At 68.2% G+C, this 57,069-nt stretch carries 48 protein-coding genes (1 of these 48 running past the window's edge); 25 read left to right on the top strand and 23 right to left on the bottom strand.

Annotation, left to right across the window (positions count from 1 at the left end; all coding sequences use genetic code 11):
* Positions 1-114 precede the first annotated feature (114 nt).
* The 3 genes from ACZK1G_RS22390 to ACZK1G_RS22380 all read left to right on the top strand — a co-directional run bounded on the left by ACZK1G_RS22390 (position 115) and on the right by ACZK1G_RS22380 (position 4,848).
* The gene (locus ACZK1G_RS22390; protein ID WP_049446820.1) at positions 115-2,787 is read left to right on the top strand and encodes a polysaccharide deacetylase family protein; all 2,673 of its coding nucleotides are present in this window, start codon (positions 115-117) and stop codon (positions 2,785-2,787) included.
* Positions 2,788-2,790: 3 nt separating this feature from the next.
* Positions 2,791-4,140: a tRNA uridine-5-carboxymethylaminomethyl(34) synthesis GTPase MnmE gene (gene mnmE, locus ACZK1G_RS22385; RefSeq protein WP_101766357.1), complete on the top strand. Its 1,350-nt coding sequence runs from the start codon at positions 2,791-2,793 to the stop codon at positions 4,138-4,140.
* 120 nt (positions 4,141-4,260) lie between these two features.
* Positions 4,261-4,848, top strand: a complete 588-nt coding sequence (locus ACZK1G_RS22380; RefSeq protein ID WP_101766356.1) for a sce7726 family protein — start codon at positions 4,261-4,263, stop codon at positions 4,846-4,848.
* Here ACZK1G_RS22380 and ACZK1G_RS22375 read toward each other — a convergent pair.
* Entirely contained in the window at positions 4,796-5,890 is a 1,095-nt protein-coding gene (locus ACZK1G_RS22375; protein ID WP_233490816.1) for a beta family protein, read from the bottom strand. The genes ACZK1G_RS22380 and ACZK1G_RS22375 overlap by 53 nt on opposite strands.
* A gap of 190 nt (positions 5,891-6,080) precedes the next feature.
* Here ACZK1G_RS22375 and ACZK1G_RS22370 point away from each other — a divergent pair, with 190 nt between their 5' ends.
* Positions 6,081-7,196, top strand: coding sequence for a glycerophosphodiester phosphodiesterase (locus ACZK1G_RS22370; RefSeq protein ID WP_101766354.1), 1,116 nt, complete (start codon positions 6,081-6,083; stop codon positions 7,194-7,196).
* A 108-nt stretch (positions 7,197-7,304) separates the two neighbouring features.
* On the opposite strand, the gene ACZK1G_RS22365 is transcribed toward ACZK1G_RS22370, so the two are convergent.
* Together ACZK1G_RS22365 and ACZK1G_RS22360 are read right to left on the bottom strand one after the other, a co-directional pair.
* Positions 7,305-8,075, bottom strand: a complete 771-nt coding sequence (locus ACZK1G_RS22365) for a rhomboid family intramembrane serine protease (RefSeq protein WP_101766353.1) — start codon at positions 8,073-8,075, stop codon at positions 7,305-7,307.
* A gap of 107 nt (positions 8,076-8,182) precedes the next feature.
* The gene (locus tag ACZK1G_RS22360; protein ID WP_010487446.1) at positions 8,183-9,145 is read right to left on the bottom strand and encodes a TerC family protein; all 963 of its coding nucleotides are present in this window, start codon (positions 9,143-9,145) and stop codon (positions 8,183-8,185) included.
* A 348-nt stretch (positions 9,146-9,493) separates the two neighbouring features.
* On the opposite strand from ACZK1G_RS22360, the gene ACZK1G_RS22355 reads away from it, so the two are divergent.
* Positions 9,494-10,663, top strand: a complete 1,170-nt coding sequence (locus ACZK1G_RS22355; RefSeq protein WP_049436108.1) for a class I SAM-dependent rRNA methyltransferase — start codon at positions 9,494-9,496, stop codon at positions 10,661-10,663.
* A gap of 177 nt (positions 10,664-10,840) precedes the next feature.
* The gene (locus ACZK1G_RS22350) at positions 10,841-12,082 is read left to right on the top strand and encodes a dipeptidase (RefSeq protein ID WP_049446826.1); all 1,242 of its coding nucleotides are present in this window, start codon (positions 10,841-10,843) and stop codon (positions 12,080-12,082) included.
* A 93-nt stretch (positions 12,083-12,175) separates the two neighbouring features.
* Here the strand turns inward: ACZK1G_RS22350 and ACZK1G_RS22345 are convergent, their stop codons facing one another.
* The 3 genes from ACZK1G_RS22345 to ACZK1G_RS22335 form a co-directional block, all read right to left on the bottom strand.
* A complete protein-coding gene (locus ACZK1G_RS22345; protein ID WP_049446828.1) occupies positions 12,176-13,603 on the bottom strand; it encodes an amino acid permease in 1,428 nt (475 codons plus the stop codon).
* Positions 13,604-13,769: 166 nt separating this feature from the next.
* Entirely contained in the window at positions 13,770-14,189 is a 420-nt protein-coding gene (locus ACZK1G_RS22340; RefSeq protein ID WP_101766352.1) for a hypothetical protein, read from the bottom strand.
* Between the two features lie 58 nt (positions 14,190-14,247).
* Positions 14,248-15,330 (bottom strand): aldo/keto reductase, encoded by a 1,083-nt coding sequence (locus ACZK1G_RS22335; protein WP_197621986.1) that lies wholly within the window; start codon positions 15,328-15,330, stop codon positions 14,248-14,250.
* A 100-nt stretch (positions 15,331-15,430) separates the two neighbouring features.
* Between ACZK1G_RS22335 and ACZK1G_RS22330 the strand changes: the two genes are divergently transcribed.
* Complete coding sequence (locus ACZK1G_RS22330; RefSeq protein ID WP_101766350.1) at positions 15,431-16,333, top strand: LysR family transcriptional regulator; 903 nt, start codon at positions 15,431-15,433, stop codon at positions 16,331-16,333.
* Between the two features lie 124 nt (positions 16,334-16,457).
* Here the strand turns inward: ACZK1G_RS22330 and leuE are convergent, their stop codons facing one another.
* Positions 16,458-17,087 (bottom strand): leucine efflux protein LeuE, encoded by a 630-nt coding sequence (leuE, locus tag ACZK1G_RS22325; protein ID WP_101766349.1) that lies wholly within the window; start codon positions 17,085-17,087, stop codon positions 16,458-16,460.
* Between the two features lie 15 nt (positions 17,088-17,102).
* Positions 17,103-18,074, bottom strand: coding sequence for a LysR family transcriptional regulator (locus ACZK1G_RS22320; RefSeq protein WP_101766348.1), 972 nt, complete (start codon positions 18,072-18,074; stop codon positions 17,103-17,105).
* A gap of 91 nt (positions 18,075-18,165) precedes the next feature.
* Between ACZK1G_RS22320 and ACZK1G_RS22315 the strand changes: the two genes are divergently transcribed.
* A complete protein-coding gene (locus ACZK1G_RS22315; protein ID WP_101766347.1) occupies positions 18,166-19,173 on the top strand; it encodes a zinc-binding alcohol dehydrogenase family protein in 1,008 nt (335 codons plus the stop codon).
* Between the two features lie 67 nt (positions 19,174-19,240).
* On the opposite strand, the gene ACZK1G_RS22310 is transcribed toward ACZK1G_RS22315, so the two are convergent.
* The gene (locus tag ACZK1G_RS22310) at positions 19,241-19,846 is read right to left on the bottom strand and encodes a glutathione S-transferase family protein (protein WP_049446838.1); all 606 of its coding nucleotides are present in this window, start codon (positions 19,844-19,846) and stop codon (positions 19,241-19,243) included.
* A 55-nt stretch (positions 19,847-19,901) separates the two neighbouring features.
* Between ACZK1G_RS22310 and ACZK1G_RS22305 the strand changes: the two genes are divergently transcribed.
* The 3 genes from ACZK1G_RS22305 to ACZK1G_RS22295 all read left to right on the top strand — a co-directional run bounded on the left by ACZK1G_RS22305 (position 19,902) and on the right by ACZK1G_RS22295 (position 22,604).
* Entirely contained in the window at positions 19,902-21,470 is a 1,569-nt protein-coding gene (locus ACZK1G_RS22305) for a DNA recombination protein RmuC (protein ID WP_101766346.1), read from the top strand.
* 61 nt (positions 21,471-21,531) lie between these two features.
* Positions 21,532-21,921, top strand: coding sequence for a hypothetical protein (locus ACZK1G_RS22300; protein WP_101766345.1), 390 nt, complete (start codon positions 21,532-21,534; stop codon positions 21,919-21,921).
* 137 nt (positions 21,922-22,058) lie between these two features.
* Positions 22,059-22,604 carry a glutathione peroxidase gene (locus tag ACZK1G_RS22295; RefSeq protein WP_014039024.1) on the top strand — a complete coding sequence of 182 codons (546 nt, stop codon included), beginning with the start codon at positions 22,059-22,061 and terminating at the stop codon, positions 22,602-22,604.
* 106 nt (positions 22,605-22,710) lie between these two features.
* Here ACZK1G_RS22295 and ACZK1G_RS22290 read toward each other — a convergent pair whose 3' ends face one another.
* From ACZK1G_RS22290 to ACZK1G_RS22265, 6 genes are read right to left on the bottom strand one after another with little or no spacing between them, the layout of a single operon-like run.
* The gene (locus ACZK1G_RS22290) at positions 22,711-23,727 is read right to left on the bottom strand and encodes an MlaA family lipoprotein (protein ID WP_101766344.1); all 1,017 of its coding nucleotides are present in this window, start codon (positions 23,725-23,727) and stop codon (positions 22,711-22,713) included.
* A 1-nt stretch (position 23,728) separates the two neighbouring features.
* The gene (locus ACZK1G_RS22285) at positions 23,729-24,040 is read right to left on the bottom strand and encodes an STAS domain-containing protein (protein ID WP_075675792.1); all 312 of its coding nucleotides are present in this window, start codon (positions 24,038-24,040) and stop codon (positions 23,729-23,731) included.
* Positions 24,030-24,692, bottom strand: a complete 663-nt coding sequence (locus ACZK1G_RS22280) for an MlaC/ttg2D family ABC transporter substrate-binding protein (RefSeq protein ID WP_014039021.1) — start codon at positions 24,690-24,692, stop codon at positions 24,030-24,032. The genes ACZK1G_RS22285 and ACZK1G_RS22280 overlap by 11 nt, the downstream gene beginning before the upstream one ends.
* A complete protein-coding gene (gene mlaD, locus ACZK1G_RS22275) occupies positions 24,689-25,213 on the bottom strand; it encodes an outer membrane lipid asymmetry maintenance protein MlaD (RefSeq protein ID WP_014039020.1) in 525 nt (174 codons plus the stop codon). Before mlaD ends, ACZK1G_RS22280 begins: the two co-directional genes overlap by 4 nt.
* A 59-nt stretch (positions 25,214-25,272) precedes the next feature.
* Positions 25,273-26,022: an MlaE family lipid ABC transporter permease subunit gene (locus ACZK1G_RS22270; protein ID WP_005414955.1), complete on the bottom strand. Its 750-nt coding sequence runs from the start codon at positions 26,020-26,022 to the stop codon at positions 25,273-25,275.
* Positions 26,022-26,810, bottom strand: a complete 789-nt coding sequence (locus ACZK1G_RS22265; protein ID WP_014039019.1) for an ABC transporter ATP-binding protein — start codon at positions 26,808-26,810, stop codon at positions 26,022-26,024. Before ACZK1G_RS22265 ends, ACZK1G_RS22270 begins: the two co-directional genes overlap by 1 nt.
* Positions 26,811-26,999: 189 nt before the next feature.
* Between ACZK1G_RS22265 and recC the strand changes: the two genes are divergently transcribed.
* Genes recC through recD form a run of 3 tightly spaced genes read left to right on the top strand, consistent with a single transcriptional unit; the run spans position 27,000 to position 35,901 of the window.
* Positions 27,000-30,347: an exodeoxyribonuclease V subunit gamma gene (gene recC, locus ACZK1G_RS22260; protein ID WP_049446848.1), complete on the top strand. Its 3,348-nt coding sequence runs from the start codon at positions 27,000-27,002 to the stop codon at positions 30,345-30,347.
* Positions 30,344-34,024 (top strand): exodeoxyribonuclease V subunit beta, encoded by a 3,681-nt coding sequence (gene recB, locus ACZK1G_RS22255; protein ID WP_049446850.1) that lies wholly within the window; start codon positions 30,344-30,346, stop codon positions 34,022-34,024. The genes recC and recB overlap by 4 nt, the downstream gene beginning before the upstream one ends.
* Positions 34,021-35,901, top strand: coding sequence for an exodeoxyribonuclease V subunit alpha (gene recD / locus ACZK1G_RS22250; protein WP_101766342.1), 1,881 nt, complete (start codon positions 34,021-34,023; stop codon positions 35,899-35,901). The genes recB and recD overlap by 4 nt, the downstream gene beginning before the upstream one ends.
* 109 nt (positions 35,902-36,010) lie before the next feature.
* Here recD and ACZK1G_RS22245 read toward each other — a convergent pair whose 3' ends face one another.
* The 6 genes from ACZK1G_RS22245 to ACZK1G_RS22220 form a co-directional block, all read right to left on the bottom strand.
* Positions 36,011-36,406, bottom strand: a complete 396-nt coding sequence (locus ACZK1G_RS22245; RefSeq protein WP_101766341.1) for a hypothetical protein — start codon at positions 36,404-36,406, stop codon at positions 36,011-36,013.
* A gap of 93 nt (positions 36,407-36,499) precedes the next feature.
* Complete coding sequence (locus tag ACZK1G_RS22240) at positions 36,500-38,539, bottom strand: FUSC family protein (RefSeq protein ID WP_101766340.1); 2,040 nt, start codon at positions 38,537-38,539, stop codon at positions 36,500-36,502.
* Positions 38,540-38,542: 3 nt separating this feature from the next.
* Complete coding sequence (locus ACZK1G_RS22235) at positions 38,543-40,003, bottom strand: efflux transporter outer membrane subunit (RefSeq protein ID WP_101766339.1); 1,461 nt, start codon at positions 40,001-40,003, stop codon at positions 38,543-38,545.
* Entirely contained in the window at positions 40,000-40,917 is a 918-nt protein-coding gene (locus ACZK1G_RS22230) for an efflux RND transporter periplasmic adaptor subunit (RefSeq protein ID WP_197621987.1), read from the bottom strand. Before ACZK1G_RS22230 ends, ACZK1G_RS22235 begins: the two co-directional genes overlap by 4 nt.
* Positions 40,914-41,123, bottom strand: coding sequence for a DUF1656 domain-containing protein (locus ACZK1G_RS22225; protein WP_010487502.1), 210 nt, complete (start codon positions 41,121-41,123; stop codon positions 40,914-40,916). The genes ACZK1G_RS22230 and ACZK1G_RS22225 overlap by 4 nt, the downstream gene beginning before the upstream one ends.
* A 115-nt stretch (positions 41,124-41,238) precedes the next feature.
* On the bottom strand, positions 41,239-41,694 hold the full coding sequence (locus tag ACZK1G_RS22220) for a MarR family winged helix-turn-helix transcriptional regulator (protein ID WP_012481667.1): 456 nt from the start codon (positions 41,692-41,694) through the stop codon (positions 41,239-41,241).
* Positions 41,695-42,306: 612 nt separating this feature from the next.
* On the opposite strand from ACZK1G_RS22220, the gene folE reads away from it, so the two are divergent.
* The 4 genes from folE to ACZK1G_RS22200 all read left to right on the top strand — a co-directional run bounded on the left by folE (position 42,307) and on the right by ACZK1G_RS22200 (position 48,585).
* A complete protein-coding gene (folE, locus tag ACZK1G_RS22215) occupies positions 42,307-42,918 on the top strand; it encodes a GTP cyclohydrolase I FolE (protein ID WP_004141296.1) in 612 nt (203 codons plus the stop codon).
* 112 nt (positions 42,919-43,030) lie between these two features.
* A complete protein-coding gene (locus tag ACZK1G_RS22210; protein ID WP_014039010.1) occupies positions 43,031-44,500 on the top strand; it encodes a DUF3375 domain-containing protein in 1,470 nt (489 codons plus the stop codon).
* Positions 44,487-45,188 carry a DUF4194 domain-containing protein gene (locus ACZK1G_RS22205; RefSeq protein WP_049446862.1) on the top strand — a complete coding sequence of 234 codons (702 nt, stop codon included), beginning with the start codon at positions 44,487-44,489 and terminating at the stop codon, positions 45,186-45,188. The genes ACZK1G_RS22210 and ACZK1G_RS22205 overlap by 14 nt, the downstream gene beginning before the upstream one ends.
* A 16-nt stretch (positions 45,189-45,204) precedes the next feature.
* Positions 45,205-48,585, top strand: a complete 3,381-nt coding sequence (locus tag ACZK1G_RS22200; RefSeq protein WP_049446864.1) for an ATP-binding protein — start codon at positions 45,205-45,207, stop codon at positions 48,583-48,585.
* Between the two features lie 96 nt (positions 48,586-48,681).
* Here ACZK1G_RS22200 and ACZK1G_RS22195 read toward each other — a convergent pair whose 3' ends face one another.
* A complete protein-coding gene (locus ACZK1G_RS22195) occupies positions 48,682-49,461 on the bottom strand; it encodes a sulfite exporter TauE/SafE family protein (protein WP_032960169.1) in 780 nt (259 codons plus the stop codon).
* 102 nt (positions 49,462-49,563) lie between these two features.
* Here ACZK1G_RS22195 and ACZK1G_RS22190 point away from each other — a divergent pair, with 102 nt between their 5' ends.
* Complete coding sequence (locus ACZK1G_RS22190; RefSeq protein ID WP_075675803.1) at positions 49,564-49,956, top strand: YchJ family protein; 393 nt, start codon at positions 49,564-49,566, stop codon at positions 49,954-49,956.
* 3 nt (positions 49,957-49,959) lie between these two features.
* On the opposite strand, the gene ACZK1G_RS22185 is transcribed toward ACZK1G_RS22190, so the two are convergent.
* Positions 49,960-51,240, bottom strand: a complete 1,281-nt coding sequence (locus tag ACZK1G_RS22185; RefSeq protein WP_101766337.1) for a GGDEF domain-containing protein — start codon at positions 51,238-51,240, stop codon at positions 49,960-49,962.
* A 151-nt stretch (positions 51,241-51,391) separates the two neighbouring features.
* Here ACZK1G_RS22185 and egtB point away from each other — a divergent pair, with 151 nt between their 5' ends.
* The 6 genes from egtB to ACZK1G_RS22155 all read left to right on the top strand — a co-directional run.
* On the top strand, positions 51,392-52,663 hold the full coding sequence (gene egtB, locus ACZK1G_RS22180) for an ergothioneine biosynthesis protein EgtB (RefSeq protein ID WP_101766336.1): 1,272 nt from the start codon (positions 51,392-51,394) through the stop codon (positions 52,661-52,663).
* Positions 52,660-53,634 (top strand): L-histidine N(alpha)-methyltransferase, encoded by a 975-nt coding sequence (gene egtD, locus ACZK1G_RS22175; protein WP_197621988.1) that lies wholly within the window; start codon positions 52,660-52,662, stop codon positions 53,632-53,634. The genes egtB and egtD overlap by 4 nt, the downstream gene beginning before the upstream one ends.
* A gap of 84 nt (positions 53,635-53,718) precedes the next feature.
* Complete coding sequence (locus ACZK1G_RS22170) at positions 53,719-54,966, top strand: lytic murein transglycosylase (protein ID WP_101766334.1); 1,248 nt, start codon at positions 53,719-53,721, stop codon at positions 54,964-54,966.
* Positions 54,967-55,027: 61 nt separating this feature from the next.
* Positions 55,028-55,918, top strand: a complete 891-nt coding sequence (locus ACZK1G_RS22165; RefSeq protein ID WP_049446877.1) for a D-hexose-6-phosphate mutarotase — start codon at positions 55,028-55,030, stop codon at positions 55,916-55,918.
* Positions 55,919-55,944: 26 nt separating this feature from the next.
* The gene (locus ACZK1G_RS22160) at positions 55,945-56,715 is read left to right on the top strand and encodes a GYF domain-containing protein (RefSeq protein WP_049447057.1); all 771 of its coding nucleotides are present in this window, start codon (positions 55,945-55,947) and stop codon (positions 56,713-56,715) included.
* Between the two features lie 71 nt (positions 56,716-56,786).
* A protein-coding gene (locus ACZK1G_RS22155; protein WP_049446880.1) for a DUF2628 domain-containing protein crosses the window boundary here: on the top strand, positions 56,787-57,069 show its 5' portion. 263 nt of this gene lie beyond the right edge of the window; 283 of the gene's 546 nt are visible here — the first part of the coding sequence; its start codon is at positions 56,787-56,789; its stop codon lies off the right edge, out of view.

Here is a 57,069-nt window from a genome sequence, read left to right as displayed (position 1 = left end):
CGGTAGAGCCGGCCGCTGGCCGGCTGGCCCCCGCAGAAGCCCGCCGCAAGGCGGGCTTTTCGCATGCGGCGTTAGAATCGCCGGCACACTGTTCCTGCATCCATCGAGTCCGCCATGCCGCGTGCGTCGTCGTTCCGCCTGTTCCTGCCCTCGTTGTTGTTGACCCTGGTCGTTGCCGGCTGTGGCGACAAGGACGCGAAGGCACCGACGACCACCGTCACCCAGCCGAGCGCGCAGGCCGCGGCGGCCGCCGATCCGGCCGCTGCACCGCTGCTGGCGGCGCTGCAGAAGCAGCTCGACGGCTACCGCCGGATCATCGTGCTGCTGGCCGACGAGGAACAGCAGTCGGCCGCCGACCGCGGCACCTCCACGCGCGTCGGCCAGCAGCTGTTCCACGATGGCCTGGAACAGCGCACGGCGATCGCCGCGCAGTTCGACACCCTGCTGCGCGGTTCCAGTCCGCAGCGCTTCGCCACCCTCGGCACCGTGCTGGACTACATCGAATCTGCGCCGGAACTGTTCGATGCCGATCGCCTGGCCTTCCGCGAAGTGCTGCGTGATCTGCATGAGCGGGTCGGCACTGATTCGTCGCTGCCGGCGGTGAAACTGCACCAGCGCATCGGTGAGGACCTGGAGGCGCTCGATGAGATCGAGCGCAACTACAACCAGGAACTGACCCGCATCTTCAGCCGCTTCGAGCGCACCCGCGCCATCGAACTGAAGCGCGAGAAGTGGGACGACTACATCGCCCACCTGCACAAGGACTACAGCCGCGAAGCGATCCTGCGCGACTATGGCGTGATCGAGCCGTACCCGATGTCGATGAAGGACAGCGACCGCGAGATCTTCGGCCGCGACCTGCCGGCCAAGACCGTGGTGCTGACCTTCGACGATGGCCCGCACAAGGCCTATACCGATGAAGTGGTGGCCATCCTCAAGCGCTACGACGTGCCGGGCGTGTTCTTCGAGGTGGGCCGCAACCTGGGCAAGGTCGAGGCCGACGGAAAGGTCAGCCTCGGCCCGATGGCGAAGATCAGCCGCAACCTGATGGAAGAGGGCTATGCGGTCGGCAACCACAGCCTGACCCACGCCCAGCTGTCGCGCACCACCGGTGACGCGCTGCGCCAGCAGGTGCTCGACACCGACACGCTGCTGAAGGATGTCGACAGCAAGCGCGCGCCCCTGTTCCGCTTCCCGTACGGCGCGCGCAATGCCGAGGGCCTGCAACTGCTCAACGAGGCCGGGCTGAAGTCGATCATGTGGAACATCGACTCGATGGACTGGGCCGACCCGGTGCCGGAGTCGATCGTGCAACGCGTACTCGACCAGGTGAACAAGGAACAGCGCGGCATCATCCTGTTCCACGACATCCACGATCGTGCGGTGAAGGCGCTGCCGCAGATCCTCGACCGGCTGATCGCCGATGGTTACCAGTTCGCCGGCTGGAACGGCCGCGACTTCACCGTTGCCCGTGCGCGCAAGGGTGATGCCGGTGCCGCCACGGTCACCACCGGCTACGAGAAGTCCTGGGCGATCGTGGTCGGCATCGACAACTATGCCAAGTGGCCGAAGCTGGAATACGCCAGCCATGACGCACAGGCGGTGGCCGATACCCTGACCGGGCAGTTCGGCTTCCCGTCCTCGCAGGTGATCGTGCTGAAGAACGAGCAGGCGACCCGCAACAACATCCTGGCCGCCTTCCACGACCGCCTGGCCGACGACCGCACCGGCAAGAACGACCGCGTGTTCGTGTTCTTCGCCGGCCATGGCGCGACCCGCCAGCTCGCCTCCGGGCGCGACCTCGGCTACATCATTCCGGTCGATTCGGACCCGAAGGAATTCGCTACCGACGCCATCGCGATGACCGACATCCAGAACATCGCCGAGAGCATGCAGGCCAAGCATGTGATGTTCGTGATGGATGCCTGCTACAGCGGCCTGGGCCTGACCCGTGGTGGCCCCTCGTCGTCGTCGTTCCTGCGCGAGAACGCGCGTCGCAGCGCGCGGCAGATGCTGACCGCCGGTGGTGCCGACCAGCAGGTGGCCGATGCCGGCCCCAACGGCCACTCGGTATTCACCTGGGTGCTGCTGCAGGCGCTGGCCGGCAAGGGCGACCTCAACGGCGACGGCCTGATCACCGGTACCGAGCTGGCCGCCTACGTGGCACCGGCAGTTTCGGCGGTCTCGCACCAGACCCCGGCCTTCGGCAGCCTGCCCGGCTCGCAGGGCGGTGAGTTCGTGTTCCAGGTGCCGGACAGCCAGGAATTCCTCAACGCCGATACGCGCCAGCTGACCGCCGATGCGATCGCGCTGAACAACAAGGTGGATGCGGCCAGCGAGGCCAAGGGCAGCCAGGCGCCGGTGACCGTGGCCGACCTGCAGGGTGGCAAGGCCAAGCTGGTGGTGCCCACCGCCGGCCCGGCGTCCGACCGCCAGCGCGCGCAGCAGGCCAACGACCGCGGCCTGCAGCTGTACCGCGAGAAGCAGTACGACGAAGCGGCCGCGCAGTTCACCGAAGCGCTGAAGCTGCGCCCCGATTTCGCCCAGGCGGCGAACAACCTCGGCTTCGTCTACTACCGTCAGCAGCGCTACGCCGAAGCGGCGCGCTGGCTGGAGAACACGCTGAAGATCGATCCGTCGCGCGCGGTCGCCCATCTGAACCTGGGCGATGCCTACTTCAACGCAGGCGACAAGGCCAAGGCCAAGCAGGCCTATACCACCTACCTGGCGCTGCAGCCGCAGGGCAGCGGTGCCGCACAGGCGCGCGCGCAGCTGGAGAAGCTTTGAGAGATGGACGATACCTTTCGCACTGACACCATCGTAGCCATCGCCAGCGCACCCGGTGCCGGCGGCGTCGGCCTGCTGCGCCTGTCCGGCCCGCGCGCTGCGGCCATCGCCAACGCGCTGGGTGCGCCCGCGCTGCGCCCGCGTCATGCGCACTACGCACGCCTGCGCGATGCCGACGATGAGGTGATCGACGATGGCATCGTGCTGTGGTTCCCGGCGCCGAACAGCTTCACCGGCGAAGAGGTGGTGGAACTGCAGGGTCACGGCAGCCCGGTGCTGCTGCAGCAGCTGGTCGCGCGCTGCATCGCGCTCGGTGCGCGCCAGGCGCGGCCTGGTGAGTTCAGCGAACGGGCGTTCCTCAACGGCAAGCTGGACCTGGCCCAGGCCGAGGCCATCGCCGACCTGATCGCCGCGGGCGACAACCGTGCCGCGCGCGCTGCACGCCGTTCGCTGGATGGTGTGTTCTCGCGCCGCATCGACGCCGTGGTCGAGCAGCTGGTGCTGCTGCGCATCCATGTGGAAGCGGCCATCGACTTTGCCGACGAACCACTGGATACGCTCGGGGGGGCACAGGTGCGGCGTGGGCTGGAGCAGGCACGCGGCGATCTTGTCCTGCTGCGGCGGGACGCCGAGCGCGGCCGCCGCCTGCGCGATGGCCTGCATGCGGTGCTGATCGGCCCGCCGAATGCCGGCAAGAGTTCATTGCTCAATGCGCTGGCCGGCAGCGAGCGCGCCATCGTCACCGACATCGCCGGCACCACCCGCGACACGCTGCGCGAGACCATCCGTCTGGATGGCCTGGAGCTGACCCTGGTCGACACCGCTGGCCTGCGCGATGGCGGAGACGCCATCGAACGCGAAGGCATGCGCCGCGCGCACGTGGAAATCGAGCGCACCGACCTGGCGCTGATCGTGCTGGATGCGCGCGATCCGGCGGCCGGTGAAGTGGCGCTGGGCGAAGCCGTGGCGGCGGTGCCGCACAAGGTCTACATCCACAACAAGTCGGACCTGCTGGATGTGCTGCCGGCGCTGGACGATCCGGACCGCGTGTTCGTCTCGGCCGCCACCGGCGCCGGGCTCGATGATCTGCATGCGCGCCTGCGCAGCATCGCTTCGGCCGGGGCGGGGGAGCAGGTGGATGGTGAGTTCTCTGCGCGCACGCGCCATGTGGATGCGATCGAACGCGCGCAGGAACACGCGCAACGCGCCGATGCCGAACTGGCCCACGAACACCTGGAGCTGGCCGCGGAGGAACTGCGGCTGGCGCATGACGCGCTGGGTGAGATCACCGGGCAGATGAGTGCCGATGACCTGCTGGGACGGATCTTTTCCAGCTTCTGCATCGGGAAGTAAGGCCGCGTTCCTGTAGCGCCGAGCCCGCGCTCGGCTGAGAGGCGCCGGGGTCAGATCCCCGAAGGGGCTCTGACCCCTGTTTCAACCCGGGCCGCGACGCCTCCTTGATATCATCCCGCCATGAACCCGATCACCGACAGTGACGTGCGATCAGCGCTGCTGAGCAAGGTCATCGCAGAGCATGTCGCCAATCCGAACACGCTTGTCGTGGAGGAAATGGGGCTTGCTCGCGGCGCCTGCCGGGTCGATGTCTGTGTCATCAATGGCCACCTGCACGGCTACGAGATCAAGAGTGATGTCGACACGTTGCGCAGACTGCCATTGCAGCAGCAGTTCTATTCCGACGTGCTCGACAAGGCGACGATCGTGGTGGGCCAGCGCCATCTGGATCATGCGCTGGAGACACTGCCTGCATGGTGGGGGGTCAGGCTGGCCTCACGTGGTGCGCGCAATGCCGTCAGGATGGAACTGCTGCGGCCTGCCAGGCTCAACCCCTCGGTAAGCGCCACCGCCGTGGCGGCACTGCTGTGGCGCGATGAGCTGAAAGCCTTGATCAGCAGTAGGACCGCTGAAAAATCAGCGCTGCGCGGAAACCGTGCAGCGCTGTGCGAGCGCCTGGGTGAGCTTTACAGTCTTGCGGAAATCCGTGCGCTGGTCAGGGAACAGATGAAGCGCCGGCCAGATTGGCGAGGTCGCGAACAACCTTAGTCAGGTGATGGTTGGTGGCCACGGTCGGCCAGGTGGAACTTCCGCCGGTACTGCTGACATTGTTGGCACAGTCCTCGATGTACTCATCCCCCCAGCTGTAGCCGCGTCCCATGAACACCACCGGTGGTTCAGAGACCAGGTGGTTGCACAGATCGCGGTACTGGTCGCGACCATTGCGCTTGATCTGGGTGCCGACCACGATCCGCCATTGGTCATCGGTCGTGTACTTGATCTTGGCATTGGGGTCGAACAGGCGTGGATCCATCAGCTCGGTCTGTGGGGAAGCGCAGCCGTAGTCGCCAAACCACGGCATCCGATCTGGACGACTACCGGCAAGTCGGGTGTACGCGCGCCATTCCCGGCGGTTCACATCGCCATGCGGGCGATAGTTTGACGAGGGGCTCAGGCTGGCAGGGAAACTGCCGCCCGCGATGGTGATTGATCGCCAGTCGACCAGATCCGGAACGGCTGCGATCCAGGCCTGCCACGTGGTTGACTGTAGCGTGGGCGAGTCGGCGACATCGGCCGAGCTGTCCAGGATCAGGTCCACCTGGCCTGGCGCAAGGCCCAGCAGTTTCAACAATGCCGGGATTCGGGTCAGACCCCTGCCTTCAAGATCATCCGGTACCAGCCGCAATCCGCAGCCGCGATCATCGCGGGCAATAATGCGGGCCACTGCCTGCTGGTAGTCGGCATGCCGGTCAATGCCGGTTACGGGAACAGCCTGGCAACCGGCTGTACGCGTGAGGTCGAAGACCCGCTCAAGATGGTGCTGCCCGTCCGCCATGGTGTCGTCGCCGGCAAGATAGGGCGAGTCGAACAGGCAGCGCCGTGCTTTCCAGTTCTTGGCCAGGCGATTGCCGACGTTCTTCAGATGCTCGTCGAGTGACTTCGCAGGCGCTTCGTTCTCGAAGTCCCACTGCTCGATGGGAATCTCGAACAGGGGATGGATCCAGTCCTTGACGCCTTCGCTGGCACGGCCCACTGCAAGATACTCGCCCTGTCGCCATTTCAGGATCGGCATGTACATCGGCTTTTCCATGATCTGCCTCCGACAACGTCACTGTTGGTCACCCGAGGCTAGTTGCGCACCACTTCGCGCATCAATCGGAATAGTTGAAGAATGACGGCGCCGGGGTCGGAGCCCCTGCGGGGATCCGACCCCAGGTCCCCCACCTGTCACATTGCCGCCTCATACTGACGCCCATCACATACCGCTTGGGGAAGTCGCAGTGAAGTCGTGGGGTTGTGCGTTGCTGTTGTCGCTGGCCGTGGCACCATCGGTGGCCATGAGTGCTGAATCCTCCACCCCGGCCGCACCCAAGGTGTCGGTCTACGGCCATCGCGGGGCAAGCGCACTGCTGCCCGAGCACACCCTGGCCTCGTATGCGCAGGCCATCGCCGATGGCGCCGACTACATCGAACCGGACCTGGTCATGACCAAGGACGGGGTGATGGTGGCCCGCCACGAGAACGAGATCGGTGGCACCACCGACGTCGCCTCGCATCCGGAGTTCGCCAGCCGCCGCACCAGCAAGGTGATCGACGGGCAGAAGGTCGACGGCTGGTTCACCGAAGACTTCACCCTGGCCGAGCTGAAGACCCTGTACGCACGTGAGCGCCTGCCGGAACTGCGCAGCACCGCCTACGACGGCCAGTTCCGCATCGCCAGCCTGGACGAGATCCTGGCCTTCCTGGTGCAGCAGGCCGGGCGCGCCAACCGCGGCATCGGCCTGGTGCCGGAGATCAAGCACCCGACCTACTTCCAGTCCATCGGCCTGCCGATGGAGGACAAGCTGCTGGCCGCGCTGCGTGGCAACGCGTATACGAACGTCGGTCCGGTCACCATCCAGTCGTTCGAGACCGCCAACCTGCGCTACCTGCACGGCAAGATCGGCCGGGGCAGCAACATCCGCCTGCTGCAGCTGCTGTGGAAGGGCGATACCCAGCCGGCCGACATCGCCAAGGCCGGCGGCACTCTGACCTACGCACAGATGATGACCCCGGCCGGCCTGAAGGACATCGCCGGCTACGCCGATGGCATCGGCCCCGAGCTGCGCTCGATCATTCCGCTGGATGCCAAGGGCGCGCTGGGCACGCCGACATCGCTGGTACGTGATGCACACGCGGCCGGACTGATGGTGATTCCGTACACCTTCCGCCCGGAGAACCACTTCCAGCCCAGCAACCTGCGCAAGGGTGCCGACACTGCGCGCAACGCGGAAGGCTCGATCGCCGAGATGCGCGCCTACCTTGCGACCGGCATCGATGCCTTCTTCACCGATGATCCTGCGCTCGGCCGGCAGGCGGTGGACGGGATGGGCACGGCGGCGAATGCGGCGAACTGACGGACTCTGGTAGATGCCAACCTTGGTTGGCACACGGCAGGAGTGCCGACCAAGGTCGGCCACTACCGGTTCATGAGGTTGCCGGCCAGCGGCCGGCACTACCATCGCTCAGCCGCGCGGCTCGTCCGGGCGGCGGAACGGGATCACCACGTAGTCCTGGCCCTCGCGCGGCTGCCACAGCACCGGCACGCGCTGCGGTGACGGCGGCTCCAGCTCGTCATCGGCCAGCGGCTCGGCCTCGTCTTCTTCGTCTTCCCAGCTGTAGCGCTGGCGCGGCGGCAGCGGATCGGCGTTGCGGAACAGCAGCGCGGCGATGATGCCGGCGAAGGCCCCGCCCATGTGCGACTGCCAGGACACGCCGTCGGCGTGCGGCAGGATGGTCATCAGCATGCCGCCGTAGAACAGCATGCCGATCAGGCCGGTGGCGATCGCCGCACGGTCGCGGCGCAGCAGGCCCAGGCTGGCCAGCAGGAACATCAGGCCATGGGTCACGCCACTGGCGCCCAGATGCACGCTGCCCGGATTGCCCAGCATCCACGCACCGAGGCCCGAACCCAGCCACAGCAGGGGCAGGGCGCGCACGGTGGCTTTCGGATACACGCTGCCGGCGAGGGTGCCAAGGATCAGGATGGCGATGCTGTTGGCGGCGATATGCTCGACCGAGGCATGCAGCATCGGGCCGCCGATCAGGCCGAGCAGGCCCTTGGCTTCCAGCGGTGCGACCGCCCACGGTCGCCAGTCGAACGTGCCCTGCAGGGCGAACACGGCCACCAGCACCAGCACGGCGGCCAGGCTGACATTGAACGCCCGCAGGATGCGCGAGCGGTCATTGCGGAGGGCCGGCACGTCGCCGGCGGGCAGGGGCGCGTTGTTGTCCATACCTCAGCAATGGCGGTGGCTGGCGCGAAACCAAGGCCACCGCGGCGGGAGAGTGGGGGGCGGCCGGCGGGACAATCCCACCGGCCGCGCCGTTCAGCCGGTCAGGTTCAGGCCTGGCCTTCGCCTTCCTTCGGCGGGTACTTCAGGCTCAGCACCACGGTGGCGGCGATGATCACGGCGACCACGCCCAGCGAGACCGGGGTCGGGATCTTGAACAGGTCGATGATCATCATCTTGATGCCGATGAAGCCCAGTACCAGCGCCAGGCCGTACGGCAGCAGGTGGAAGCGGTCGGCCATGCCGGCCAGCAGGAAGAACATCGCACGCAGGCCCAGCACCGCGAACACGTTGGAGGTGAGCACGATGAACGGGTCGGTGGTGATCGCGAAGATCGCCGGGATGCTGTCCACGGCAAAGATCACGTCGGTGACCGCGATCAGGATCAGCACCGCGAACAGCGGGGTGAACCAGCGCACGCCATCGCGTTTCACGCTCAGTGCGTTGCCGGCGTAGTCCGGCAGCAGGCGCAGGTGCTTGCGCATCCAGCGCAGGGCCGGGTTGGTCTCCAGGTCCGGCTCCTGGCCGGCGGCGAACCACATCTTCCAGCCGGTGAACAGCAGGAAGGCACCGAACACGTAGAGCAGCCAATGGAACTGGCTGATCAGCACGCTTCCGGCGAAGATCATGATCGTACGCAGCACGATCGCGCCCAGGATGCCGATGATCAGCACCTTCTGGCGTTGCTCCTCCGGCACCGCGAAGTAGCTCATGATCATCAGGAAGACAAAGATGTTGTCGACCGCCAGCGCCTTCTCGACCAGGTAGCCGGTCAGGAACTCGAGGCCGACCTTGTTGGCCACGACCTGGCCGGCGGTCTCATTCAGGTAGTACCAGAGGCCCGCATTGAACAGCAGGGCCAGCGCGACCCAGCCGATGGACCACCACAGGGCCTCCTTGAAGGTGACCTTGTGCGGTCCACCATGGCGCATCAACACGAGGTCGACCAGCAGGGCGATGACCACCACCGCTGCGAAGCCGCCCCACAACCACACGTTACCGATCGTCTGCATTGGGAATGTCCGTTGGAAAGATGAATGCCAGGCCGGACGGCGAGGATCTGCAACGGAGGATCGGGAGGGGATCCAGGGACAGAGCTTCGCCAGTACGGCGAAGGTCTCGCTCGCAGTTCCAGTCGGCTGGAACTGCCGTTGCACCGGAGCCTGCGGGCTCGAAATGACGGCGACAACGTCTGGGAGCTACTCCCCTTCTGGCGCCGATTCTGCGGCTTGGCCGGGCTGCCGTCAAATACCGGGTGACCGGGGTCCCCGCTCTGGTGGACGCCAACCTTGGTTGGCATGCCGGCCGGGGCCAGAGCCCCTGCGGGGATCTGACCCCGGCGCCCGGTTTACAATAGGTGGATGAATACCCCCCTTCCGATTGTCCGCCTCAAGAACGCGTGGCGCTCCAGCCACCCGTGGATCTTCCAGAAACTGGTCGAGAAGCCGACCGTCCGGCCCAAGCCCGGTTCCATCGTCGACGTGGTCGGCATTGATGGCGAGTTCATTGGCCGCGGGTTCTACAACGGGCATTCGCGCATTGCCGTGCGCATCCTCGAGACCGACCAGAACGTGCCGGTGGATGCCGGCTGGTTCTCGCGCAAGATCGCCCAGGCGGTGTCGCTGCGCCGTGAGGTGCTCAAGCTCGATGCGGTGTCCGACGCCTGGCGCGTGGTGCACAGCGAAGGCGATGGCCTGTCCGGCCTGGTGGTCGACCGCTACGGCGACCTGGTGGTGGTCGAGTTCTTCGCCGCCGGCATGTTCCGCCACCGTGAGTGGATCTACGACGCCCTGCGCGAGCAGTTCCCGGGCTGCCGCTTCCACAGTTTCGCCGACGAGCACGTGCAGAAGCAGGAAAGCTTCGATTTCCACGGCAACACCACCACCGAAGCGTCGGTGATCACCGAGTACGGCATCAAGTTCCGCGCCGACCCGGCCGGTGCGCACAAGACCGGCTTCTTCGCCGACCAGCGCGAGAACCGCGAATGGCTGAGCCAGCAGGTCGAAGGCAAGAGCGTGCTGGATCTGTGCTGCAACACCGGCGGTTTTGCGGTGTATGCGGCGGCGCGCGGCGCCTCGGACGTGGTCGGCATCGACATCGATGAAGACGTCATCCAGATCGCCAAGGGCAATTCGCGCCTGAACAACGTGCGCCCGAAGTTCGTCCAGTCCGATATCTTCCCGTGGCTGCGCGATGCGGCCAATCGTGGCGAGCAGTACGACGTGGTGATCCTGGACCCGGCGAAGATGACCCGTGACCGCGACCAGGTGATCACTGCGCTGAAGAAGTACCTGGACATGAACAAGCTGGCGCTGGGCGTGGTGAAGCCGGGCGGCCTGTTCGCCACGTTCTCCTGCACCGGCCTGGTGGCCGAGGACCAGTTCCTCGACATGCTGCGTCGTGCGGCGTACTTCTCCGGCCGCACGATCCAGATCCTGAAGGTAGCCGGCGCCGGCCCGGACCATCCGTTCATGGCCCACGTGCAGGAATCGCGTTACCTGAAGGCCGTGTTCTGCCGCGTGGTCGACTGACGGTCGGCTTCTGCGTTCGCCGGGCATGAATCATGTCCACTGCCCGGCGGTCAGCTTTCCGCGCATTGCGATGCGTTCGTGAAAGTGGCGCCCCATTGATGAGGGGCGCGGCTCGGCTCTACAAAAGCGCTGGCCGCAGCGCTATGGTCGGGCTCTTCCCATTCGCGGTGAGAGCCCATGCCTTCGTTGCGCCACCTGTCCGTTGTGCTTGCCCTGGCGCTGTGCGCGCCGCTGTCCGTCCACGCCGTTGAGTTCAGCGCGCAGGAGCTGGCCCGTGCCAAGGCGCTGCAACAGCGCCTGGTCACCCTCGACAGCCATCTGGATACGCCGGCTAACTTTGGTCGCAGCGGCTTCGACATCGAGCAGCGCCACGACCGCAACGCGCTTTCGCAGGTCGACTACCCGCGCATGGTCGAAGGCGCGCTGGACGGTGGCTTCTGGGCGATCTACACCGATCAGGGCGACCGTACCGCTGCCGCCCATCTGGCCGAGCGTGACCATGGCCTGCAGCGGCTGATGGAAATCCGCGAGATGCTGGCGGCCAATCCCGAGCGCTTCGCGCTGGCGCTGACCGCCGATGACGCGGCGCGGATCAAGGCCGCCGGCAAGCGCGTGGTCTACATCAGCATGGAAAACGCCAGCCCGCTGGTGGAAGACCCGAGCCTGCTTTCGTTCTACCACCGCGCCGGCCTGCGCCTGCTCAGCACCGTGCACTTCGCCAACAACGAGTTCGCCGATTCGGCCACCGACCCCAAGGGCGCGGAGTGGAAGGGCCTGAGCCCGGCGGGCAAGGACCTGGTGCGGCAAGCGGTGAAGCTGGGCATCGTGATCGACCAGTCGCATGCCTCGGACGCGGTGTTCGACGACCTGCTGGCGATGATGCCGGTGCCGTTCGTGCTGTCGCACAGCTCGGCCAAGGCCGTGTATGACCACCCGCGCAATCTGGATGACGCGCGCCTGCGCAAGCTGGCCAAGGCCGGTGGCGTGATCCAGGTGAACGCGTATGGCGGCTACCTGATCGACACCGCGAAGACGCCCGAGCGCAAGCAGGCCGAAGAAGCGCTGAGCAAGCAGTTGGGCGGCTGGGAAGGGATGGGCATCGAGCAGGGCGTGGCCCTGTTGAAAGCCGAACAGGCACTGGACCATGAGCACCCGGTGCGGCATGCCAGCCTGGACGACTTCTTCGCCCACTTCGAGCACATCCTCAAGGTGGTCGGCCCCGAGCACGTGGGGATCGGCCTGGACTGGGATGGTGGCGGCGGCCTGAGTGACCTGCCCGATGTCAGCCAGCTGCCGAAGATCACCGCCTGGCTGCTGCGCAAGGGCTATACCGAGAAGCAGATTGCCGGCATCTGGGGCGGCAACCTGCTGCGGGTGATGCGCCAGGCGCAGGATTACGCGGCAAAACAGGGCGGGTGAAACGCCCTGCGGTAGTGCCGGCCGCTGGCCGGCATTGCCCGTATCAACAGGATCCGAGTTGCCGGCCAGCGGCCGGCACTACCGGTGAACCGGTTATTTCGCGATCAGCGCGTGGCGGCGGCTGTACAGGAAGTACAGCACCAGGCCGACCACGTTCCACAGCAGGAAGTACAGCTGCGTGCTGTGCGGCAGGCTGAGGAACAGGTAGATGCAGCCCAGCGCGGCCAGCGGGCCAACCACGAAAGCAGCCGGTGTACGGAAGCTGCGCTCGCGGTTCGGTTCGCGCAGGCGCAGCACCACCAGGCAGACGCCCACTGCAGTGAACGCGGCCAGGGTACCGGCGTTGGCCAGTGCCGCGATCTCGTCCAGGCGTGCCACGCCGGCCAGCGCCGACACCACGACCGCAGTGAACAGCGTGGTCGCCACCGGCGTGCCGGTACGCGCGTTGACCTTGGACAGGCCACGCGGCAGCAGGCCATCGCGGCTCATCACGAAGAAGATGCGGCTCTGGCCGTACAGGAAGGCCAGCAGCACGGTCGGCAGCGCGATGATCGCGATCACGCCGATCACCATTGCCGCGGTCGGGTGACCCAGCTGGCGCATGATCAGCGCCAGCGGCTCGGCGCTGTGGCCGAACACTGCATAGCTCATCGCACCAACGGCCGCGAGCGCGACCAGCACGTAGACGATGGTGCAGCCGATCATCGAGCCGATGATGCCGATCGACAGGTCGCGGCCCGGGTTCTTGGTTTCTTCGGCGGCGGTGGAGATCGCATCGAAGCCGTAGAAGGCGAAGAAGATGATCGCTGCCGCCGCCATTACGCCGTGTTCGACGCCATCAGGGCCCATCGACTTGGCAAAGCCATAGGGCATGAACGGCTGCAGGTTGGCGCTGTCGAAGGCGGGCAGGGCCACGGCCACGAAGATGGCCAGCGCGATCAGCTTGAACACCACCAGGATGGCATTGAGGGTGGCGCTTTCCTTGGTGCCGGCCATCAGCATGCCGGCCACCAGCCAGGTGATGACGATCGCCGGCAGGTTGATCATGCCGCCTTCCACGTGCGGGCCGGCTGCGAGCCAGGCTGGCAGGTGCACGTTCCAGCCGAACTGGGTGTGGACCCATTCGAGGAAGCCGACGAAGTAGCCGGACCAGCCCACCGCCACCGTACTCACCACCAGTGAGTACTCCAGGATCAGGCTCCAGCCCACCACCCAGGCGAACACCTCGCCCAGCGCGCTGTAGCTGTAGGTGTAGGCACTGCCGGCGGCCGGCATCATCGTCGACAGCTCGGCGTAGGACAGCGCCGCACAGGCGCAGACCGCACCGGCGATGGCGAAGGAGATCAGCACCGCCGGGCCGGCCAGGTTGGCACCGACGCCGATCAGCGTGTAGATGCCGGTGCCGACGATGGCACCGATGCCCAGCGCGATCAGGTGCGGCCAGCTGAGCGTCGGGATCAGGCGCCTGCCGGCTTCGTGGACGGTGACGGAATCTAGGGACTTGCGCCGGAACAGGGACATGCAGGCCTCGGAAGGGGTGACTAAGAACGACAAGTTCCCGAGTGTGACCGAACGCAGCGCAGCATTACCACTGACGGGGGTCATACCCGACACGCCGCGCGCTGCACCGCGAGCAGGCTGCCGGAATCGGCATAAAAGGCGGCCGGGCTGCGGTACCGCGCCCGGGTCAGGGGGTGCCGGGCCAGTGGCAGCCGTCTTCCTGCCAGGCCTCGACGTCATCGTGGAAGGTGGTGCGACGCCCGTCGCGGGTACGCTCGTAGCTCAGGTCCAGCACCAGCGCGCCCTGCGTGCTCAGCAGGTAGCGGCCGTTGAGGCGCCCGTTGATGCGCTCTTCCCAGACGCTGTCGAACTGGTACGGGCGGTCTTCGGCCAGCACGGTGGTCTCCATCGAAACCCGGCGCAGCAGCAGGCGTTCGTGGTGCCCGGCGTAACGCACGTCGGCCTGGCCATCCTCCAGCCAGCGCCATTCCAGGTGGATGCTGTCGTTGCGACCGCCGCTCAGGCAACGATGGTCCTGCGCGGTGCCGGCAGACGCAGTGCCGGCCAGCAGCAGCAAGGGCAGGGTGCAGCGAGCCAACCGGACCATCCGCGCGCATCCATTCGAGAAGGGAGGGCCAGCATAGCCCGCCCTCCCTGCCACGGCCTCAGCCTCCGCGTGGCCGCAGGCGTGTACCGCCGCTCATCAGCATGCGCGGCAACGGCATCTGCAGGAAATCGTGCGGGAAGGCCGGCGCCACCATGCTGATCGCATCGAGGCGGGCCAGCGCCTCGGCGGGAAGCGCCAGCTCCAGTGCGGCCAGGTTGTGCTCGAACTGCGCCAGGGTGCGGGCGCCGATGATCGGCAGCGCGCCTGCGCCAGGTCGCTGCAGCAGCCAGGCCAGCGCGACCTGGGCCGCCGAACATGAGAGATCGGCCGCGATCTTTGCAACTTCCCCGGCGATCTGCAGCGAACGCGGTGTCAACGCGCCATTGATCAGGGCCACACTGCGGCGCGATCCGCCCGGCGTGGCCTGCAGCGACTCGGTGCTGGCCAGGTCAGCCGCGCTGTACTTGCCGGTCAGCACGCCGCTGCCCAGGGGGGACCACGCCACCACGCCCAGACCCAGGGCCTCGGCCATCGGCAGCAGTTCGTGTTCGACGCTGCGCTGGATCAGGCTGTACTCGATCTGCAGCGCTACCAATGGTGACCAGCCACGCAGATCGGCCAGGGTCTGCATGCGCGCGATCTGCCAGGCCGGCGTATCGGAGATGCCGGCGTAGAGCACCTTGCCGCTGCGGACCAGGTCGTCGAAGCCCCGCATCACCTCGTCCACGCCGGTCGTGTCGTCCCAGGCATGCAGGTACAGCAGATCCAGATAGTCGGTACCCAGCCGGCGCAGGCTGTCCTCCACCGAGCGCAGCATGCTCTTGCGATGGTTGCCGGCGTTATTGGGGTCACCGGGCACGGTAGCGAGGGTGTATTTGCTGGCGATCACCAGCCGGTCGCGCTGGCCCCGGGCAAACCGGCCGAGCAGGGTCTCGGCACTGCCATTGGTGTAGTTGTTCGCGGTATCGATGAAGTTGCCCCCGCGTTCGACGTAGCTGTCGAAGATGCGGCGGGCCTCGGCTTCGTCCGCACCCCAGCCCCAATCGGCGCCGAAGGTCATCGTGCCCAGCGCCATCGGGCTGATTCGCAGGCCGGAGCGGCCGAGCAGGCGGTAGTGGTCCAGCGACATGACAGGTTCCATCACAGGAAGGCGGGCATCCCGCCGGGAGGCACAGCATCTGCCGCCCGATCCTGTGGATAAACTGGATGGAACCGGACTCACCATGAAGGTTGGCTTCACAATGAATCCCTCCGCACCGTTGTCGGCGGTGGTCGCCTTCGTCCACGTCGCCGACAATGCCAGCTTCACCCGCGCCGCCGATGCGCTGGGCATCTCCACCTCGGCGCTGTCACAGAGCGTGCGCGCGCTGGAAGCGCGGATGGGGGTGCGCCTGCTGCAACGAACCACGCGCCGGGTTGGCCTGACAGAACACGGTGCGCGCTTCCTCGAGCGTGTACGCGGCGGGCTGGAGCAGATCGAGTCGGCGTTCGCAGATCTCGACAGCGCGCGCGCGGTTCCGGCCGGCAAGCTGCGCATCACCCTGCCGAGGATCGTCGCTGAGCGCCGGGTGCTGCCGGCACTGCCCTCGTTCCTGGCGCGCTACCCGCAGGTGGATGTGGAGCTGTGCGTGGAGCCGGCGTTGACCGATCTGGTGGCCGAAGGCTTCGATGCCGGCATCCGCCTCGGCGAATCACTGGCGCGCGGCATGATCGCGGTACCGATCGGGCCGCCGGAACGGCAGGTGGTGGTGGCCACGCCCAGCTACTTCGCGCAGCACGGCATTCCGGCCAGCCCGCACGATCTGCAGGGCCATGCATGCATCGTCCACCGTCGTGCCAACGGCCGCTTGATGCCCTGGGAGTTCAGTCGCGATGGCCACGACATGGAAGTGGAGGTTGATGGGCGGCTGGTGTTCAACGATGCCGAACTGGCCTATGCCGCCGTGCTGGGCGGGCTCGGCATGGCGCAGGGGTTCGCGTCACTGGTGGCCGATGATCTGGCGAGAGGGCGCCTGCAGGCGGTGCTGCAGGACTGGCAACCGCCGTTCCCAGGCTTCCACCTGTATTACCCCGCCCGCGAGCATATGGCGCCGAAGCTGCGGGTGTTCATTGATCACCTGCGCGCGGAACTGCACGGCGGGTAGAGACCCGCCTCATGAACGCCGACGGCGCCAGCGCCGACCAGGGTCGGCGACTACCGGATCCCGCGCTCTGGTAGATGCCAACCTTGGTTGGCAGATGTAGCGCCGAGCCTGCTCGTCTGCGGTATCAGCCGTTCAGCCCCAACCGGATGCCGAACCCCACCAGGAACAGGCCGGCCACCCGGCGCAGCGCATCGCTGACCCGCGGATGCTGGATCAACCGGCGGCGGGCCAGGTTGCCCACGCCGATCAGCATCGAGCAGTAGGCGATGCTGACCACCAGGATGATGCCGGCCAGCGCGGCGAATGTGGCGATGCCCTGGTGTGCCTTGGGATCGATGAACAATGGCAGGAAGGCCATGTAGAACAGGATCGCCTTCGGGTTGAGCAGGCTGACCAGGATCGCCTGCTGGAAGTAGCGGCCCGGCTGCATGCGGATCGGGCCAGCGTCACCGCCCTCGTGCTTGGGCGTTCGCAGCAGGCTGATGCCGACCCATACCAGGTAGGCCGCACCGAGGTACTGCACTGCGTGGAACACCAGCGGGTTGGCCTTGAGCAGCGCCGCCACGCCGGCCAACGCCAGCCACATCAGGATCTGGTCGCCGACCAGCAGGCCGGCCAGCGCGGTATAGCCGCCGCGCACGCCACCACGGCCGGTGGCGGTGAGCAGGGTGAAGGTGCCGGGGCCGGGCAGGGCGAGGAACACCAGCACGGCGACCAGAAACGTCCACAGGTCCTGGATGCCCATCCACGGCATGGCGGCGTTCTCTTGTTACGGGGGGCCGCCATTGTCGGCCAGTGCCGCCGTTGGCGACAGTGGGCGGGTCAGGCCATCGGGCATGCCAGACAGCAGCGGTTGCAGGTGCTGGCGCAGCTGCGCATGCAGTTGCCGTACCGCAGGCGAAAACTGCTTGCGGTGCGGGCATACCAGCTGCAGCGGGATGCTGCTGCCAACCCCGTCGAGCAGCAGCTGCAGGCGCCCGGCCCGCACGTCTTCGCGCAGGTCCAGCCAGGACTTGTAGGTGATGCCTTCGCCGGCCACCGCCCAGCGCCGCACCACGTCGGCGTCGTCGCAGACCAGCGGGCCGCGCACCGGAATCACCGTGCGGCGTGCGTCGACCTCGAAGGACCAGCGATCGTAGGCGCGGCCATTGAGTTGATAGACCAAGCAGTCGTGCTCGCGCAGATCCTCCAGGCGCGTGGGCGTGCCACGCCGCTGCAGATAGCCGGGCGAGGCGGCCAGCACGCGCCGGTTGCCTTCCAGCAGCGGAAGGGCGACGTAGTTGGCGTCGTCGAAGTGACCGATGCGGATGGCCACGTCGACCGGGTCGCGGAACACGTCGGCGACCTCGTCGGACAGGCGCAGGTGCAGGCGCAGCCGCGGGTGCGCGGAGCGGAACGCGCTCAACCACGGCAGCAGCAGGTTGCGGCCGAAGTCCGACGGCGCCGACAGCTGCAGGGTGCCGTGCAGTTCGGCGTCTTCGCCCTGCACGCGGGCCTGGCCCTCGCGCAGGGTCGCCAGTACCTCCTGTGCATAGGGCAGGTACAGCGCGCCTTCGCCGGTCAGGCGCAGGCTGCGGGTGGTGCGCACGAACAGGCGCAGGTCCAGCTCGCGCTCCAGCCGTGCCACCGCCGCGGCGACCTGGCCGGGCAGCAGATCGGCTTCGCGGGCCGCCTGGGAGAAGCTGCCCAGCGCGGCGGTGCGGACGAACAGCTGCAGGTCGTCGAAGCGGATCATCTTCATTGCCCGAGTGAAAGTGCTGCCCGATTCTGCGCCTTTCTGCGGGAGCGCGCGCGGCGCAACCTGTCGCCTCCTTCCCCACTGGACCGCTGCCATGCGCGCCATTGCCTATACCCAAGCCGGCCTGCCGATCGATGATGCCCAGGCCCTGATCGACATCGAACTGGAGCTGCCGCAGCCCGGCCCGCGCGACCTGCGCGTGGCGGTACGCGCGGTGGCGGTGAACCCGGTCGACACCAAGGTCCGCCGCGGCGTGGCAACTGATGGCCCGCGCGTGCTGGGCTGGGATGCGGTCGGCATCGTCGACGCGGTGGGCAGCGAGGTGACCCTGTTCCAGCCCGGCGACGCGGTCTACTACGCGGGCGTCATCGATCGCCCGGGCAGCAATGCCGAGTACCAGTTGGTGGACGAGCGCAGCGTCGGCCGCAAGCCGGCCAGCCTCGATGATGCGGCCGCCGCCGCACTGCCACTGACCGCGATCACGGCGTGGGAGCTGCTGTTCGACCGCCTGCGCATCCCGGAGGGCGGTGGCGAGGGCCAGACCCTGCTGGTAATCGGTGCTGCCGGTGGCGTTGGTTCGATCCTGGTGCAGCTGGCGCGGAAGCTGACGAAACTGACGGTGATCGGCACCGCCTCGCGTCCGGATACGCAGGACTGGGTCTATGCGATGGGCGCGCATCACGTGATCGACCACAGCCTGCCGCTGGCCGAGGGCCTGGCGCGGCTGGGCATCAGCGAGGTGCAGCACGTGGCCAGCCTGACCCACTCCGACCAGCACTACGCGCAGATCGTGGAACTGCTGGCGCCGCAGGGCCAGCTGGGGCTGATCGATGATCCCGGCCAGGTCGATGTGATGGCGCTCAAGCGCAAGGCGTTGTCCCTGCACTGGGAGTCGATGTTCACCCGGCCGCTGTACCGCACCGCCGACATGCAGCGCCAGCACGACCTGTTGAACCGGGTGGCCGAGCTGATCGATGCCGGTGTGCTGCAGACCACCCTGGGCGAGCACTTCGGCCGCATCGACGCGGCCAACCTGCGGCGCGCCCATGCGCTGCTTGAAAGCCACCGCGCCAAGGGCAAGATCGTGCTGGAAGGCTGGTAACACCGGTTGTTCCCGCGCCCTTGGGGTCAGATCCCTTTCCCCTTGGGACAGGGATCTGACCCCTGCCTCAGCCCACGCCGTTGTCGACGTGTTCGGTGAAACCCGGCTGCTGTCGCAGGCGTTCGAACCACGCCGCGACGTGTGGCAGCACGGGCTTGTTGCCGGGCGTGCTGCGCCAGCGTTGGGTCGATAGCCCGAGCACGATGTCGGCCAGAGTGAAGGTGTTGCCCGCCACGTGCGAATGGCCACCGGCCAACTGTGTGTCGAGCACGCCCATCAAGCGGTTCCACTGCGCCAGGCTGGCCTCGGCGCGGGCGTCATCCGGATAGTCCGGATGCTGGCGCACGCGCGCCATGAATACATGGCGCCAGGCGCTGTTGAGGTCGCTGGCCTGCCAGTCCATCCACTGCTCGACCCGGGCGCGGTCCTGCGCCGTACCGGGCAGCAGGTCGTCACGGCCAGCGCGTACGGCCAGGTAGCGGCAGATGCTGTTGGATTCCCACAGCACGAAGTCGCCATCGCGCAGTACCGGCACCTGCCGGTTCGGGTTCAACGTGGCCAGCAGGTCCGCCGGCGGTTCTGGCTCGTGGTGAAGTGGCAGGTCGAGGTCGGCGCACAGCCACAACACCTTGCGCACGTTGATGGAGGTGGGCTTTCCGTACAGAGCGAGCATGGGGGCTTCCGGGGCGGACCGACCCAGCCTAGCGCAGCGGGGCTAAACTGATCGCATGAATATCGAAGTCCTCTTGATCCTGGCAGTGGTCCTGCTGCTGGCGACCCTGGTCACGCTGTTGCTGCTGTGGCGTCGCAGTGCCGGCGGTGCACCGTCCGGCGAACTGCAGCGGCAACTGGACAGCGAGCGCGAACAGCATCGCCTCGCCCTGGTCGATGCCGGCCAGCTGCGCGGCCGCCTCGATGCGCTGGGCGCTGAACTGGAAAACGAACGGAGCCGCAGCCAGCAGCACGCACAGGCCGTCACTACGCTGACCGCCCGGGTGGAGCGCGAAGCGGCGCTGTCGGCCAGCCGCGAAGCACAGCTGGCCGAACGTGAAGCGGCCCTGGCGCAGGCGCGCGCTGCCGTTGCGGACACCAGCAGCGAACTGCAGCAGGCGCAGCAGCGCTACCAGCAGCTGCACGGTGAACATGCCCGCGCGGTGGCCAATCTGCAGCACTCCGAACGCGCCAGTGCCGAACTGCGCAGCTATCTCGATACGGCCAAGGAAAAGCTGTCCGGCGCCTTCGCCGAACTGGCCGGCAAGGTGTTCGACGAACGTGGGCAGCAGTTCGAGAAGAACGTGCGGCAGGCGACGGTGCAGTCGCGCGCGGATATCGAGGGACTGCTCAAGCCGTTCGCCGACAAGCTGGGCGACTTCCGCACCCGCGTCGATACCCTGTATGGCGAGGAAGCGCGGCAGCGCGCCAGCCTGCTGGGTGCGGTGGGCGAACTGAAGACGCTCAACCAGGACATGGCCGCGCAGGCTTCGGCGCTGACCAACGCGCTGAAGGGCAATGCCAAGGTCCGCGGCGACTGGGGCGAGCTGATGCTCGACAACGTACTGCGCGGATCGGGCCTGGAAGAGGGCGTGCACTACCAGCGGCAGAAGCATGCCGTGGATGACGAAGGTGCGCGCCTGCGACCGGACGTGGTGGTGCAGTTCCCCGACGAGCGCAGCGTGGTGATCGACAGCAAGGTGAACCTGATCGCCTGGCAGGAAGCCATGAATGCCACCACCCCGGAGCAGTCCGAAGACGCCTTGCGCCGGCACGCGGTTGCGCTGCGCCAGCACGTGAAGGACCTGGGCGAGAAGAACTATCCGAAGGCGTTGGGCAGCGAGACGCTGGACATCACCATCGCCTTCGTTCCCATCGAAGGTGCCTTGTCGGCCGCACTGGGCGCCGATGGCAGCCTGCAGGCGTTCGCCTTCGACAACCGCGTGGTGTTCGCCTCGCCCAACACCCTGATGGCGCTGCTGCGCGTGGCCGAGCGCCTGTGGACGCGCGACAAGGTGCAGAAGCAGGCGCTGAAGATCAGCGAAGCCGGTGGCCTGGTGCTGGACGCGCTGACCGGGTTCCTGCAGGACTTCACGGCCATGGGCAAGAAGCTGGATGATGCCGGCAAGGCCTACGCCGATGCGCGCAATCGCCTGATCGATTCGCCGCAGTCGGCCATCAGCCGCGCCCGTCGGCTTGCCGAACTGGGCAGCAAGGCCAAGCGCGCGCTGCCACCGGAGCTGACCCCGGACCCGATGCAGCAGCTGGGCGCGCCAGAGGACGAGGAGGACGGCAATGCGGGCTGACACGTCCCGTGCACCTGCGCCTGGCTATGCTGGGCGCTCTGGGTCCGTGGCGGGTATCGACATGCGCTTCCGCTCCTGTGCCGTTCTTGTCCTCGCTGCGTTGCTGGCTGCGTGCAGCAGCACGCCCCCGGTTGCCGACACCACCACGGCCGCTCCCACGCCCGAAGCCAGCGAGGCCTACCGCGAAGCACGTGACGTCGACTGCCAGGCCGCCGGCGGCACCCTGCAGCGGCTCGGCCGCCTGCAGCGCGAGCAGTGCGTGATTCCCTATGCCGACGCCGGCAAGGCCTGCAGCCGCAAGAGCGACTGCACGGGCCAGTGCCTGGCCGGTCCCGAGGTGGCCGCCGGCAGTGTCGCCACCGGTAGCTGCCAGCGCGATGTGCGCCAGAACTTCGGGTGCCGCCAGCGCATCGATGACGGCAAGGCGCAGGGTACGATCTGCGTGGACTGATCGTTGTGCCGGCCGCTGGCCGGCAACCGCATGAACCCCCGGGAACGATCGCAGCATTGCCGGCCAGCGGCCGGCACTACCGGCATCGCGCGGCGCTATGCTGGTGGGCCATTCCCCGCTGTTGCCGGAGCCCCCGCGTGAGCACCCCGATCCAGGACATTTCCCTCACCACCATCGACGGCCAGCCGTCCTCGCTTGCCGACTACCAGGGCAAGGTGCTGCTGCTGGTCAACGTTGCCTCCAAGTGTGGCCTGACCCCGCAGTACGAAGGCCTGCAGGCGCTGTATGCGGAAAAGCACGCGCAGGGCCTGGAAGTGCTGGGCTTCCCCGCCAACAACTTCCTTGGCCAGGAGCCGGGCAGCGAGGCCGAGATCCAGCAGTTCTGCCAGCTCACCTACGATGTCAGTTTCCCGATGTTCTCCAAGATCAGCGTGGCTGGCGAGGACACCCACCCGCTATACCAGCAGCTGACCGCTGCGCAGCCGCAGTCGATCGGTGAAGGCCCGCTGCGCGAGCGCCTGGCCAGCAAGGAGATCCCGATCCATCCGGCACCGGCGGTGCTGTGGAACTTCGAGAAGTTCCTGGTCGGCCGCGATGGCAAGGTCGTCGCCCGCTTTGCGCCGGACGTGGCCGCCGATGATGCGCGCCTGCGCGAGGCCATCGAGGCGGCACTGGCGGCCTGATCGGCCGGGGTCGGATCCCTTTCCACGGGAAAGGGCTCCGACCCCACCCGCAGCGCCAAAGAAAAACCCCGCCGAGGCGGGGTTTTTCATGCGCTGCAGACCGGACTCAGTGCGTCCACTGCGGCATCGGCATCGCATCGACCGGGATCGGCGAATTGGCATCGTCGTGGCCGCGGTCGCGCTTGCTGCGCAGATCGTTCTCGATCTGGTAGTTGCGGCGCTGCATCCAGGCATCGCGGACCAGGGCGTATTCGTCCACTGCGGTGTCGCGCAGATCGTCGATCGCCAGCAGCTGCGCGCGGGTGTCGACCAGCTGCAGGCCCTGCAGGCCGATGCGGATCTTGTCTTCCTCGATGCGGCGCATCGGCGACAACGGGATGTCACCAGCCAGGCCGAACACATCGCGCACGGTACGCGGGCCGAAGAACGGCAGTTCCACGTAGCGCGAACGACGCCAGCCCCAGGCACCCAGGGTCTGTCCGAAGTCTTCATTGCGACGCGGCACCATCGCCTTGCTGGCCGGATCGAACAGGCCACCGATGCCCAGCGTGCTGTTCATCAGGAAGCGGCCGAGGCTGTCCCACGCGTCGGCACCACGGCCCTGCAGCAGCTGGTTGGTGATGGTCACCGGCGCACGCAGGTTGCTGAAGAAGTTGCTGACGCCGGTACGCGCGAAGCGCGGCACCACATGCGTATAGGCGGTGGCCAGGGGACGGGCCACGCCGCGGTCGACCGCGTTGTTGAACTTGTGGACCTTGCGGTTGAACGGTTCCCACGGATCGTAGGCCGCCGCACTGCCGGTGTTGCCGGTGCCGCCATACAGGGCATCGAAATCATCGTCGCCAGCGGCGGCGGTGGACGCTGCGGTCTTCGGTGCGCCGGCCTCCGCGCCCTGCGGCGCAGCCATCGGCGACGACGTGGCGGGCGCCGCAGGATTGGCCACGGGGGCGACCGGAGCAGCGTCGACCACGCCGGTATCGGCCGTTGCGGCAGGCGCTTCGGCAGCAGGGCTGGGCGCAACCACGGTGCTGGCGACCGGCGCATCGCTGCGCGCGGGCTTGCCGGCACAGGCGGTGAGGGCGGTGGCCAGGACGATCAGGGGGAAAGTGCGTACGACGTTCATGTCAGCTCGCAGCAGAAGTAGCGTTGAAATCCAGGTCGGGCGACAGCCGGTAGGCTGCGCTCAGCTCGTTGTAGCCGGCCGGCGCGCCGGAAATGGCCAGCGCATGGCCGGCCTTGCGCGCACGGGCCGCCAGTTCGGCCAGCAGGGCCAGGCCGGCGCTGTCCACGCGCTCGACCTCGCTCAGCTCCAGCCGCGCCAGCTTGGCCGGCAGGGCCTGCAGCTGCGGCCACAGCGCGATCACCGCGGCACGGTCGAGCACCCCGCGCAGGCGCAGGGTGTCGCCTTCCAGCAGCGCCAGCGCGTTACTTGCCATTGCCCGCGGGCCCGGCCTGCATGCTGCCGCTGTGCAGTTCGCTGGCCACCTGCTTGATGCCCTTCTGGCGCAGCGGGGTGTCGAACTGGTTGCGGAAGGTCTGCACGTAGGAGATGCCTTCGATGTTGACGTCGAAGATCTTCCACTGGCCGTTCACGTTGCGCATCCAGTACTCGACCGGGGTCGGTTCGCTGCCGGCGCGCACCAGTTCGGTGCTCACGCGCACGCCGCGGTTGCCCGGCAGCGGGCTCTCACCCTTCAGGCGGAAGCTCGGCTTGCCCTGGATGTTGAGCAGGGTCGAACCGTAGCGCTGCATCAGGCTGTCGGCCATGGCATCGGCGAACAGCTTGATGTCGGCATCCGAGGCGCCGCGGGCGTGCGGGCCCAGCACCAGGCGCGCGGCGTAGTCGCGATCGAAGGTGCGGTTCAATTCGCTGTCGATGTAGCTGCGCAGGCTGGCCGGGTTGCTGCTGAACTCGCTCCGGCGCTGCTGCAGGGTGGTGAGGATGCGCGTGCTGGCATCGATCACCACCTTGCCGGCCTGGCCCTGCGTCGCGGCAGCGGCGGGGGCGGCGGCCTGGGCCTGGGCGAGGAACGGCGTGGCCAGCAGCAGCGTCGAGGCGAGCAGGGCCGGGATCAGTTTCATCTTCATGGTTGCGGTTCCGTTGCAGGCGCCTGCGCGCCATCGTTGGGCTTCTGGCCTGCGCCACCACCGGCGCCGCCACTGAACATGTACTTGCCGACCAGCTGGATCAGGTCAACCGCCGGCTGGGTGAAGACGATCTCGTCACCGGCCTTGAGCACGTCCGGGTCACCGCCCGGCTGCAGACCGATATAGCTCTCGCCCAGCAAACCACTGGTGAAGATGCCGGCCGAGGTGTCCGCCGGCAGGTCCTTGACCTTGCTGTCCATGCGCAGGGTCACGATGGACTCGAACTTCACCGGATCCAGGTCGATCGAGGCGACCTGGCCGACGGTGACGCCGCCGATCTTCACCGGCGCCTGCTTGCGCAGCTGGCCGACCTGGGAGAAGCGCGCCTTCAGCTCGTAGCCCTGGCTGCCCCAGCTCCAGCGCTGGTTGGTCGAGGCCACGGCCAGCACCATCAGCGAGGCCAGGGCCAGCAGCAGGAAGGCGCCGACGGAGAATTCGAGTCTGGGACCGCGGATGGCCATGTGGATTACCTGATCGAGTCGTGGTGGCCGCGCGCGCCTGCGCACCGCCGGTGGAGGGGTTAGGTGAACAACATTGCCGACAGCACGAAGTTGAACATCAGCACCAGCAGCGAGGCGTTGACCACCGCACGGGTGGTCGCCACCGAGGTGCCCTCGATGGTCGGCTCGGCGTGGAAACCAACGTAGGCGGCGACCAGCGCGGCGGTGCCGCCGAAGATCGCCGACTTCAGCATCGCCACGCCGAAGTCATCCCAGAAATCGACGCTGTTGCGCAGCGCCGACCAGAACACGCCATTGTCCAGGCCCAGCACGTGCACCGCTTCGAAGTAGCTGGCACTGATCGCCAGCGAACAGAAGATGCCGGTCAGCAGCGGCACGGTCAGCACCGCCGCCCAGAAGCGCGGCGCCACGGCCTTGGCCACCGGGTCGATCGCCATCAGCTCCAGTGCCTTGATCTGGTCGGTGGCGCGCATCAGGCCCAGTTCGGCGGCGATCGAACTGCCGGCGCGGCCGATGAACAGCAGCGCGGTCAGCACCGGCGCCAGTTCGCGGTACAGCGACAGGCCGAGCAGGGTCGACAGCGCGTCGGCCGCACCGAAGGTGGTCAGCGTGCGGTAGCCCTGCAGGGTCAGTACCAGGCCGACGAAGGCACCACCGACGGCGATGATCGGCAGCGAGCGTGCGCCGATCTTGTAGATCTCGCGGGTCAGCTCGGCCAGGAAATCACGGGTTGGCAGCGAACCACGCAGCACGGTCAGCGAGAACAGGCCGGCGCGGCCCAGCGAGCGGGTGGCTTGGACGAACGGCATCAGGCGACCCTCGCGCGCGGCGCGGCATCGAACGGAATGGGGCCATCGGGCTGGCCATGCAGGAACTGCCGCAGCAGCGGGTCCTGGCTGGACTGCAGCGCCTCGGGCGTGCCCTGGAACACGATGCCGCCATTGGCAATGGCGATGACCTGGTCGCAGATCGGCAGGGTCTCGTGCACGTGGTGGCTGACGATGATGCTGGTCAGGCCCAGGCTGTGGTTGAGGCGCTGGATCAGGCTCATGATCACCCCCGAGGCGATCGGGTCCAGCCCGGTCAGCGGCTCGTCGTAGATCATCAGCGGCGGGTCCAGCGCCAGCGCGCGGGCCAGCGCCACGCGGCGCGCCATGCCGCCGGACAGTTCGCGCGGCCAGGCATCGGCCGCGGCCAGCAGGCCCACCGCATGCAGCTTCATTTCCACCAGCCGACGCAGCACGGCGGTCGGCAGGCGGGTATGCGTACGCAGCGGCAGCGCGACGTTTTCGGCCACAGTGAGGTCGGTCAGCAGGCCATTGCCCTGCAGCAGCACACCCACGCTCTTGCGCATCTCCAGCAGCGCGCCGCTGTCATGCGGAATCGGCTTGCCGAACAGGGTGACCTCGCCGGCGACCGGACGCAGTTCGCCGGTCAGTGCCGCCAGCAGGGTCGACTTGCCACTGCCGGACGGACCCAGTACCGCGGTGATGCTGCCCTTGGGCACCTGCAGCGACACGTCGCGCAGGATCGTGCGCCCGCTCCGGTCGATGCGGACGTTGGATAACTGCACCAGACTGGAGGTGGAAGCCGACATGGGCACCATTAACGTTTTTTAGACATCGAAGGATCGGGCCCGTCGGCTGAACATAAGCAGACTGGACGGTCCAGTATTGTGGCACGGCAAGACCCTTGCCAGGCCGGGACAATCGGCTGGCAGCCCGGAACAATCCGTACCGGCGATGGGCCGGCCATTGAATACTGCCTGCCGTGCTGCACACTGTGCATGATGAGTGACCCGGGCAGCGATTTCCGCCTCTACCATTCCAACTCCCTGGACGTGCTGGCCGCGCTGCTGGCGCGCAACATGCGTGCGCCGGTTCCGGGCCAGCCGTTGCTGGCGCCGGAGGTGGTGCTGATCCCGCAGGTGGCGATGCGGCGTTGGCTGCAAGCGACACTCGCTGCCGAGTATGGCGTGGCTGCCAATCTCGAGTTCCTGACCCCGGGCGAGTTCGTTGCCCGTGCACTCAACGCCAATGTGCCGGGCGAACGCGACGACCTGGACGCGGCCGGCCTGCACTGGAAGCTGTACCAGGCACTGCGCGACCCGGCGCTGCTGGCGCAGCCACCGATGCGCGCGCTGCAGTCCTATCTTGCCGGTGGCGACGCATTGAAGCCGTGGGCGCTGGCCGGTGAACTGGCGTCGGTGTTCGAGAAGTACCAGGCCTGGCGCCGCGACTGGCTGCTGCGCTGGGAGGCCGGCGCCGACCCGGCCGACCCGCAGGCGATCCTCTGGCGCACCATCGCCGGTGGTCACGACTACCGCGCGCGCCGCATCCAGGCCTACCTGGACCGCTTCGAGGGCGCCGGCCAGCCATTGCCACAGGGCTTGCCGCCGCGCATGTCCGCGTTCGCGACGCTCAACATCTCGCCCGACGTGCTGCGCGTGATGGCCACCCAGGCGCGGGTGGGCGAGCTGCACTTCTATATGCCTACCCCCGTGCAGTCGTACTGGGGTGACCTGCAGACGCTGGCCGAGCGCCTGCGCAGTGGCGCGCCCGATCCCTTCGGTGAAGCGGCCGGTGAGAACCGCCTGCTGGAAGCCTGGGGCGCGGCCGGCCGCGACTTCATGGCGGTGCTGGGCAGCTACGAGGTGGTGCACCCGGCCGGCGAGATTGCGGCCTATTCCGATCCGGAGGAGGACACCCGGCCGACCCTGGACGAAGGTGGCCTGTCCGACAGCCTGCTGCATCGCCTGCAGCGCGACCTGTTCCATCGCCGTGCACTGCCTTCGGGGCAGCTGCGCGACGGGCTGCGTCGCGACGACCCCAGCCTGCAGGTGCATGCCTGCCATACCCGCCTGCGCGAGTTGCAGGTGCTGCACGACCAGCTGCGCAGCCTGCTGCAGGACCCGCGCTTCGATCCGCCGCTGCAGGCGCGCGAGATCGCGGTGCTGGCGCCGGACATCGATCCCTATGTGCCGTACCTGGAAGCGGTGTTCGGTGGCCGTGGCGGCGAGGAAGAGCACATTCCCTATGCGCTGGCCGACAGCAGTCCACTGGCGGGCGAGCCGTTGGCCGATGTGTTCGTACACCTGCTGGGCCTGCCGGTCTCGCGTTTCGGCCTGAATGAAGTGCTGGACCTGCTGGCCAGCGCGCCACTGGCCGAAGCGGCCGGTCTGGAAGCGGTGGACTTCGACCGCCTGCATGGCTGGCTGCAGCAGGCCGGCGCACGCTGGGGCCTGGATGCGAAGCACCGCAACCAGCACCAGGCACCGGCCGACGACGCCTACACCTGGCAGTTCGCGCTGGACCGCCTGGTGCTCGGTCACGCGACCGGCAGCGAGGCCGACCTGGCCGGTGTTGCACCGTGGATCGAGCTGGAGGGCGGCGCATTGGAAGCGCTCGACCGCCTGCTGCGCCTGCTGCGCGTGTTGGCGATCTACCAGCGCCGCCTCGGCGAGCTGCTGACGCCGGCGCAGTGGCGACAGCGCCTGCTGTCGCTGCTGGACGCGCTGCTGCCGACCGCGCCCAGCTCGCCCAACAGCCAGCGTGCGCTGGAGCGCCTGCGCAAGCTGCTCAACCAGTTCGCCGACGATGCCGCCAAGGCCGGTTTCGAAGACGGTGTGCCACCGGAGGTGGTGCGTTCGCACTTCGCCGGCGCGCTGGGCGAGGCCGATACGCGCGCGCCGCTGCTGACCGGTGGCATCAGCTTCGGCCGCATGGTGCCGATGCGCCTGCTGCCGTTCCGGGTGATCTGCGTGCTCGGTCTCAATGATGGCGATTTCCCGCGCCGCGACCCGGCGGCCGGTCTCAACCAGCTCACTGCCGAGCTGGACACGCCGCGCCGCCGTCCGGGCGACCGCTCCACCCGCGAGGATGACCGTTTCCTGTTCCTGCAGCTGTTCGCTGCCGCGCAGGAGGTGTTCTACCTGAGTTACCTCGGTGCCGATCCGCGCGATGGCAGCGTGCGCGAGCCGTCGGTGCTGGTCAGTGAACTGATCGATGCCGCGGCCGCGTATCACCTCGATCCGCCTGCGGCGGTCCGCGACTTCACCGTGCGCCACGCACTGCAGCCGTTCTCGCCGGCGGCGTTCGGTGATGGCGATCCACGCCGCTTCAGCTATCGCCGCCAGTGGCATCCGGCCGCTGGTCGCCTCACCGGCGAGCGTGGGGGCCTGCAGCCGTGGTTCGATGCACCGTTGCCGCCGCCGCTTGACGATGCGGTGGAAGACGACGTTGCACTCGATACCCTGCGCCGCTTCCTGTGCGACCCGGCCGGGCAGTTCCTGGCGCAGTCGCTGGGCCTGCGCCTGGCCGACGACGTCGAGGAGGTCGATGACCTGGAGCCGCTGGTGCTGTCATCGCGCGGCCCGGAAAAGCGCAGCGTGCAGGCGGCGGTGGTGCGCGCCACGCTCAGTGGCGATACCGAGCCGTTGTACCCGCGCCTGCGCGCACGCGGCCTGCTGCCCTCCGGCCCCTTGGGCGAGCGCCAGTTCGAGGTGGAGCAGTTGAAGACCCGCCCGTATGCCAGCGCACTGCTGGGCTGGATGCAGGGCGAACCGCTGGAAAGCCGCCGCTACGAGGTGGAGATCGATGGCGTGCGCCTGCATGGCCGGGTGGCCGATCGGCATCCCGAAGGGCTGGTGCGCCTGCGCGCCGGTACCCTCAATGGCAATGCGGTGATCCGCCAGGGCCTGGACTGGCTGCTGGCCAACGCAGCTGGCGATGCGCTGCCGCTGGTGCAGTTCCACGACGGCGGCGATGCCGGTCCTGGCCCGCACGTATTGCCTGCGTTGAGCGTTCCTGCTGCACGCGCCGCGCTGCGCGCACTGCTGCAGCTGCGCCAACGTGGCCTGCGTGAACCGCTGCGCTTTGCCCCGTACACCGGCTGGGTGCTGTACAACGCGCCAGCCGAAAAACAGCGCAGCGAAGGCTGGAAGCAGTGGCACGGCAGCGACCGCAGCTGGGGTGAATCCAGCAGCGATGCCTGGCAGCTGCTGCTGCGTGGCGCCGACCCGTTCGCCACCGACGCCAGCTATGCCGACCTGTTGCGCAACAGCCAGGTGGTCTTTAGCGCGGTACGCGAAGGCCGAACCCTTGGCGCTGATACACGCCAGGAGGGCAGCGCATGAGCACCGCCATCGCCGGAGACGGCATCGAATCTCTCAGCCGCGATCCCTATCTGGCCCTGCCGCTGGACGGCATCCGCCTTATCGAAGCCAGCGCCGGCACCGGCAAGACCTTCACCCTGGCCACGTTGTTCACCCGCCTGGTGGTGGAGCAGGGCCTGCGCATCGGCCAGATCCTGGCGGTGACCTTCACCGATGCCGCCACCCAGGAACTGCGCAAGCGCATCCGCGAGCGCCTGGCGCTGGCCGCGCGCCTGGTCGATCTGGAACCGGCCGAGGGCGAAGCACCGGACGCGAGATTGACCCGCGACGTGCTGCAGCGCCATCTGCAGGGGGGCACCGAGAGCGCTGCCGCACTGAAGCGCCGCCTGCAGGTGGCCGCCGACGAAATCGACTTGGCGTCCATCTTCACCATCCATGGCTTCTGCACCCGGGTGCTGCGCGAGCACGCGCTGGAAAGCGGCCACACCTTCGATCCGCCGGAACTGCTGGCCAGCGACCGTGAGCTGCTGGAGGAGCTGGCCGCCGATCTGTGGCGGGTGCACGCCAACGACCCGGCCACGCTGGAACCGCTGACCTGGCTGTGGTCCAACCCGGACGCGCTGGCCGCCGATCTGCGCGCGCTGCTGGCTGCGCCGCCTCTGCACCCGTTGCCACGGCCGGTGGCGCTGGCCGATCCACACCCGGCATTGCAGGCCACCGCCGCCGAACTGCAGCTGGCGCTGCGCGAGCATGGCGAGCAGTTCTTCATCGACCTCTGCGATGCCGTCGACAACAAGTGGATCAACGGGGTGTCCTACAAGCTGGGCTGGCTGCACACGCTGGGGCGGCAGCTGCTGGCCTGGGCCGGGCGCGCCGACCCGCGCGAGCTGCTGGCCAGCGAACGCCTGCCGGCACTGCTGCCGGACGTGTTGGCCGACAAGACCAACAAGAAATTCCCCGACCGCACGCCGTCGTCGCCAGTGCAGGCGCCGTTGGCGCGCTATGTCGCGCTGCTGGCCGAACGCGATGCCTGGTTGCGTGCCACCGCGCTGAATTTCCTGCACGCGCTTCGCGCCGAAGCCACGCAGCGCCTGCAGGCGCTGAAGCGCACCCGCCGGGTACAGACCTACGACGATCTGATTGATGGCGTAGCGCTGGCCCTGGAAGGCCCGCAGCGGCAGGCGCTGGTCAGGCAGCTGCGCGCGCAGTATCGCATCGCACTGGTCGATGAGTTCCAGGACACCGATGATCGCCAGTGGGGCATCTTCCACACCGTGTTCGGCGATTCGCCGGAGGTGCGCGAACTCGGCCTGGCACCGGCGCTGTTCCTGATCGGCGACCCCAAGCAGGCGATCTACGGTTTCCGCGGTGGCGACATCCACACCTACCTGAAGGCCAAGCAGGTGGCGCGGCAGGCGCCGGTGCTGGACCAGAACTTCCGCTCGCGGCCGGCTGTGCTGCGTGCGCTGCAGGCGCTGTACGACAACGGTGGTGAAGACGCCTTCCTCGAACGCGACATCCAGTTCGAGCCGGTGCGTCCCGGTGGCGTGCGCAGCGATGAGGACTACCTGCGCGACGGCCACGCCGCCACGGCACTTACCCTGCGCGTGCTGCGTAGTGGCGGTGACAAGGCGATGAGTGCGGACGCCTCGCGTGAGGCAGCGACCCAGGCCTGCGTGGCGGCGATCCACCGGATCCTGGTCGAGGCGCGTGCGGGCAGTGCCGTGCTGCGTGGTCATCCGGTGCGGCCGGGTGACATCGCGGTGCTGGTGCGCTCGCATCGCGAAGCGACGCTGGTGCAACGGGCGCTGGCCGCGGTCGGTATTCCTGCGGTGGCGGCCGGCAAGCAGAGCCTGTTTTCCACCCTTGAAGCGCGCGATCTTCGTGCGCTGCTGCTAGCACTGCTGCAACCGGCCGACGAAGGCCGCCTGCGTGCAGCGCTGGCCACGGTACTGCTGGGCCAGCGGGCCAGCGCGATCGCGGCGATGGAACGCGAGGGCGACCTGCAACGCGATTTCCAGGCACAGCTGCTGCACTGGCGCGAGCGCTGGCAGCGCGGCGGACCGTTCGCGGTGATCGCCGATGTCTGTGCCGCGCAGGGCGAACGCCTGCTGGCGCTGATCGATGGCGAGCGCCGCCTGACCAACTACCTGCAGCTGGGCGAACTGCTGCAGGAAGCCTCGGCGCAGGCGCTCGGCATGCATGGCCTGCTGGACTGGCTGCAGGGGCAGATGGCCAGCGCCGACCAGGATGACGAGCAGCAGCTGCTGCGCCTGGAATCGGATGCGCGCCGCGTGCAGATCATCACCCTGCACAAGAGCAAGGGCCTGGAGTATCCGCTGGTGTTCCTGCCCTTCGTCGGCATCGACGGCGGCGCGCCGAACACCGCTTCGCACTGCACCGTGCACGTCGATGGCCAGCGCCAGCTGCACTGGAAGCTGGACAAGGACGAAGCCTGGGAAGCGGCCAGTGCCCAGCGCGAGCGCGAGCAGCGCGCCGAGGATGCACGCCTGCTGTATGTTGGCCTGACCCGCGCCGAACACGCGCTGTGGATCGCGGTGGGTGATCTGGCCGGGCTGGGCAGGACACGGCTGGCACCGCTGCTGGGTGACCTGCAGGCGTTGCGCGCCCAGGCCGACGTGCACATCGATGACAGCGAGACACCGGCTGCGCTGCCGCAGCTGGCAGCCGAAGTGGAAGGTGACCTTCCGGCGGTGCGTGCCCTGACCCGGCGCGTACCCCACGACTGGTGGGTGTACAGCTTTACCCAGCTGGCACATGCCGACGCGGGTGCTGGCAGTGATATCGAAGCCGCCGCCACCGAGCTGCCGGCGCCCGCCGCCGACGAACCCGCAGGTCCGGAACTGCCGCTGGAACCGGCGCTGCCGGAACCCGCTGCGGCGGCCGAGGACAGCGCAGCGGTCGACCCGCGCTTCATGGGCAGTCGCTTCGGCAACGTGCTGCACGAAGCGATGGAGAACGTCGACTTCGCTGCCTGGGCTGACTGGCAGCCGGGTCTGGAAGCTCCAGAGGGCCAGGCCGAGGTGCTGCGCAAGGCGCTGCACGACGAAGGTTATGCCGACGTCGACCTGGACGATGGCGTGGCGGTGCTGGTGCCGCTGGTGGGCCACACGCTCACCGTGCCGCTGCCCGAGGGCGGTGCGCTGCACAGCCTGGGCGAAGGCGAGCGCCGCGCGGAAATCGACTTCCATTTCGCCATCGAACCGACCACGGTACCGGCGCTGTTGCAGGTGCTGCATGCACATGGGGTTTCCAGTACGCGTCGCGGCTTCGGCCAGCGCCGCCGCCTGGAAGGGCTGATGACCGGCATGATCGACCTGACCTACGTGCGCGACGGGCGCTGGTACGTGCTCGACTACAAATCCAACCGCCTGCCGGGCTACAGCCCGGACCTGCTGGCCATTGCCATGCGCCACAGCGAGTACGACCTGCAGGCGCTGATCTATACGGTGGCTCTGCATCGCTGGTTGCGTTTCCGCCTGGGCGCGGCCTATGACTACGAGCGCGACATGGGCGGCATCCGCTACCTGTTCTGTCGCGGCCTGGATGCCGCCGGCAACGGTGTGCATGTGGACCGCTTCCCGTTGGCGCTGGTGGATGCGCTGGATGCATTGTTCGCCGGTGGCGAGCAGGCCCAGGCCGAACTGGCCGCACGTGCCCGTGGAGCCAGCGCATGAGCCTGCTGAAGGAACTGCACCAGAAGGGACAGCTGCGCACCCTCGACCATGCACTGGCGACCAGCCTGCAGCGGCTGCGTGACGACACCCCGGAAAGCGTGGCGCTGGCGGCCGCGTTGGCCTCGCTGGCGGTGTCGCAGGGCCACGCTGCGTTCGATCCGGCACAACCGCAGCGGTTGCTGGAAGGCGTGCCCGAGTGGCCTGCCGCGCAGGACTGGCTGGCGCAGCTGCGCGCATCGCCGTGGGTGGCGACGCCGGAGCAGGCCGATGCCATCGCCGAGGATGCACCGCTGGTGCTGGAAAACGGGCTGCTCTACCTGCGCCGCTATCGCGAGTACGAGCGCCAGCTGGCGGCCGGCCTGCAGCGCATTGGTCGGCATCCGCTGCCGGCACCGGACATGGCCGCGCTGGCACCGCTGTTCGCGCAGCTGTTCCCGCAGGCATCGGGCAGCGAGGATCATCAGGCACGCGCCGCCGGCGTGACCCTGCGCCATCCGTTGGCACTGGTCACCGGCGGCCCCGGCACCGGCAAGACCACCACCATCGCGCGCCTGTTGCTGCTGCTGGCTGCACAGGCCCGGCATGCCGGCCAGGCGCTGCCCGAGGTGGCGTTGGCCGCGCCCACCGGGCGCGCCGCCGAGCGCATGGCCGAGAGCCTGCGCGTCGCCGTGCAACGCCTGCAGGAACAAGGACTGGACCCGGCGCTATGCGCGACTTTGCCCAGTACCGGCACCACCCTGCATCGCCTGCTCGGGGTGATTCCCGATTCACCGCGCTTCCGTCACCTCGCCGACAATCCGCTGCCGGTGGACGTGGTGGTGGTCGACGAAGCCTCGATGATCGATCTGCCGATGATGGCCAAGCTGGTCGACGCGATTGCCAGCGGTACCCGGCTGATCCTGCTCGGCGATCCTGACCAGCTGCCCTCGGTCGAGGCCGGCGACGTGCTCAGTGCGATCCTGCGCGCCAGCGGTGATGGCATCGGCACCCGCGCCGATGACGCGCAGGCACTGCATGGCCTGCTGGCACCGGCTACCTTGCAGCCGCAGGCCACGCCACGCGCCTTCGCCGGGCGCCGCGTGCAGCTGCAGCGCGGCTACCGGCAGAGCAATGCGCTGGACCTGGCACCACTGGCCCATGCCGTGCGCGAGGGCGACAGCAGCACCGCGCTGCAGCTGCTGCGCAGTGGTGAACTGGCCGGCGTGCATTTCCACGAAGGCGAAGCCGATCCGCTGCGTGGCCAGCGCGAGCACCTGCTGGGCCACTGGCGTGCACTGGCCGACGCGGCCGATCCAGTGCTTGCCCTGCAGCAGGCCGGGCGCTTGCGCGTGCTGACCGCGTTGCGCGAAGGCCCGCAGGGTGCGCGCGGGCTCAACAGCCGCATCGAACAGTTGCTGGCAGGCAACACCCCGGGCTACTTCCAGGGCCGCCTGCTGCTGGTCACCGAGAACAGCTACCGGCATCGCCTGTTCAACGGCGATATCGGCATCTGCCTGCGCGATGGCAGCGGTGCGATGGTGGCCTGGTTCCCGGGCGACAGCGTCGATCAGCCGCGCGCCTTCCACCCGGCGGCACTGCCCGCGCACGAAAGCGCCTTCGCGATGACCGTGCACAAGGCACAGGGCTCGGAGTTCGACGAAGTGTGGTTGCAGCTGCCGCGCCAGGACAGCCGCGTGCTGTCGCGCGAACTGGTCTACACCGGCCTGACCCGCGCCCGCCAGGTGCTGCACGTGGCGGGCAGCGCGGACGTGCTGCAGGCCGCGCTGAAGCGCCACGCCAGCCGATTGGGTGGCCTGGCCTGGCGGCTGGGTGCGGAAGCGGTGGCCGAAGCACCGGCGCGCATTGAACAGCCCACGGTGCAGGGCACGCTGTTCTGAATCGGGGTCGGATCCCATTCCCAATGGGAACGGGATCCGACCCCCGTCGCCGAGGCACGCATGCTCCGGGTCAGAGCCCTCCCTCCGGGAGGGATCCGACCCTGCGTCATTACGCGATCAGTACCAGCCCATCGGGGAACACGATCGCTGCTTCATCGGCACTCACATCGAAGAAGCCCACGCCGTGCTTATCGGCCAGGTCCTGCACCCGCCCGTGCGCGCGCTCGGCCACCGAATAGGCGAACGCACCGTAGATCACCTGACTACCGATGCTGTACTCGGTCACCTCGGCACGGTCGTCCTCGTCATTGCTCAGCGGCCCGTTCATTGGCGGGAATTCCTGTGCCATCTCGGCGAACCACGCTTGCAGCGCCGGGCTGCTGACCGCCGGGTCGTCGTACTCGTGGCGCTCGTTCCACTGCGTCTGCTTCTCGAACCAGGCGATGAAGGCCGCCGCTTCGCGCGGGGCCACGCTCGCCTCGAACACCATCATGTCGTAACTCATTGGAGCTTCCTGTGCTGAGCGGGGGTCAGAGCCTTCGCCGGGGGCAAAGGATCCGACCCCGGCGCGGAGTCTGTGGACGCACAGGGTAGCGCGCTACGGCTGCGTCGCCGCACTCATCGCCAACCCCGGCGCCAATGCCTTGGCCTCCGGGAACAGCGCGAAGCGCAGGCCGATCAGGCCCATCAGCGCTTCGTCGCGCGCCTTGCACGCGGCCACGCTGCCGACCCGGCCCAGCGAGGTATCCAGCCGCTCGCGCAGCGCTTCGGCGGCCACAATCGGTTTGCGCGCGGCAATCTGCCGCCGGTAGTGCGCGGCGATCTCTTCCAGGATGTGCTCGACCGCTTCGCGGCTGCGCTCGGGCAGTTCCAATCGTGCGCGGCGCAGCTGCAGGATGTTCAGGCCGATGCGCGCTTCATTGAGCATGTCCACCGAGGCGATGTCGCTGCCCTCCGGCGTTGCCGCCAGGCGCGGGGCGAGCAGGCCCAGCAGGTCGAGCATGCGTGCGGCGAAGCGCTGGCGGTCCTGCTGGCCACGTCCTTCGGCGGCTTCGGCCAGCGTGGTCCAGCCCTGCCGCACCAGCCGGCGCGCGGTCCACTCGGCACCCACCGAACGGAACAGGCGGGTCATCACCACCGCAAAGCCAATGCCGATGAACATCGCGATCGACGAGTTGAGGAAGGTCTGGATGTTGGCGCTATAGGTGTTCTGCAGACTCAGCAGCGCGGCCAGATTCACCGTCAGCGGCAGCGCGAACAGCGCGCTCTTGGGGTGGTGCAGCATCAGCCCCAGTGGCAGGAACACCACTGCCAGCACCAGTGCCAGCAGGCCGAAGTCGTGCACCGCGGGGAACACACCGAACAGGTACACACCGGCCACCACCGAGGCGACCATCGCCCACACCAGGAACGACACCATGCTCGGTGCCGGGTCGTCCTGCGCGGCGAAGAACGCGGCGGTTACCGCGGCCATCATCGCGCCGTTGCCACCACCTTCCCAACCCAGCGCGATCCACAGCACGCAATAGCTCATCAGCGCCACGCCGGCACTGAGCGCGGAAAACAGCGCCATGCCGTAGTCGACGTGCTTGTCAGCGGCCACGCGCTCGGTGCGGATGCGGTAGTGCGCGCGGTCCAGCGGCGCGGTGCCGTGGTCGATCGCGTGCTGCAGCGTGCGGCAGTCCTGCCACAGGTCCACCAGCTCTTCCAGGCGCAGCAGCAGGCTGGCCAGTTGCAGGTGCTGCAGGTCGCGGTCCACCTGCGGCTTCAGTGCGCTGATGCGCGCGCGCAGGCGGGCGTATTCGCTGGCGTTGGTCGGGCCATCCAGCCAGTCGTGGATGTCATCGACCAGTGCCGGCAGCCCTTCCGGCAGGGCCTGGCCGTCGCTGCGCAGCGCACTCAGGCGGTCGGCAATCGACGACAGCACCGGCAACAGCAGCAGCATGCGCTCGCGCAGGCGCTCCATCGACACCGCCGAACCGGCATGGCGCGGATCATCGCGGCGCAGGAACTCGATCAGCGCCTCGAACTGCACCAGGTCGGCGGCCAGCCGGTTGCGCGGCGCATGCGCGCGGCCACGTTCAAGGATCTGCCGGCACCACTGCGCGGCGTCCTCCATCCAGTTGCCGATGCGCGCGCGCAGCATCGGGCGCACCGAGGCCGGGAACAGCAGCGAGGCGAACATCACCGCCACCACCGTGCCGAGGATGATCTCCTCGCTGCGTGCCACCACCGTGTCGAAGATGGTTTCCGGCGAGGTCACCGCCGGGAAGCCGATGAAGGCGGTGGTGTAGCCGGCCAGCAGGAACGCGTAGCCGCGCGGTCCGCGGTTGAGCAGGGCCATGAACAGGCAGCCGGCCAGCCAGATCGACATCGCCGCGCTCAGCACCAGCGGCGTTTCCACCAGCGCCGGCAGCACCAGCAGGGTGGCCAGGCCGGCCACCAGGGTGCCGACGATGCGGTACACGCCCTTGGCCCGGGTTGGGCCCAGCAGCGGCTGGCTGACGATGTACACCGTGCCCATCGCCCAGTACGGGCGCGACAGGTTGCCGGCCATGGCGATGTACAGCGCGGCCACCGCGGCCAGGTAGGTCTTGATCGAGAACAGCCAGGCCTGGCGGTCGGTCAGCGCGTTCATGGCTTACTTCGCTGCGGTCGAGGCGTTGGGCGCGGCGGCGCTGGCCTGCCAGCCACCACCCAGCACCAGGAACAGGTGGATCTGGTCGCGCGAGACCTGCGCTTCGGCGGCGGCCAGGGTGGCGTCGCTGGTGGCCAGGCTGCGGTCGGCATCCAGGCTGGACAGGTACGGCGTGCGGCCGCCCTGGTACAGCCGGCGGTTCTGCTCGGCGGCCAATGCGGCCTGTTCCTGCGCAGTGCGCAGCGACTGCAGCCGGCGCAGGTCCTGCGCGTAGCGGTCCAGCGCGGTCTGGGTCTCGCGCAGCGCCTGCAGCACGGTATGGTCGAACTCGGCCAGCGCTGCATCGGCACCCGCCTCGGCGGCGTGGATGCGTGCGTGGGTGCCGGACGACGGCAACGTCCACGAGATCAATGGGCCGATCGACCACTGCTGGGTCATCGGCGTGCCGAAGTCTTCCAGCAGGCCGGCGGCACCGAGCGAGGCCCCCAGGCGGATGTCCGGGTACAGCTCGGCGGTGGCCACGCCAATCCGTGCCGTGGCGGAGGCCAGCTTGCGCTCGGCCTGGCGCACGTCCGGGCGGCGCTGCAGCAGTGCGCGGCCATCACCGACCGGCAGCGGCTGCGCCAGGCTGGGCGCGTGTGCACAGTCGATCACGCCGGCCGGCAGCTGGCCCGGGGTCTGCCCGAGCAGCGCGGCCAGCGAATAGGCGGCCGCCGAACGCTGCGCGCGCAGCGGCGGCAATGCAGCTTCCAGCAGCGCCACCTGGGCATTGGCGCGGGCCAGCTCCGGCGGCGTGCCGCGACCGGCATCGATCAGGCGCTGGGTGACCGAACGGCTGCGCTGCTGCAGCTGCAGCGAATGCTCGGCCACGTGCAGCTCGTGGTTGGCGTGGCAGATCTCCAGGTAGCTGTCGGCCACCTGCGCGACCACGCTGACCTGGGCCAGGTCACGTGCTGCGGCAACCGACTGTTCGTCGGCTCGCGCCGCTTCGGCGCCGCGCTTGAGCTTGCCGAACAGGTCGAACTGGTAGCTGACCGCGAACTTGCCATCGGCCAGGTTGATCACCGGCAGCTCGTGTTCCTGCAGGAACGATTCGGCCGACAGCTGCGCGCGGCTGACCCCGGCCTCGGCCTCGTACTCGAAGCCACCGGCGTCCAGCGCCTGCTCGTACACCGCCGCCGCACGACGCAGGTGCGCATCGGCGGCCTTCAGTTCCACATTGTCACGCAGCGCCTGGGTGATCAGGCCATCCAGCACCGGGTCGTTGTACAGCGACCACCAGCGGTCGGGCAGCGCCTGGTTGGCGGCCACCTGTGGGTTCTGGGTATCGATGAAGGTCGCATTGGCCTGCGGGCGCTTGAACGCCGAGCCTTCCGGCAGCGCGTAATCCGGGCCAACGGTCCTGCATGCGGTCAGGCTGGCCAGCGCGACGATCAGGCCGAAACGGGGCAGGGCGGCGTTCACAGGCCCGCCTGTGTCGGCGCGGTGCCGGCCTTGTCGCTGTGCGGGTGGCGGCCGGTGTCCACGGTCACCGTGGCGGTGCGGCCGGCGATCAGTTCCACGCCCTTGGGTACTTCGTCGATGGCGATGCGCACCGGGATGCGCTGCGCCAGCCGCACCCAGTCGAAGGCCGGGGTCACGTTCGGCAGCAGGGTGCTGCCATTGCTGCGGTAGCGGTCCTCGATGCCGGCGGCGATGCTCTCGACATGGCCGCGCAGCGGCGCCGATTCACCCATCAGGCGGATGTCCACGCGCTGCCCCGGCGCCACGCCGCGCAGGCGGGTTTCCTCGAAGTAGCCATCGATGCGGAACGAGCCGGTATCCAGCAGCGCCAGCACCGGCTTGCCGGCCACCACGTAGTCGCCCACGCGCATGGTGCGGTCGTTGACCCGGCCATCGGCCGGTGCGCGCACCTCGGTGCGGCCCAGGTTGAGCTCGGCCAGGTCGACCGCGGCCTGCGCGGTGGCCAGCGCGGCCTGTGCGGCCTGCAGCTTGGCGCGGCGCACCTCGGCGTCCTCGGCGGCGACCAGGTCCTGCAGGCTGTGGTCACGGCCGATCTCGCGGCGCAGCTGTGCCACCGAGGCCTGGCGCTCTGCCAGGCTGGCACGGGCCTGCTCCAGCGCGATGCGGTAACGGGCGCGGTCGACCACGAACAGCAGATCGCCCTTCTTCACCGCCTGGTTGTCGGCCACCTGCACCGTTTCCACCAGCCCGGACACGTCCGGCGCCACCTGCACCACGTCGGCGCCGACATGGGCATCGCGGGTCCACGGCTCGTCCATGTAATAGACCCACAGCTGGCGCAGCACCAGCAGGGCGACGATCACGGCTGCGCTGGTGAGCAGCACCGGCAGGGTCTTCTTCACGATCTTGTTCACGATTGCATCCAACGCAGGAGGTGGAACAGCAGGCCAAGCACGATCCCGTACAGGGCCAGGTTGAACAGCGCCGGGTGCCATACATGGCGATAGGCGCCGGCACGCTGCAGCAGCGCGTGCAGGCCGCTGTTGACCAGATAGGCCAACAACATCAGCCCGAGCAGGGTCGGGACGAACACTCCGTGGAGACTGAATTCACCGGGCATCGGTAGGGGCGGGGGCGAGGTGGGGGAGGGGGAGGGGGAGGAACAACGAAACAACAGCAACGGGCAAAAGCCGCTGGCGTGTGCACGGCAGCGGCGGTATTCGGGGGCAGCGCTCTTACGTGATGCGGTCGGCGGCCTCGGCCAGCAGGCGCCATGCCTTCAGCACGGCGTGCAGTTCATCCATGGAAAGCTCGCCGAACACGTCCTGGCGCAGGCCGATCAACTGGTCTTCCAGCTCGCTGACCAGCGCGTGTCCCGCATCGGTCAGCCACAGCAGGTTGGCGCGGCGGTCGCTGGCGTCGCTCTCGCGGCGGACCAGGTCGCTGGCGCACAGCTTGTCCAGCAGGCGCACGAGGGAAGGACCCTCCATGCCCAGCTGCTGGGCCAGCGCCACCTGGCGGATGCCACCGCCGGAGCGGCCGATCATCAGCAGGGGCATGGTGCAGGCGGTGGAGATGCCGTAGCTGCCGAGCCGGCTGTCGGCCAGGCGCTGCCACTGCCGCCCTGCGTACAGCAGGCCGGAGCTGAGCTGCATCTGCAGCACGGTGCGCTCGTCGAGGGGTCGGTCCATAAGAGATAGATAGGATACTACTAATTTCATTCCTATCAATGAGTTTTTATGAATGGGCGGGATGTAGTGAGGAAAGCGTTGCGCCTGCTGGCTATCGGCTGGGGTGGCGGAGGGCCGGACGGGCCAGGGCACGCTGCAAGTACGTCCATGTAAGCTCGATCGGCGCATCCATGCGCCTCACGGCCCTGCCCCGTCCGGCCCTCCGCCACCCCGCCACATCCCGCGAGCGCGGTGGGTTGGCTCTTTAAAGGCAGAAGCAGATGCAGTGCGGACCAAGGTCCGCACCCACCAAAGCAGAAAAAACCACAGCAGCGGCGCGCTGCTTCCGAAGCCATGAACCCCAGCTTCTGACCCCGCTTTCAGGCGGTCCGGCCGCACCCGCAGGAAACCGTCAGGGAGTGGGAAGGGCGGCAGGGCAGGACCGTGAGGCGCATGGATGCGCCGACCGAGCCCCCACGGATGGGTTTACGGCGTGTCCTGCCCTGCCGCCCTTCCCGCTCCAAATCGATAGGAGTTCGGCGCCGCGCGTCACCCCCGATGAACCGTCCCAACAGGACGACCCACCCCCCGGTCGGGTACGATGCTCGCCCCCCGTTCGGGACGCTGTACGCAATGAGCAAGAACAACGAAAAGGCCGCCCCGCAGGGCGACGTGACCCAGGACCAGGCCGAGGATGCCGTGCGCACCCTGCTGCGCTGGGCCGGTGAGGACCCGTCCCGTGAAGGCCTGCTGGATACCCCCCGCCGCGTCGCCGAAGCCTATGGCGACTGGTTCAGCGGTTACCGCGACGACCCCCGCGCCTACATGGAGCGGACCTTCGAGGAAGTGGCCGGCTACGACGAACTGATCGTCCTGCGCGACATCGAGTACGAAAGCCACTGCGAACACCACATGGCGCCGATCATCGGCCGCGTGCACGTCGGCTACCTGCCGGCCGGCAAGGTGGTGGGCATCAGCAAGCTGGCCCGCGTCGTCGAAGCCTACGCCCGCCGTTTCCAGGTGCAGGAGAAGATGACCGCGCAGATCGCCCAGTGCATCCAGGATGTGCTGCAGCCGATCGGCGTCGGCGTGGTCGTCGAAGGCGCCCACGAATGCATGACCACCCGCGGCATCCACAAGCGCGGCGTCAGCATGGTCACCTCCAAGATGCTGGGCAGCTTCCGCGACGACGCGCGTACCCGCGCCGAGTTCCTGCGCTTCATCGAAGTGGGCGGCAAGCGCTGAGCCGCTTGCCCGCACCCCGCCGGCCGCTGCGGGCCGGCATGCCCACGGCTGCCCGCGCGGCCGCCGTGCGTGGCGGCTCGTCCCTGTCAGCCCAACAGACCTCTTTCGCTGCATGAAGCATCGCGAACGCATCTCCCGTTACCGCCATCTGCGCGAACAGCCCCAGTGGAAGCTGCTCGCCGCCGACCACGCTCCGGAAATCATCGGCCTGCTGCAGGGGCTGCTGATGGACGGCGAGCGCACGCTGTCCTCGTCGGTGCTCAACGAGCGCCTGCAACGCGCGCTGGACCAGCTCAACGGCGATGAACTGTCGCGCGACCTGCCGCGTACCGCGCAGGCCTACATCGCGCACTGGCTGGCCCAGGGCTGGCTGGAACGCCGCCTGCCCGAGGGCGCCGACCAGGAGCAGTACGAACTGTCGACCGCGGCGCTGCAGGCGATCCGCTTCGCAGATGGCCTCGAGCAGGCCCGCGTGGCCGCCACCGAAAGCCGCCTGGCGCTGGTCATCGAACAGCTCTCGCAGCTGGCAGCGCAGACCGAGTCGGACCCGGATGCACGCCTGTCGGCGCTGCGCGACGAGCGCGACCGCATCGACGCCGAGATCGCCCGCGTTGGTGCCGGCCGTGTGATCGCGCTGGATGGCAAGCGCGCGCTGGAACGTGCGCGCCAGATCATCGGCCTGGCCGACGAGCTGACCGAGGACTTCCGCCGCGTGCGCGACGACTTCGAGCAGCTCAACCGCGATTTCCGCGAACGCATCATCGACGATGAGGGCGAGCGCGGCGACGTGCTGTCGCAGCTGTTCGAAGGCGTGGACGTGATCGGCGAGAGCGATGCCGGCCGCAGCTTCCAGGCGTTCTGGCGACTGCTCAACGACGCCGAACAGAGCGCCCAGCTCGATGCTGCGCTGGAAGCGGTGCTGGCGCGTGGCTTCGCCCGCCGCCTGGACCGCAACGAACGCAACTTCCTGCGCGGCTTCACCAGCACCATGCTCGAGCGCGGTGGCCAGGTGCACGACGTGCTGCAGAACTTCGCGCGCAGCCTGCGCGGCTTCGTGCAGAGCCGTGGCTACCTGGAACAGCGCCGCCTCAACCAGCTGCTGAAGCAGGCGCAGTCCGAAGCGCTGGCGCTGCGCGACGAGTTCCCCGCACAGCGCGGCATCGGCCGTGACCTGCAGCTGACCACCAGCCGCCTGCGTTCGTGGTCGCAGTGGAAGCTGCACGATCCACGCAGTGCCCAGGTCGATGGCAACGTCGAGTACAACGACGCGGCCGCGATCAGCCTGGAGAGCGTCGGCGACCTGGTCGCTTCGTCCGAAATCGACTTCCGCACCCTGCGCCGCGACCTGCACGACCTGCTCGATGCACAGCCGCGGCTCAGCATCGCCCAGGCCCTGTCGCAGCGCGAGGCGCCGCAGGGTCTTGGCAGCGTCATCGGCTACCTGTCGCTGGGCACGCGCTTCGGCAACGTGGTCGCCGGCGAGCAGGAGCTTGCGCAATGGCGTGGTGGCGACGGCCAGGTCCGTCGCGCCCGCATCCCGCTGGTTTGGTTCACCCAGGAGAGACGCCATGAGCTGGCATGAAGATCCCATCGACGCACCGCTGGCCGACGTGGCGGAAGACGCCTACGAGGCCGAGCCGGTGGCGACCGTGGCGCAGCCCCGCCGTGGCAACGACGTGTATTACCTGGGCGATACCGGGCGCCTGCCGCTGGATGCGCGCCGCGCGCTGTGCCAGCTGCTGATCGGCCCCAGCATCGACCAGCTGCGCCACGCCAAGCTGTGGCCGGCGCTGATCCGCAGCGAGGCGGCCATCCGTTCGTCACTGGCGGACCTGTTCCTGGAACTGGTGCTCGACCGCGACAGCGGCGTGGCCTTCACCCGCCAGGCCGACACGGAAGACGTTGATGCGCCGGTGCTGCTGCGTACCTCGCCGCTGACCTTCATCGATTCGGTGCTGCTGCTGTACCTGCGCCAGCAGCTGGCCGAGGCCGATGCGCGCGGCAACCGTGCGGTGGTTGCCGACGCCGAGATGGCCGAAGCGCTGGCCATCTACGAGAAGAACCTGTCCACCGACCGCGCCGGCTTCAACCGCCGCGTCGCTTCGGCGGTGCAGAAGATGAAGGACAACCACATCCTGACCCGCCTCAGCGGCCAGGAAGACCGCCACGAAGTCTCGCCGGCGCTGAAGCTGCTGTTCTCCGCCGAAGACGTGTCCCAGCTTTCGGCGGTCTACCGCCAGCTGCGCGAAACCCCGGCCGCCGAGGCCTGAGAGACCCGACCATCGCATGGCTATCTCCAAGCACACTCCCGCCCTGTTCAACGAAGGCCTGCCGGACCCGCGCCTGCAGCAGTTCCGCATGCGCCGCCTGCAGGTGCACAACTGGGGCACCTTCAACGGACTGACCGAAGTACCGATCGCCGAGCGCGGCTTCCTGTTCGTCGGCCGTTCCGGCTCGGGCAAGTCGACCCTGCTCGATGCCATGTCCGCGCTGCTGACGCCGCCGGCCATCGTCGACTTCAATGCCGCCGCGCGTGAAGCCGAGCGCAGTGGCCGCGACCGCAACCTGGTGTCCTATGTGCGTGGCGCATGGGCCGACCAGCAGGACAGCGGCACCGGCGAAATCGCCACCCAGTACCTGCGCAAGGGCGCGACCTGGACCGCACTGGTGCTGGAGTACCGCGCCGGCGATGGCCGCGTGGTCAGCCTGGTGCGCCTGTTGTGGATCTCCGGCAACGGCACCTCGGCCGGCGACGTGCGCAAGCACTACATGATCGCCGAGCGCCCGTTCGACATCGCCAAGGACCTCGGCGGCTTCGATCTGGACCTGCGCAAGCTCAAGCAGAAGCTGTCCGACCTGCACCACTTCGACACCTTCTCCGGCTACGCCGAGCGCTTCCGCGACCTGCTCGGCATCGACAACGAAATGGCACTGCGCCTGCTGCACAAGACGCAGTCGGCGAAAAACCTGGGCGACCTCAACGTCTTCCTGCGCGACTTCATGCTCGACACGCCGAAGACCTTCGACGCCGCCGAGCGCCTGGTCAGCGACTTCGCCGAGCTCGATGGCGCACACCAGGCCGTGGTCACCGCCCGTCGCCAGGTGGAAACCCTGCTGCCGGCACGCGCCTACTACAACGACCTGAAGGAAATGCACCGCCAGCGCGGCGACGACGAAGCGCTGAAGCTCGGCGTCGACAGCTTCCGCGAAAGCCGCCGCCAGGCGCTGATCGAAGCGCGCCTGCGCGAGATGGACGTGCGTGACCGTGGCCTGCTCGGCGAAGAGGCCCAGCGCCGCGCCGCGCTCGACAACCACACCGAGCGCCTGGCCGAACTGGAACTGCAGCGCCGCCAGCAGGGCGGTGAACGCATCGAGGAACTGGAACGCGAGCAGGGCCGCGCCGAAGCCGAGCGCGACCGCCGCAAGGCCAAGCGTGACCAGGCCCAGGAAGCGGCACAGCAGCTGCAGGCCGAACTGCCCGACGATGCCCATGGTTTCGCCGAGCTGGTCGAGCGTGCGCAGAACGAACTGCAGGACCGCCAGCGTGCCTCGGCGGCACTGGACGACGCGATCAGCGATCGCCTCGGCGGCAAGCGCGATGACGAGCGCCGCTTCGGTGAAGTGCGCAGCGAACTTGAAGCGATGCAGCGTACGCCGTCCAACATCCCGGCGCCGATGCAGAAGCTGCGCGCGCGCCTGGCTGAAGAAACCGGCATCGCCGAAGCGGCACTGCCGTTCGTTGGCGAGCTGATCCAGGTCCGCTCGGAAGAGCAGGGCTGGCAGGGCGCCATCGAACGCGTGCTGGGTGGATTCGCGCTGTCGCTGCTGGTCGATGACAAGCACTACAACGACGTCGCCGAGTGGGTGAACCGTACCCATCTGGGCATGCGCTTCACCTACTACCGCGTGCGCCGCAACGATGATGCGTTCGCGCGTGAACCGTCGGCCAAGTCGCTGCTGCACAAGCTGGAGCTGCGCGAGCACGTGTTCGAAAGCTGGCTGCGCCGCGAGCTCGGCAAGCGCTTCGACTACGAGTGCGTGGATGCCAAGCAGCTGCGCAACGTCGACCGCGGCATCACCCGCGAAGGCCAGGTCAAGCATCCGGGCGACCGTTTCGAGAAGGACGACCGCAGTGCGGTGGGCGACCGTCGTCGCTGGATCCTCGGCTTCAACAACCACGACAAGGTGGGCGCCTTCGAGCGCGAAGCACAGGAACTGGCCAAGCGCATCGCCAGCTGCGAGACCGACATCGCACGCCTGCGCGGCCAGCGCGACCGCGACAATGAGCGCCGCCTGGCCTGCCACGAGCTGGTCAGCATCAGCTGGAACGAGATCGACATCGCTGCCCCGCAGCAGCGCCTGAGCGATATCGAAGCGACTCTGCGCGACCTGCGTGAAGGCAACGCCGACCTCGCCAAGCTGGCCAAGCAGATCGACGCCGTGCGCGCCGACATCGAACAATCCCGCCGCACCTATGAAGACGTCCGTGTCGAGCGTGGCCAGCTGGTCAAGGAACGTGATCGCCTCGACCGCGCCCGCCAGCAGAGCCGTGCGCTGGTGCTGCCGAGCCTGGCCCAGGAGCAGGAAGCCGGGCTGGCCGAGCGCCTGCAGGAGCAGGGCCCGCTCAGCCTGGAAACGCTGGAAGCGCACATGCGCCAGGTCAGCAACGCGTTGAATGAGCAGCTGTCGTCCTCGCAGCAGGACCTCAACCGCATCGAGAACCAGCTGATCGGCTGCTTCCGTCGCTTCATCCAGCAGTGGCCGGAGGAATCGGGGGACTTCACCGTATCGGTGGCCTCGGCCGAGGACTTCCTTGCCCGCCTCGAACGCCTGGAGCGCGACGGCCTGCCGCAGCACGAAGAGCGCTTCTTCGATCTGCTGCAGAACCAGAGCAAGAACAACCTGCTGGCCCTGCAGCGCCACAGTGCAGAGGCCCGCAAGTCGATCGGCCAGCGCCTGGATGAAGTGAACGCCAGCCTGGAGCAGGTGCCGTTCAACCGTGGCACGCTGCTGACCATCGAACTGAGCGACCGCCGTCTGCCGGAAGTCGGTGAGTTCCACCTGCAGCTGCGCGAGGTGCTGTCGCAGCAGCAGACCGAGCAGCGCGAGCTGGCCGAATCGCAGTTCACCGTGCTGCGCCAGCTGGTCAACCGCCTGGGTTCGCAGGAAGGCGAGGACAAGCGCTGGCGCGAACTGGTGCTGGACGTGCGCATGCACGTGGAGTTCATCGGCGTCGAGCTGGATGCGGAAACGCGCCAGCAGGTCGAGATCTACCGCAGCGGTGCCGGCAAGTCCGGTGGCCAGCGCCAGAAGCTGGCCACCACCTGCCTGGCCGCGGCACTGCGCTACCAGCTCGGCGGCGCCGACAGCCAGCTGCCCAGCTACGCCGCGGTCGTGCTCGACGAAGCCTTCGACAAGGCCGACAACGAGTTCACCGCACTGGCGATGAACATCTTCGACAACTTCGGCTTCCAGATGGTGGTCGCCACTCCGCTGAAGTCGGTGATGACGCTGGAGCCGTTCATCGGTGGCGCCTGCTTCGTCGAAATCAGCGGCCGCCACGACTCCGGCGTGCTGCTGATCGAGTACGACGAAGAAGGCAAGCGCCTGAAGCTGCCCGAGCGCAGCCGCCAGCAGGCCAACGAACCGGAAGAAGCGGAGGCCTGACCCGGCCGATCGAATGGGAATGCCGGCCAGCGGCCGGCACTACCCATGGGCGGGGTTCATGACCCGGTAGTGCCGGCCGTTGGCCGGCAACCGCATTCACGCGCCACGGAACGTATCCCACGCCATCCGCGCGATCAGCACCACCACCAGCCCCACGAACAGCTTGCGGATGAACGGCGTACCGCCCTTCAGTGCCAACCGCGTGCCCACCACCGAACCGATGATGTTGGCCGCCGCCATCGGCAGCGCGAACAGCCACAGGATGTTGCCGGTCGGTACGAAGAACGAGATCGCCGCAACATTCGTCGCCAGGTTCACCACCTTCGACGCGGCCGACGCGCGCAGGAAATCCAGGCCGAAGAAGCGCACGAACAGGAAGATCAGGAAGCTGCCGGTGCCCGGCCCGAAGAAGCCGTCGTAAAAGCCGATTGCCGCACCGATCGCCAGCGCGATCGCCAGTTCGCGGCGGCCGATCTCCTGTGGCCGGTGCAGCGCGCCGAAGTCCTTTTTCCACAGCGTGTAGGCCAGCATCGCGATCAGCAGCACCAGCACCAGTGGGCGCACCGCGTCCTTGGGCAGCAGGCTCACCGCGGTGGCCCCAGCGAAGGAGAAGATGAAGGCGGTGCCGGCCGCGAACAGCACCGGCTTCCACGGGAAGCGCACGTTGCGCGCATAGCGCCAGGCGGCCGCGCCGGTACCGAACATCGAACTGAACTTGTTGGTACCGAACAGCATCGCCGGCGTCTGCTGCGGCAGCACCGTGAACAGGCCGGGCAGCTGCACCAGGCCGCCGCCACCCACGGCGGCATCCACAAGACCGGCGATGAAGGCGATCACCACCAGCCACCACAACTCAGGGGGAACCAGTTCCAGCACGGCGATCAATCAAGGTGGGGGCGCGACAGCATACGCCTGTCCTGCTTCAGCTGGCCCGTGCCGCGCGTGGATCAATCCGCACAACCCGGCGACAATGCCGGCATGAGCCGAAAACCCGCCGATCCCTGCCCCTGTGGCCTGCCTGCCGACTACGCCGCCTGCTGCGGCCGTTTCCACGCCGGTGAGGCCGCACCCGATGCCGAGCATCTGATGCGTTCGCGCTACAGCGCGTATGTGCGGGGCCTGGCCGACTACCTGCGCCAGACCTGGCACCCGGACACGCGTCCGGCCGAGCTGTCACTGGATGAAGCACCCGGCCAGCGCACGCATTGGCTGGGCCTGACCGTGCACGAGCACACCGTCACCGGTGCCGACAGCGCCGACGTCCGCTTCACCGCGCGCTACCGCATCGGCGGCGGCAGCGCGGTGAAGATGACCGAGCACAGCCGCTTCCAACGCATCGACGGCCGCTGGTACTACCTCGACGCGGTCTGAGCCCTACGCGCTGCGCGCAGCCAGCACGCGCTGGCCGCCGTGCGCGCGCACCTGGTTGCGGCCGCCGTCCTTGGCCACATACAGGGCCTGGTCGGCGGCCTTGACCACCGCCATTGGCCGCGGATCCACGCGGCTGTCGGCCAGCCCGATGCTCACCGTCACCTGCACCACCTGGCCGCTGCCACCGCGTCCGCGCTGCTGTCGGCCGGCTTCGTCGTCACGGCTGCGGGTGCTGCGATCGCGCAGCTGCATGCGGGTGTCCTCGATGCTCTGCCGCAATGCTTCCACGGCATCGACACAGGCCGCCGCCGGGCGGTCCAGGAACACCACCGCGAACTCCTCGCCGCCATAGCGGAACGCACGGCCACCGTCGCCCACCCGCGCCAGCCGCGAGGCCACCAGGCGCAGCACATCGTCGCCGGTGTCGTGGCCATGGGTGTCGTTGAATGATTTGAAGTGGTCCACGTCCACCATTGCGATGCTGTAGGTGCCACGCGCCCGCTGCAGGGTCTCGTTGAATGCACGTCGCCCCGGCAGGCCGGTCAACTCATCGCGGAAGGCCATGTGGAAGGACTCCTGCAGCATCGCGCCCAGCATCAGCAGCAGGGCGGCACTGCTCAGCGCTGGCAGCAGCACCGGCTGCAGGAAGATCCGCGGCAGCATCCACCACAGGCACAACAGGGCCAGCAGCATCGCCGTGTGCAGTGGCCGCGGATGCCGCCACGCCTGCCAGCCCAATGCTGCGGTTGCCAGCAGGAACAGCAGCGCCGGCAGCTGCGCCAACGCGTTCCAGTCGGCGGGAATCCAGGCCCAGTGACGGTTCGACAGCAGATCGTGCATGCCCTGCGGCTGCTGTGCCGCCAGCAGCAGGAAGATCACCAGCGCTGCGCCGCACACCACGCTGCGCAGCAGCAGGTCCTGGCGTCGGCGTCCGCGTTCCGGCCACAGCGCCAGTCCCGCGAACAGCAGCGGCACCCACGCCGAGATCGCGTGGAAGCGCAGCGGGGTCAGGGCGTCGACATGGCCGCTGCGCAGGTAGCCACCGACGTCCCGGTGCAGCAGCGCGAACACCACTGCCACCACCAGCAGCAGGCACAGCGTGCGCATCTGGTGGTAAAGCAGCGCCAGGCCCGCGCCGAGGCAGGCCAGCAGCCAGGGCAGGATGCGCTGGCCCGGGCTGGCCACATCCTCGGTGCCCAGCGCCATCCACAGCACCAGGACGACCAGCACGGCGGGCAGCACGAACAGGTAATGCGCAGGCTGGCGGAGCGGATGCAGGGGCACGCAGTAAGTCCAGTGCGGTGACGATGCGGCCGCAACATTGCCGTTAGCGGCGTCCCCACGCGCTTCTTGAATGGGCGCGCCCGCTGTCATGTGAACGTGGTGGTGCGGTGCCATGACGTCGCACTCACCGTCCTGCGCCGATGCTGCCCGCATGGACAGCGCACCCGCCGCCGTCGCTGCCCCGCAGCGCGATCTCGCCCGCCGCTTTGCACAGGTGCGGGCGCGCAGCCTGCAGCTGGCCGCGCCGCTCAGTGCGGAGGACGCCATGCTGCAGAGCATGGCCGACGCCAGTCCCAGCAAATGGCACCTGGCCCATACCACCTGGTTCTTCGAGCGCTTCGTGCTGGCCGGTTTCGCCACCACGCCGGCGCATGACCCGGCCTGGGACTACCTGTTCAACAGTTACTACAAGAGCATCGGCCCGGCGCATGCGCGGCCGCAGCGCGGGCTGCTGTCGCGGCCCTCGTTGCAGCAGGTGCGCGACTACCGGCAACAGGTCGACCTGCAGGTGAAGTCACGGCTGGCGGCGGGTGACCTTGATGAGCAGGCGATGAATCACCTGCAGCTGGGATTGCAGCATGAACAACAGCACCAGGAACTGTTGCTGACCGACATCAAGCATGCGTTCTGGTGCAATCCACTGCAGCCACCGTATCGCGAAGACCTGCAACCCGTCGCCAGCACCGCGACGCCGCAGGGCTGGATCGAATCGCCCGAACGCATCGTCACCGTCGGTGCCGCGGCATGGCCCCGGCACGCCGCCTTCGCCTACGACAACGAATCGCCGCCGCACCGTGTGCTGCTGCCCGCGCATGCGCTGGCCGAACGCCCCGTCAGCAATGCCGAGTACCGCACCTTCATCGAGGCGGGGGGGTACCGCGAGCCGCGCTGGTGGCTCAGCGAAGGCTGGGCGCTGCGTGAAGCCGAAGGCTGGCAGCACCCCCTGTACTGGGATGATGCCCTGCAGCGCGAGTACACCCTGGGGGGGTGGCGCGAGCTGGATCCGCATGCGCCGGTCTGCCACCTCAGCTACTACGAGGCCGATGCCTGCGCCCGCTGGGCCGGTGCGCGCCTGCCCAGCGAGTTCGAGTGGGAAGCTGCCGCCGCGTCGCAGCCCCTGCGCGGCCACTTTGCCGATGACGATCACCTGCACCCGCAGGCCGGGCAGGGTAGCGGACTGCGGCAGCTGTTCGGTGATGTCTGGGAATGGACCGCCAGCGCCTATGGCGCCTACCCGGGCTTCCGCCCCTTTGACGGCAACCTCGGCGAATACAACGGCAAGTTCATGTGTGGCCAGTGGGTGCTGCGCGGCGGCAGCTGTGCCACGCCCCGCGACCACGTGCGCGCCAGCTACCGCAATTTCTTCATGCCGCCGGCGCGCTGGCAGTTCTCCGGGTTGCGCCTGGCCAGGGACCTCACATGAGCACGGTGCATGACGCGCTGCAGGCGCTGACCGACCTGACCCCCAGCCGGCAGCAGATCCTGGCCGATGCGGTGGCCGGCCTGTCACGCGCATCGCGGCAGCTGCCCTCCAAGTACTTCTACGATGCCCGCGGCTCGCGTCTGTTCGAACAGATCACCCAGACCCGCGAGTACTACCCCACCCGCACCGAGCTGGCGCTGCTGGCCCGGGTGCTGCCCGATATCGCGCGCGTGGTCGGCCCGCGCCTGCACGTGGTGGAGCTGGGCAGCGGCAGTGGCCGCAAGACTGCGTTGCTGCTGGCTGCGCTGCAGGATCCGGTGGCCTATACCCCGATCGAGATCTCGCGGGCGGCCCTGCTGTCCAGCATCGACCATCTGGCACCCGCGCTGCCCGAGGTCGAGATGCTGCCGGTCTGCGCCGACTTCACCCGCGCCGTCGCCGTGCCCACGCCCGAGCGCGTGCCGGCCCGTCGCCTGCTGTTCTTCCCCGGTTCCACACTGGGCAATTTCGCCGACGAGGATGCCGTCGCGCTGCTGCGGGCGATGCGCCAGACCATGGGCCGCGACGGCCTGGCCCTGGTCGGCATCGACCTGCACAAGGACCCGACGCTGATCGAGGCGGCCTACAACGATGCGCAGGGTGTCACCGCAGCATTCACCCTCAACCTGCTGGCCCGCCTCAATCGCGAGATCGGCAGCGATTTCGATCTCGACGGATTCCGCCACCGCGCCCGTTACAGCACCGCACGGCTGCGCATCGAAACCGACCTGGTCAGCCAGTGGGCGCAGGACGTCCACCTGGATGGCCGCACCTTCCACTTTGCTGCCGGTGAACCCATCCGCGTCGAGTACAGCCACAAGTACACCGATGACAGCTTCGACGCGCTGTTGCAGCAGGCGGGCCTGCAGGTCGCGCAGCGCTGGGATGCCGAAAGCCCCGCCTATGGCCTGCGCCTGCTGCGCGCTGCCTAGGGTGGGCGGCCAGCCGTTGCCCCTTCAGGTTCGGCCGCACCGCTGCCCCTAAGATGGCCGTGCAACGGCAACACGGAGGACGCCATGCCCATTCTGACCACGCTCGGCCTGGCGGCCGCCCTCGCGTCGACGCCGACGCTGCCTGCGGCCCCCGCCGCCAGCATCGATCCGGCATTCAGCCGCTGCCTGGCGGGCCTGCAGGCCACCGCCGCGACCCAGGGCATCAGCGCTGAGCGATTCAACGGGATCACCGCCGGACTCACGCCGGATCCGAGCGTGCTCGGGCTGTTGGACGCACAACCGGAATTCACCACGCCGATCTGGGATTACCTGGCCGCGCTGGTCGACCGCCAGCGCGTCGATGATGGCCGCACCCTGCTGCAGCAACATCGCGATCTGCTCGATCGCGTCTCCGCACAGTACGGCGTCGATCCGGCCACCATCGTCGCGGTCTGGGGGGTGGAGAGCGACTATGGCCGTGTCTTCGGCAAGCGCCCGCTGCTGCAGTCGCTGGCCACGCTGTCCTGTGCCGGCCGCCGCCAGGCCTTCTTCCGGGGCGAACTGCTGGCGCTGCTCAAGCTGATCGACCGCGGCGACCTGCAGGCCCAGGGTCTCACCGGTTCCTGGGCCGGCGCCTTCGGGCATACGCAGTTCATGCCCAGCACCTACGCACGTATCGCGGTCGATGGTGATGGCGATGGCCGCCGCGATCTGGTCGGCAGCATTCCCGACGCGCTGGCGTCCACCGCCAATTACCTCAAGCGGGCCGGCTGGCGCAGTGGCGAACCGTGGGGCATGGAAGTACGGGTTCCCGCCGGCTTCAACGCCAGCCAGGCGGGCCGCACCCAGCGCCGGGCCCTGGCCGATTGGCGCGCGCAGGGCGTGACTGCGCTGGATGGCAGCGTGCTGGCGCCGCCCAACCTGCCGGCCGACGCGCGTGCCGCCCTGCTGCTGCCGGCGGGCATCAAGGGCCCGGCACTGCTGGTGTTCCGCAACTACGACGCGATCTACAGCTACAACGCTGCCGAAAGCTATGCGCTGGCGATTGCCACCCTGGCCGACCAGCTGCGTGGCGACACCGGCCTGGCCACCGCCTGGCCGACCGATGATCCCGGCATCGGCCGCGATGAACGCCGCCAGCTGCAGACCCTGCTGCTGGCCCGGGGCCACGACATCGGCAGCGCCGACGGCATGATCGGCACCGCCACCCGTCGCGCGATCCAGGCCGAGCAGCAGCGCCTGGGCTGGGCCAATGCGGATGGGCGCGCCGGCCAGCGCATCCTGCGCGCATTGCAGCAGGAGGCAGCAGCAGGGGCGCCTGCCACCCGCTAGACCTTGCCGATCGCAGGCTGGCCGCGACATCATCGCCGCGGTCTTCAAGGAGCGTCATCGCATGCAGTCGAACCCGGACGTCAGCACCGGCCTGTACCACGGGCTCGAGGCCTGGCAGGTACGCACCCCCAGCGCCACCGCGGTCATCAGCGTGTTCGGCGGACAGCTGCTGTCGTTCATTCCAGAGGGGCAGCCGGACCTGCTGTGGCTGTCGCCGAAACGTGCCGGGCTGCCCACGCCGATCCGGGGTGGCGTCCCAGTGTGCTGGCCGTGGTTCGGTCGCCAGGGCCAGCGCGATGACGTGCCGGCACACGGCCTGGTGCGCACCGCGCGCTGGGAACTGCTGCAGGCCCGCCAGGGCGATGACGGTGAGCTGGAGCTGCAGCTGGCGCCCCTGTCGATTGCCGAATGTGGCCTGCGCCTGCAGATGCAGCTGCGCATCGGTCGCCAGCTGCACCAGCAGCTGACCACCGAGAACACCGGCACGTCCCCGGTGACCTTCACCCAGGCCCTGCACAGCTACTTCCGGGTAGGCGATGCCCGTCGTGTCGAGGTCGATGGCCTCGATGGCCTGCACTATCTGGACAAGTACGAGGACTACACGCAGCTGCACCAGCAGCAGGGGCCCTGGTCGCTGCGTGACCCGCGCGATCCGGGGCGAAGCGACCGCATCTATACCGGTGCCGGCGGCCACTACGTGCTGCGCGATCCCGTCCTGCAGCGGCGGATCGAGATCCGCAGCGAAGGCAGCCAGACCCTGGTGGCCTGGAATCCGGGCGCGGCGGCGGCGGCGAAGATGGCCGATGTCGGCGACGGTTGGCACGACTACGTGTGCCTGGAAGTGGCCAATGCTGGGCCAGAGCAGATTACCCTTGCACCCGGCGCGCGCCACCAGCTGGTGCAGGTGCTGGTTAGTGAACCGCTGCAGGACGTAGCGGGATGTTCAGAGTAACGATGGGATCGACAGGAATGGATGGCATGCAGGACGCACAGTGGTGGTACGCCAACAGCAAGCAGAGCGAAGGGCCGGTGGACCTGGCCGGGCTGCGCCGCCTGCAGCAGGACGGCACCGTAACCGCCCGTACGCTGATGTGGCGGGAAGGAATGGCATCGTGGCGGCCGTTGGCCGAGCTGGATCCTTCGGTGACGCCGATGGAACCGACCCCGCCGCCGGTTGAACCGGTGCAGGCCGTCAGCGGCGGTGACGCACCGACCGCTGATCCGTCCGACCCCTATCGTGCGCCGGCTGCTTCGCCGGTAGCAGCGGCCGCGCCGCAGCTGGAAGGCGACATCGCCTTGTACGCCGCCGTGGTCGGCGGCAACTTCCCGATCTATCGACAGCGCTGGCGGCTCGACCAGGGTGTTGCCGACGGCAACGGCACCTGGCACTGGCCGGCGTTCCTGATCGGCGTGATCTGGATGGTGTACCGCAGGATGTACCGGCTGGCGGCGATCTGGGCCGGCATGCTGGTGTTCTTCAGCATCGCCGAGGCGTTGCTGGGCGTTCCGGAAGGCGTGTCGATGGTCATCACCTTTGTCATCAACATCACCGCCGCGGTGTATGCCAATCGCTGGTACCTGGCGCATTGCCAGCACGAGATCGCCCGTGCCCGTGCGCTGGCCGGAGACGACGAGCCACGCCTGCGCAGCGAGCTGGCCAGGCGGGGTGACACCAATGCACTGGCAGCGGCGGTGGTGGCCATCGCCGTCGTTGTGGTGATGCTGGTGGGGCAGGTGATGGCAGGCTGAGGCCGGAGCGGCTTCAGATTCACCGGTGGCTGCCGCTACCGCGGGATCATCCCGGGCAAGGAATCGCCGACATGAATCATCTGGATACCCCGCCGGTTTCCCCGGCGGACGACAATCCCTATCTCGCGCCCGCCGCAGAGGTGGGAGACGCGCCTGCTTCGTCCGACGCGGACTACCTGAACCTCCTCGTGGGCCCCAACGCGGCGCTCTACCGCCAGCGCTGGCACCTGGACAGCCCGGTGCCGAAGCCGCCGCGGCCGTGGCACTGGCCCGCCTTCCTGGTGCCGACCTACTGGCTGCTGCACCGGAAGATGTACCTGGCGGCCATCCTGTTCGAACTGGTCCTGTTCGGCA

It is taken from the genome of Stenotrophomonas sp. 109824_Sma, from assembly GCF_056480025.1.
This window is presented reverse-complemented; position numbering and strand designations above follow the sequence as displayed.

Bases quoted from the DNA above. Each gene is read 5' to 3' on its own strand.
- ACZK1G_RS22390 (WP_049446820.1), top strand. From the start codon at position 115: ATGCCGCGTGCGTCGTCGTTCCGCCTGTTCCTGCCCTCGTTGTTGTTG.
- mnmE (WP_101766357.1), top strand. From the start codon at position 2,791: ATGGACGATACCTTTCGCACTGACACCATCGTAGCCATCGCCAGCGCA.
- ACZK1G_RS22380 (WP_101766356.1), top strand. From the start codon at position 4,261: ATGAACCCGATCACCGACAGTGACGTGCGATCAGCGCTGCTGAGCAAG.
- ACZK1G_RS22375 (WP_233490816.1), bottom strand. From the start codon at position 5,890: ATGGAAAAGCCGATGTACATGCCGATCCTGAAATGGCGACAGGGCGAG.
- ACZK1G_RS22365 (WP_101766353.1), bottom strand. From the start codon at position 8,075: ATGGACAACAACGCGCCCCTGCCCGCCGGCGACGTGCCGGCCCTCCGC.
- ACZK1G_RS22360 (WP_010487446.1), bottom strand. From the start codon at position 9,145: ATGCAGACGATCGGTAACGTGTGGTTGTGGGGCGGCTTCGCAGCGGTG.
- ACZK1G_RS22355 (WP_049436108.1), top strand. From the start codon at position 9,494: ATGAATACCCCCCTTCCGATTGTCCGCCTCAAGAACGCGTGGCGCTCC.
- ACZK1G_RS22350 (WP_049446826.1), top strand. From the start codon at position 10,841: ATGCCTTCGTTGCGCCACCTGTCCGTTGTGCTTGCCCTGGCGCTGTGC.
- ACZK1G_RS22345 (WP_049446828.1), bottom strand. From the start codon at position 13,603: ATGTCCCTGTTCCGGCGCAAGTCCCTAGATTCCGTCACCGTCCACGAA.
- ACZK1G_RS22340 (WP_101766352.1), bottom strand. From the start codon at position 14,189: ATGGTCCGGTTGGCTCGCTGCACCCTGCCCTTGCTGCTGCTGGCCGGC.
- ACZK1G_RS22335 (WP_197621986.1), bottom strand. From the start codon at position 15,330: ATGGAACCTGTCATGTCGCTGGACCACTACCGCCTGCTCGGCCGCTCC.
- ACZK1G_RS22330 (WP_101766350.1), top strand. From the start codon at position 15,431: ATGAATCCCTCCGCACCGTTGTCGGCGGTGGTCGCCTTCGTCCACGTC.
- leuE (WP_101766349.1), bottom strand. From the start codon at position 17,087: ATGCCGTGGATGGGCATCCAGGACCTGTGGACGTTTCTGGTCGCCGTG.
- ACZK1G_RS22320 (WP_101766348.1), bottom strand. From the start codon at position 18,074: ATGAAGATGATCCGCTTCGACGACCTGCAGCTGTTCGTCCGCACCGCC.
- ACZK1G_RS22315 (WP_101766347.1), top strand. From the start codon at position 18,166: ATGCGCGCCATTGCCTATACCCAAGCCGGCCTGCCGATCGATGATGCC.
- ACZK1G_RS22310 (WP_049446838.1), bottom strand. From the start codon at position 19,846: ATGCTCGCTCTGTACGGAAAGCCCACCTCCATCAACGTGCGCAAGGTG.
- ACZK1G_RS22305 (WP_101766346.1), top strand. From the start codon at position 19,902: ATGAATATCGAAGTCCTCTTGATCCTGGCAGTGGTCCTGCTGCTGGCG.
- ACZK1G_RS22300 (WP_101766345.1), top strand. From the start codon at position 21,532: ATGCGCTTCCGCTCCTGTGCCGTTCTTGTCCTCGCTGCGTTGCTGGCT.
- ACZK1G_RS22290 (WP_101766344.1), bottom strand. From the start codon at position 23,727: ATGAACGTCGTACGCACTTTCCCCCTGATCGTCCTGGCCACCGCCCTC.
- ACZK1G_RS22285 (WP_075675792.1), bottom strand. From the start codon at position 24,040: ATGGCAAGTAACGCGCTGGCGCTGCTGGAAGGCGACACCCTGCGCCTG.
- ACZK1G_RS22280 (WP_014039021.1), bottom strand. From the start codon at position 24,692: ATGAAGATGAAACTGATCCCGGCCCTGCTCGCCTCGACGCTGCTGCTG.
- mlaD (WP_014039020.1), bottom strand. From the start codon at position 25,213: ATGGCCATCCGCGGTCCCAGACTCGAATTCTCCGTCGGCGCCTTCCTG.
- ACZK1G_RS22270 (WP_005414955.1), bottom strand. From the start codon at position 26,022: ATGCCGTTCGTCCAAGCCACCCGCTCGCTGGGCCGCGCCGGCCTGTTC.
- ACZK1G_RS22265 (WP_014039019.1), bottom strand. From the start codon at position 26,810: ATGTCGGCTTCCACCTCCAGTCTGGTGCAGTTATCCAACGTCCGCATC.
- recC (WP_049446848.1), top strand. From the start codon at position 27,000: ATGATGAGTGACCCGGGCAGCGATTTCCGCCTCTACCATTCCAACTCC.
- recB (WP_049446850.1), top strand. From the start codon at position 30,344: ATGAGCACCGCCATCGCCGGAGACGGCATCGAATCTCTCAGCCGCGAT.
- recD (WP_101766342.1), top strand. From the start codon at position 34,021: ATGAGCCTGCTGAAGGAACTGCACCAGAAGGGACAGCTGCGCACCCTC.
- ACZK1G_RS22245 (WP_101766341.1), bottom strand. From the start codon at position 36,406: ATGAGTTACGACATGATGGTGTTCGAGGCGAGCGTGGCCCCGCGCGAA.
- ACZK1G_RS22240 (WP_101766340.1), bottom strand. From the start codon at position 38,539: ATGAACGCGCTGACCGACCGCCAGGCCTGGCTGTTCTCGATCAAGACC.
- ACZK1G_RS22225 (WP_010487502.1), bottom strand. From the start codon at position 41,123: ATGCCCGGTGAATTCAGTCTCCACGGAGTGTTCGTCCCGACCCTGCTC.
- ACZK1G_RS22220 (WP_012481667.1), bottom strand. From the start codon at position 41,694: ATGGACCGACCCCTCGACGAGCGCACCGTGCTGCAGATGCAGCTCAGC.
- folE (WP_004141296.1), top strand. From the start codon at position 42,307: ATGAGCAAGAACAACGAAAAGGCCGCCCCGCAGGGCGACGTGACCCAG.
- ACZK1G_RS22210 (WP_014039010.1), top strand. From the start codon at position 43,031: ATGAAGCATCGCGAACGCATCTCCCGTTACCGCCATCTGCGCGAACAG.
- ACZK1G_RS22205 (WP_049446862.1), top strand. From the start codon at position 44,487: ATGAGCTGGCATGAAGATCCCATCGACGCACCGCTGGCCGACGTGGCG.
- ACZK1G_RS22200 (WP_049446864.1), top strand. From the start codon at position 45,205: ATGGCTATCTCCAAGCACACTCCCGCCCTGTTCAACGAAGGCCTGCCG.
- ACZK1G_RS22190 (WP_075675803.1), top strand. From the start codon at position 49,564: ATGAGCCGAAAACCCGCCGATCCCTGCCCCTGTGGCCTGCCTGCCGAC.
- egtB (WP_101766336.1), top strand. From the start codon at position 51,392: ATGGACAGCGCACCCGCCGCCGTCGCTGCCCCGCAGCGCGATCTCGCC.
- egtD (WP_197621988.1), top strand. From the start codon at position 52,660: ATGAGCACGGTGCATGACGCGCTGCAGGCGCTGACCGACCTGACCCCC.
- ACZK1G_RS22170 (WP_101766334.1), top strand. From the start codon at position 53,719: ATGCCCATTCTGACCACGCTCGGCCTGGCGGCCGCCCTCGCGTCGACG.
- ACZK1G_RS22165 (WP_049446877.1), top strand. From the start codon at position 55,028: ATGCAGTCGAACCCGGACGTCAGCACCGGCCTGTACCACGGGCTCGAG.
- ACZK1G_RS22160 (WP_049447057.1), top strand. From the start codon at position 55,945: ATGCAGGACGCACAGTGGTGGTACGCCAACAGCAAGCAGAGCGAAGGG.